At 54.1% G+C, this 57130-nt stretch carries 60 protein-coding genes, 5 tRNA genes and 2 rRNA genes (2 of these 67 cut by a window edge); 7 read left to right on the top strand and 60 right to left on the bottom strand.

Annotated elements, in window-relative coordinates; translation table 11 throughout:
• The 3 genes from ssb to ACJJIF_RS17530 form a co-directional block, all read right to left on the bottom strand.
• Positions 1-404, bottom strand: the 5' portion of a protein-coding gene (gene ssb / locus ACJJIF_RS17540) for a single-stranded DNA-binding protein (protein ID WP_444929579.1). 220 nt of this gene lie to the left of the window's left edge; the window shows 404 of its 624 coding nt (coding positions 1-404); its start codon is at positions 402-404; the stop codon falls past the left edge of the window.
• Positions 405-575: 171 nt separating this feature from the next.
• Positions 576-1727 carry an MFS transporter gene (locus ACJJIF_RS17535; protein WP_444929578.1) on the bottom strand — a complete coding sequence of 384 codons (1152 nt, stop codon included), beginning with the start codon at positions 1725-1727 and terminating at the stop codon, positions 576-578.
• Between the two features lie 90 nt (positions 1728-1817).
• On the bottom strand, positions 1818-3224 hold the full coding sequence (locus ACJJIF_RS17530; RefSeq protein WP_444929577.1) for a mannose-1-phosphate guanylyltransferase/mannose-6-phosphate isomerase: 1407 nt from the start codon (positions 3222-3224) through the stop codon (positions 1818-1820).
• Positions 3225-3383: 159 nt separating this feature from the next.
• On the opposite strand from ACJJIF_RS17530, the gene uvrA reads away from it, so the two are divergent.
• From uvrA to ACJJIF_RS17505, 5 genes are all read left to right on the top strand, one after another.
• Positions 3384-6209 carry an excinuclease ABC subunit UvrA gene (gene uvrA, locus ACJJIF_RS17525; RefSeq protein WP_444929576.1) on the top strand — a complete coding sequence of 942 codons (2826 nt, stop codon included), beginning with the start codon at positions 3384-3386 and terminating at the stop codon, positions 6207-6209.
• 265 nt (positions 6210-6474) lie between these two features.
• The gene (gene pxpA / locus ACJJIF_RS17520; RefSeq protein WP_444929575.1) at positions 6475-7218 is read left to right on the top strand and encodes a 5-oxoprolinase subunit PxpA; all 744 of its coding nucleotides are present in this window, start codon (positions 6475-6477) and stop codon (positions 7216-7218) included.
• Complete coding sequence (gene pxpB / locus ACJJIF_RS17515) at positions 7215-7943, top strand: 5-oxoprolinase subunit PxpB (protein ID WP_444929574.1); 729 nt, start codon at positions 7215-7217, stop codon at positions 7941-7943. The genes pxpA and pxpB overlap by 4 nt, the downstream gene beginning before the upstream one ends.
• A 12-nt stretch (positions 7944-7955) precedes the next feature.
• Positions 7956-8933: a 5-oxoprolinase subunit C family protein gene (locus ACJJIF_RS17510; protein ID WP_444929573.1), complete on the top strand. Its 978-nt coding sequence runs from the start codon at positions 7956-7958 to the stop codon at positions 8931-8933.
• A gap of 346 nt (positions 8934-9279) precedes the next feature.
• The gene (locus tag ACJJIF_RS17505) at positions 9280-10734 is read left to right on the top strand and encodes a pectin acetylesterase-family hydrolase (protein WP_444929572.1); all 1455 of its coding nucleotides are present in this window, start codon (positions 9280-9282) and stop codon (positions 10732-10734) included.
• Between the two features lie 52 nt (positions 10735-10786).
• Here the strand turns inward: ACJJIF_RS17505 and ACJJIF_RS17500 are convergent, their stop codons facing one another.
• The 30 genes from ACJJIF_RS17500 to rpsJ form a co-directional block, all read right to left on the bottom strand.
• On the bottom strand, positions 10787-11422 hold the full coding sequence (locus ACJJIF_RS17500) for a hypothetical protein (protein WP_444929571.1): 636 nt from the start codon (positions 11420-11422) through the stop codon (positions 10787-10789).
• Between the two features lie 132 nt (positions 11423-11554).
• Positions 11555-11812 carry a YeaC family protein gene (locus ACJJIF_RS17495; protein WP_444929570.1) on the bottom strand — a complete coding sequence of 86 codons (258 nt, stop codon included), beginning with the start codon at positions 11810-11812 and terminating at the stop codon, positions 11555-11557.
• Positions 11813-11882: 70 nt separating this feature from the next.
• Complete coding sequence (rplQ, locus tag ACJJIF_RS17490) at positions 11883-12269, bottom strand: 50S ribosomal protein L17 (RefSeq protein ID WP_108731671.1); 387 nt, start codon at positions 12267-12269, stop codon at positions 11883-11885.
• Positions 12270-12392: 123 nt separating this feature from the next.
• Complete coding sequence (locus tag ACJJIF_RS17485) at positions 12393-13397, bottom strand: DNA-directed RNA polymerase subunit alpha (RefSeq protein ID WP_444929569.1); 1005 nt, start codon at positions 13395-13397, stop codon at positions 12393-12395.
• Between the two features lie 44 nt (positions 13398-13441).
• The gene (rpsD, locus tag ACJJIF_RS17480; RefSeq protein WP_108731669.1) at positions 13442-14062 is read right to left on the bottom strand and encodes a 30S ribosomal protein S4; all 621 of its coding nucleotides are present in this window, start codon (positions 14060-14062) and stop codon (positions 13442-13444) included.
• 15 nt (positions 14063-14077) lie between these two features.
• On the bottom strand, positions 14078-14467 hold the full coding sequence (rpsK, locus tag ACJJIF_RS17475; protein WP_020411406.1) for a 30S ribosomal protein S11: 390 nt from the start codon (positions 14465-14467) through the stop codon (positions 14078-14080).
• 87 nt (positions 14468-14554) lie between these two features.
• Entirely contained in the window at positions 14555-14911 is a 357-nt protein-coding gene (gene rpsM, locus ACJJIF_RS17470) for a 30S ribosomal protein S13 (RefSeq protein ID WP_282934388.1), read from the bottom strand.
• 343 nt (positions 14912-15254) lie between these two features.
• Positions 15255-15371, bottom strand: coding sequence for a 50S ribosomal protein L36 (gene rpmJ, locus ACJJIF_RS17465; protein WP_010133825.1), 117 nt, complete (start codon positions 15369-15371; stop codon positions 15255-15257).
• A 41-nt stretch (positions 15372-15412) separates the two neighbouring features.
• Complete coding sequence (gene secY, locus ACJJIF_RS17460; RefSeq protein WP_444929568.1) at positions 15413-16759, bottom strand: preprotein translocase subunit SecY; 1347 nt, start codon at positions 16757-16759, stop codon at positions 15413-15415.
• Positions 16760-16770: 11 nt separating this feature from the next.
• Complete coding sequence (rplO, locus tag ACJJIF_RS17455; RefSeq protein ID WP_108731666.1) at positions 16771-17205, bottom strand: 50S ribosomal protein L15; 435 nt, start codon at positions 17203-17205, stop codon at positions 16771-16773.
• 1 nt (position 17206) lies between these two features.
• Positions 17207-17392, bottom strand: coding sequence for a 50S ribosomal protein L30 (rpmD, locus tag ACJJIF_RS17450; RefSeq protein WP_020411402.1), 186 nt, complete (start codon positions 17390-17392; stop codon positions 17207-17209).
• Positions 17393-17430: 38 nt separating this feature from the next.
• Complete coding sequence (rpsE, locus tag ACJJIF_RS17445) at positions 17431-17937, bottom strand: 30S ribosomal protein S5 (RefSeq protein ID WP_444929567.1); 507 nt, start codon at positions 17935-17937, stop codon at positions 17431-17433.
• 10 nt (positions 17938-17947) lie between these two features.
• Positions 17948-18298, bottom strand: a complete 351-nt coding sequence (gene rplR, locus ACJJIF_RS17440) for a 50S ribosomal protein L18 (protein ID WP_282934392.1) — start codon at positions 18296-18298, stop codon at positions 17948-17950.
• A gap of 13 nt (positions 18299-18311) precedes the next feature.
• A complete protein-coding gene (gene rplF / locus ACJJIF_RS17435) occupies positions 18312-18845 on the bottom strand; it encodes a 50S ribosomal protein L6 (RefSeq protein ID WP_444929566.1) in 534 nt (177 codons plus the stop codon).
• 12 nt (positions 18846-18857) lie between these two features.
• On the bottom strand, positions 18858-19250 hold the full coding sequence (rpsH, locus tag ACJJIF_RS17430; protein WP_108731662.1) for a 30S ribosomal protein S8: 393 nt from the start codon (positions 19248-19250) through the stop codon (positions 18858-18860).
• Between the two features lie 40 nt (positions 19251-19290).
• On the bottom strand, positions 19291-19596 hold the full coding sequence (gene rpsN, locus ACJJIF_RS17425) for a 30S ribosomal protein S14 (RefSeq protein WP_020411397.1): 306 nt from the start codon (positions 19594-19596) through the stop codon (positions 19291-19293).
• Positions 19597-19605: 9 nt separating this feature from the next.
• Entirely contained in the window at positions 19606-20145 is a 540-nt protein-coding gene (gene rplE / locus ACJJIF_RS17420) for a 50S ribosomal protein L5 (protein ID WP_020411396.1), read from the bottom strand.
• Between the two features lie 31 nt (positions 20146-20176).
• Positions 20177-20488 carry a 50S ribosomal protein L24 gene (rplX, locus tag ACJJIF_RS17415; RefSeq protein ID WP_444929565.1) on the bottom strand — a complete coding sequence of 104 codons (312 nt, stop codon included), beginning with the start codon at positions 20486-20488 and terminating at the stop codon, positions 20177-20179.
• Between the two features lie 20 nt (positions 20489-20508).
• On the bottom strand, positions 20509-20877 hold the full coding sequence (gene rplN / locus ACJJIF_RS17410; RefSeq protein WP_444929564.1) for a 50S ribosomal protein L14: 369 nt from the start codon (positions 20875-20877) through the stop codon (positions 20509-20511).
• 46 nt (positions 20878-20923) lie between these two features.
• Entirely contained in the window at positions 20924-21187 is a 264-nt protein-coding gene (rpsQ, locus tag ACJJIF_RS17405; protein WP_444929563.1) for a 30S ribosomal protein S17, read from the bottom strand.
• Positions 21188-21189: 2 nt separating this feature from the next.
• The gene (rpmC, locus tag ACJJIF_RS17400) at positions 21190-21381 is read right to left on the bottom strand and encodes a 50S ribosomal protein L29 (protein ID WP_020411392.1); all 192 of its coding nucleotides are present in this window, start codon (positions 21379-21381) and stop codon (positions 21190-21192) included.
• Positions 21381-21794, bottom strand: a complete 414-nt coding sequence (rplP, locus tag ACJJIF_RS17395; protein WP_282934395.1) for a 50S ribosomal protein L16 — start codon at positions 21792-21794, stop codon at positions 21381-21383. The genes rpmC and rplP overlap by 1 nt, the downstream gene beginning before the upstream one ends.
• Before the next feature lie 11 nt (positions 21795-21805).
• Positions 21806-22486: a 30S ribosomal protein S3 gene (rpsC, locus tag ACJJIF_RS17390; protein WP_444929562.1), complete on the bottom strand. Its 681-nt coding sequence runs from the start codon at positions 22484-22486 to the stop codon at positions 21806-21808.
• Positions 22487-22505: 19 nt separating this feature from the next.
• The gene (rplV, locus tag ACJJIF_RS17385) at positions 22506-22838 is read right to left on the bottom strand and encodes a 50S ribosomal protein L22 (protein ID WP_282934397.1); all 333 of its coding nucleotides are present in this window, start codon (positions 22836-22838) and stop codon (positions 22506-22508) included.
• A 15-nt stretch (positions 22839-22853) separates the two neighbouring features.
• Positions 22854-23132, bottom strand: coding sequence for a 30S ribosomal protein S19 (gene rpsS, locus ACJJIF_RS17380; protein ID WP_069946924.1), 279 nt, complete (start codon positions 23130-23132; stop codon positions 22854-22856).
• Between the two features lie 37 nt (positions 23133-23169).
• Complete coding sequence (gene rplB, locus ACJJIF_RS17375) at positions 23170-23994, bottom strand: 50S ribosomal protein L2 (RefSeq protein ID WP_444929561.1); 825 nt, start codon at positions 23992-23994, stop codon at positions 23170-23172.
• A 14-nt stretch (positions 23995-24008) separates the two neighbouring features.
• Entirely contained in the window at positions 24009-24305 is a 297-nt protein-coding gene (rplW, locus tag ACJJIF_RS17370) for a 50S ribosomal protein L23 (protein WP_282934398.1), read from the bottom strand.
• Positions 24302-24916, bottom strand: a complete 615-nt coding sequence (rplD, locus tag ACJJIF_RS17365; protein ID WP_444929560.1) for a 50S ribosomal protein L4 — start codon at positions 24914-24916, stop codon at positions 24302-24304. Before rplD ends, rplW begins: the two co-directional genes overlap by 4 nt.
• Before the next feature lie 18 nt (positions 24917-24934).
• The gene (rplC, locus tag ACJJIF_RS17360) at positions 24935-25570 is read right to left on the bottom strand and encodes a 50S ribosomal protein L3 (RefSeq protein ID WP_108731654.1); all 636 of its coding nucleotides are present in this window, start codon (positions 25568-25570) and stop codon (positions 24935-24937) included.
• Between the two features lie 110 nt (positions 25571-25680).
• Positions 25681-25992 (bottom strand): 30S ribosomal protein S10, encoded by a 312-nt coding sequence (gene rpsJ, locus ACJJIF_RS17355; RefSeq protein WP_010133849.1) that lies wholly within the window; start codon positions 25990-25992, stop codon positions 25681-25683.
• Between the two features lie 174 nt (positions 25993-26166).
• Here rpsJ and ACJJIF_RS17350 point away from each other — a divergent pair, with 174 nt between their 5' ends.
• Positions 26167-26643, top strand: a complete 477-nt coding sequence (locus tag ACJJIF_RS17350) for an aminoacyl-tRNA deacylase (RefSeq protein WP_444929559.1) — start codon at positions 26167-26169, stop codon at positions 26641-26643.
• 160 nt (positions 26644-26803) lie between these two features.
• On the opposite strand, the gene tuf (ACJJIF_RS17345) is transcribed toward ACJJIF_RS17350, so the two are convergent.
• The 25 genes from tuf (ACJJIF_RS17345) to ACJJIF_RS17225 all read right to left on the bottom strand — a co-directional run bounded on the left by tuf (ACJJIF_RS17345) (position 26804) and on the right by ACJJIF_RS17225 (position 52929).
• A complete protein-coding gene (gene tuf, locus ACJJIF_RS17345; RefSeq protein ID WP_444929555.1) occupies positions 26804-27997 on the bottom strand; it encodes an elongation factor Tu in 1194 nt (397 codons plus the stop codon).
• Between the two features lie 76 nt (positions 27998-28073).
• The gene (gene fusA, locus ACJJIF_RS17340; RefSeq protein WP_444892717.1) at positions 28074-30179 is read right to left on the bottom strand and encodes an elongation factor G; all 2106 of its coding nucleotides are present in this window, start codon (positions 30177-30179) and stop codon (positions 28074-28076) included.
• Between the two features lie 90 nt (positions 30180-30269).
• Positions 30270-30740 carry a 30S ribosomal protein S7 gene (gene rpsG / locus ACJJIF_RS17335; RefSeq protein ID WP_152451131.1) on the bottom strand — a complete coding sequence of 157 codons (471 nt, stop codon included), beginning with the start codon at positions 30738-30740 and terminating at the stop codon, positions 30270-30272.
• A 110-nt stretch (positions 30741-30850) separates the two neighbouring features.
• Positions 30851-31225 carry a 30S ribosomal protein S12 gene (gene rpsL / locus ACJJIF_RS17330; RefSeq protein ID WP_108731651.1) on the bottom strand — a complete coding sequence of 125 codons (375 nt, stop codon included), beginning with the start codon at positions 31223-31225 and terminating at the stop codon, positions 30851-30853.
• Between the two features lie 249 nt (positions 31226-31474).
• Positions 31475-35707, bottom strand: a complete 4233-nt coding sequence (rpoC, locus tag ACJJIF_RS17325) for a DNA-directed RNA polymerase subunit beta' (protein WP_444929558.1) — start codon at positions 35705-35707, stop codon at positions 31475-31477.
• A 135-nt stretch (positions 35708-35842) separates the two neighbouring features.
• A complete protein-coding gene (gene rpoB / locus ACJJIF_RS17320; protein WP_444929557.1) occupies positions 35843-39916 on the bottom strand; it encodes a DNA-directed RNA polymerase subunit beta in 4074 nt (1357 codons plus the stop codon).
• A gap of 298 nt (positions 39917-40214) precedes the next feature.
• Positions 40215-40580: a 50S ribosomal protein L7/L12 gene (gene rplL / locus ACJJIF_RS17315; RefSeq protein ID WP_444929556.1), complete on the bottom strand. Its 366-nt coding sequence runs from the start codon at positions 40578-40580 to the stop codon at positions 40215-40217.
• A gap of 77 nt (positions 40581-40657) precedes the next feature.
• On the bottom strand, positions 40658-41152 hold the full coding sequence (gene rplJ / locus ACJJIF_RS17310; RefSeq protein ID WP_282934404.1) for a 50S ribosomal protein L10: 495 nt from the start codon (positions 41150-41152) through the stop codon (positions 40658-40660).
• Between the two features lie 277 nt (positions 41153-41429).
• Entirely contained in the window at positions 41430-42125 is a 696-nt protein-coding gene (gene rplA / locus ACJJIF_RS17305; protein ID WP_413664283.1) for a 50S ribosomal protein L1, read from the bottom strand.
• Complete coding sequence (gene rplK / locus ACJJIF_RS17300; RefSeq protein ID WP_108731645.1) at positions 42126-42557, bottom strand: 50S ribosomal protein L11; 432 nt, start codon at positions 42555-42557, stop codon at positions 42126-42128. It abuts the gene before it with no gap.
• Between the two features lie 155 nt (positions 42558-42712).
• Positions 42713-43246: a transcription termination/antitermination protein NusG gene (nusG, locus tag ACJJIF_RS17295; protein ID WP_108731644.1), complete on the bottom strand. Its 534-nt coding sequence runs from the start codon at positions 43244-43246 to the stop codon at positions 42713-42715.
• 10 nt (positions 43247-43256) lie between these two features.
• The gene (gene secE, locus ACJJIF_RS17290; RefSeq protein ID WP_108731643.1) at positions 43257-43625 is read right to left on the bottom strand and encodes a preprotein translocase subunit SecE; all 369 of its coding nucleotides are present in this window, start codon (positions 43623-43625) and stop codon (positions 43257-43259) included.
• A 116-nt stretch (positions 43626-43741) separates the two neighbouring features.
• Positions 43742-43817: transfer RNA gene (locus tag ACJJIF_RS17285), tRNA-Trp, on the bottom strand.
• Between the two features lie 97 nt (positions 43818-43914).
• A complete protein-coding gene (gene tuf / locus ACJJIF_RS17280) occupies positions 43915-45108 on the bottom strand; it encodes an elongation factor Tu (protein ID WP_444929555.1) in 1194 nt (397 codons plus the stop codon).
• 129 nt (positions 45109-45237) lie between these two features.
• Positions 45238-45312: transfer RNA gene (locus ACJJIF_RS17275), tRNA-Thr, on the bottom strand.
• Between the two features lie 68 nt (positions 45313-45380).
• Positions 45381-45454: transfer RNA gene (locus ACJJIF_RS17270), tRNA-Gly, on the bottom strand.
• A 56-nt stretch (positions 45455-45510) separates the two neighbouring features.
• Positions 45511-45594 (bottom strand) — tRNA-Tyr (locus tag ACJJIF_RS17265).
• 109 nt (positions 45595-45703) lie between these two features.
• A tRNA-Thr gene (locus tag ACJJIF_RS17260) sits at positions 45704-45779 on the bottom strand.
• Between the two features lie 190 nt (positions 45780-45969).
• On the bottom strand, positions 45970-46659 hold the full coding sequence (locus ACJJIF_RS17255; protein ID WP_444929554.1) for an SPOR domain-containing protein: 690 nt from the start codon (positions 46657-46659) through the stop codon (positions 45970-45972).
• 14 nt (positions 46660-46673) lie between these two features.
• Positions 46674-47411, bottom strand: a complete 738-nt coding sequence (locus ACJJIF_RS17250; RefSeq protein ID WP_444929553.1) for a type III pantothenate kinase — start codon at positions 47409-47411, stop codon at positions 46674-46676.
• Positions 47408-48409 carry a bifunctional biotin--[acetyl-CoA-carboxylase] ligase/biotin operon repressor BirA gene (birA, locus tag ACJJIF_RS17245; RefSeq protein ID WP_444929552.1) on the bottom strand — a complete coding sequence of 334 codons (1002 nt, stop codon included), beginning with the start codon at positions 48407-48409 and terminating at the stop codon, positions 47408-47410. The genes ACJJIF_RS17250 and birA overlap by 4 nt, the downstream gene beginning before the upstream one ends.
• A gap of 5 nt (positions 48410-48414) precedes the next feature.
• Complete coding sequence (gene alr / locus ACJJIF_RS17240; protein ID WP_444929551.1) at positions 48415-49527, bottom strand: alanine racemase; 1113 nt, start codon at positions 49525-49527, stop codon at positions 48415-48417.
• 26 nt (positions 49528-49553) lie between these two features.
• A complete protein-coding gene (locus ACJJIF_RS17235; RefSeq protein ID WP_444929550.1) occupies positions 49554-50744 on the bottom strand; it encodes an ABC transporter permease in 1191 nt (396 codons plus the stop codon).
• Positions 50741-51484: an ABC transporter ATP-binding protein gene (locus ACJJIF_RS17230; RefSeq protein ID WP_444929549.1), complete on the bottom strand. Its 744-nt coding sequence runs from the start codon at positions 51482-51484 to the stop codon at positions 50741-50743. Before ACJJIF_RS17230 ends, ACJJIF_RS17235 begins: the two co-directional genes overlap by 4 nt.
• Entirely contained in the window at positions 51481-52929 is a 1449-nt protein-coding gene (locus ACJJIF_RS17225) for an alpha/beta hydrolase (protein WP_444929548.1), read from the bottom strand. The genes ACJJIF_RS17230 and ACJJIF_RS17225 overlap by 4 nt, the downstream gene beginning before the upstream one ends.
• A gap of 154 nt (positions 52930-53083) precedes the next feature.
• Between ACJJIF_RS17225 and ACJJIF_RS17220 the strand changes: the two genes are divergently transcribed.
• Positions 53084-54043 (top strand): hypothetical protein, encoded by a 960-nt coding sequence (locus ACJJIF_RS17220; protein WP_444929547.1) that lies wholly within the window; start codon positions 53084-53086, stop codon positions 54041-54043.
• Positions 54044-54941: 898 nt separating this feature from the next.
• Here ACJJIF_RS17220 and rrf read toward each other — a convergent pair.
• Both rrf and ACJJIF_RS17210 read right to left on the bottom strand, forming a co-directional pair.
• A 5S ribosomal RNA gene (gene rrf / locus ACJJIF_RS17215) occupies positions 54942-55057 on the bottom strand.
• Positions 55058-55263: 206 nt separating this feature from the next.
• Positions 55264-57130, bottom strand: a 23S ribosomal RNA gene (locus ACJJIF_RS17210); it runs 1029 nt beyond the window's last position.

The raw sequence follows: 57130 nt of genomic DNA, 5'->3' as shown, positions 1-57130 counted from the left end.
TGACCACCCGCAGCTGCGCCCATACCAGCGCCGCCCATACCCTGGCCGAAACCGCCCTGCTCACCGCGACCGTCCAGCATCTGCATTTCGCTGGCGACAATTTCAGTGGTGTAACGGTCCTGGCCGCTATTCTTATCCTGCCACTTGCGGGTGCGCAGGGAGCCCTCTACATAAACTTTGGCGCCCTTGCGCAGGTACTCACCGGCGATCTCAGCCAGGCGGTTAAAAAACACCACGCGGTGCCACTCAGTGCGCTCCTGCTGTTGACCGGTTTGCTTGTCCTTCCAGCTCTCACTGGTCGCCAAGCTGATATTGGTAACAGCGCCGCCACTGGGCATATATTTGGTTTCCGGGTCATTTCCCAGGTTACCGATCAGAATTACTTTATTAATACCCCTGGCCATCGCCCTCTCCTCTCCTCGACCCGGGCTCCACCCGGGGCAATAAACTATTTAAGTGATCAATTAAACGATCAAGTGTTTTGATACGCCGCCAGCACAGGATTGCGCCAGCAGCAAATATTGTATTTATATCCAGTAGGATACAATAGCGGCTCGCTGTTAGTAAGTACTACCTCAACGCTTATCCCGCAGGGCCCACCACAACAACATCCACACCAGCAGCACCGCCAAGCCCAGCCCGGCAACTGCCGAGGCGCCCCCCAAGCCAAATAGCAAGCCACCCAGGCTGCCGCCGACAAAGGTGCCAAAGAACTGTAGGGTCGCGTAGAGCCCTGTAGCTGCACCTCTCGCCTCCGCCGGGGCCTTCCGCGTCAATTGTGCCGGCAGCAGGGCCTCAAGCAGATTGAAACCGATAAAGAATACCGTCAGCGAGACAACCAACAGCCAGCTGCTTGCACACAGCAGGGCCGCACTGCCACCGATCAAAGCCAAACCGGCAAAGTTAAGTGCGAGTGCTACCCGGTCACTTTTCTCCGCCACCCTCATCAGCGGCAACATCACCAGGAAAGTGCCGAACATTAACGGCCCATACAGCTTCCAGTGTTCATCTGCCGGCCACTCCAACCTGTCGACCAGTACCAGTGGCAGGGCGACAAATAGCGCCGTGAGCAACAAGTGGGAGAAAAAGGCTCCGGACACCAAGCGCCAAACAAGGCCGTTTTTAACTACGCTATGGAAGCCGCTGCCATAAACCGCCGGACGCCGCGCTACCTCTGGTGTCGGCACCAAACGCCAGACCAGCAATCCGCCCAGTAGCGCCAGACCCGCCGTCACCCAGAAAATCGCCGGCAAGCCGCCAACACCGGCCAGCGCCGGCCCCAATATCACCGCCAGCATAAACGCGACGCCGATCGAAGCCCCGATAATTGCCATGGCAATACCGCGCTTTTCATCGCGGGTTAAATCGGCCACCAGCGCCATCACCGCAGCGGCAATCGCGCCACAGCCCTGTAGTACCCGCCCCGCGATTAGGCCGTAAACCGAGTCCGTCAGCGCAGCGATAACGCTACCCAGGGCGAACAGCGCCAACCCCGTATAAATAACCGGTTTGCGCCCCCAGCGATCGGACAGGAGCCCCAGGGGAATTTGTAGTATCGCCTGGCTCAGACCATAGGCGCCCATTGCCAGTCCCAGCAGCATGGGCGTGCTATCGCGATAGCCCTCGCCGTACACAGTGAGAACCGGCAGGACCATAAACAGGCCCAGCATACGAAAGACATACAGGGAAGCCAGCCCACCCAGGGCACGGCGCTCAATGGAATTCATGCAAATCCCGGAACAGCATCAAATAGGGCGCGCATTGTACAGTGAGCCGCCTCCCGGCTGTAGGGGAAACAGCACAACTTTTATCCACAGCTAGTTGCGACCGTACTCATCATCGAGTCGGACAATGTCATCCTCCCCGAGATAACTGCCGGATTGCACCTCAATCAGCTCTAGGGGAATCGTGCCGGGGTTCTCCAGGCGGTGCACCACCCCCAGGGGAATATAAGTCGATTGGTTCTCGGTGATCAGGACCTCTTCTTCGCCCCGGGTAACCTTGGCAGTCCCCTGCACCACAACCCAGTGTTCAGCGCGGTGGTGGTGCATTTGCAGGGATAGCTGCTGACCCGGCTTTACCACGATACGCTTCACCTGGAAGCGCGGCCCCGCATCAATCGAATCGTAGTAGCCCCAGGGCCTATATACTTTGCGATGCCTTTGGGCCTCACTGCGGCCAGTGCTCTTGAGCTTGCCGACCAGTTTTTTGACTTCCTGAACCCGCTGCCGGTCGGCAATTAAAAGCGCGTCATCGGTATCCACAACTACTAGGTCGGATACGCCGAGAAGGCTAACCAAGCGGCTCTCACCACGCACCAGACAGCGCTGGGAGTCTTCTAGCAACACATCGCCCTGGAGCAGGTTGTCATTGGCATCGCGTTTAGCCAGCTCCCACAGCCCCTGCCAGGAGCCCACATCGCTCCAACCCGCATCCATGGGCACTACCGCAGCGGACTCCGTCGGCTCCATCACTGCATAGTCCACAGATTCATCGGCACAGGCAGCAAAGGCCGCTCTATCCACCCGGGTAAAATCCAGGTCCCGGACGGCGCTCTGATAGGCACTGCGACAGGCCGCGAGAATATCCGCACGGTATCGCTCCAGCTCCTCCAGATAGCGGGAAGCGCGGAACAGGAACATACCGCTGTTCCAGGAGTAATCACCGGATGCCAGGTAAGACTCTGCGGTTTCAGCGTCCGGTTTTTCGACAAACTCCGCCACTTTCCAGGCCGTTGCCGCCAAGTTATCCCCGCGTCGAATGTAGCCGTAGCCGGTCTCCGCCCGGGTCGGCACAATGCCAAAGGTCACCAGGTGCCCCTGCTCCGCCAGGGTTCGAGCCGACTCTACAGACTCTTGAAAGTTTGCCTCATTGGCAACGGCGTGATCTGCCGGCAGCACTAACAGCAAGGGGTCTGTGCCGGACTCCAGGGCTGCCAGGGCAGCCAGGGCGATAGCCGGCGCGGTATTGCGCGCACAGGGCTCCAGCAAAATAGACTGGGCCCCGTGGCCGATTTCCTGCAATTGCTCGGCGGCGGCAAAGCGATGCTCTTCATTGCATACCAGGATCGGCGCCTGTAACTGCTCAATGCCCTCCAGGCGCCGCACAGTCGCCTGCAACATTGTTTCGCCGCCGATAAGGGGTAGGAACTGCTTGGGGTAGGCCTCGCGAGAGAGTGGCCACAGGCGTGAGCCGGTACCACCACAGAGAATCACAGGAATCATCAAATGCTATCTGCCTGAATGTCGGGTATTGCGAAAGACAATTTTCGCACATCAGGTGGCGAGTTTATACTTGACTGTTTTTCCGGCACCGCAGTTGTGATCGCCCCGCGCGGAGCAAGTCCGAGGCCCGGCCCCGTATTAGCAGCATATAGGTAGAGTGTGGACACGATTTATGTAAGGGGTGCTCGCACCCACAACCTGAAGAATATCGACCTGGATATTCCCCGCGATAAACTGATCGTTATTACCGGCCTATCCGGTTCCGGTAAATCCTCCCTGGCCTTCGACACCCTCTACGCCGAGGGGCAGCGCCGCTATGTGGAATCCCTCTCCACCTACGCGCGCCAGTTCCTATCGATGATGGAAAAGCCGGATGTGGATACTGTCGAGGGGCTATCGCCGGCCATTTCTATCGAGCAGAAGTCCACCTCTCACAACCCACGCTCCACCGTGGGCACCATCACCGAGATCTACGACTATCTGCGGCTGCTGTTCGCCCGGGTCGGCGAACCCCGCTGCCCCGAGCACGACGAACCCCTGCAAGCCCAGACGATCAGCCAGATGGTGGATCAGGTACTGGCTTTACCGGAAGGCAGCAAAATTATGTTGCTGGCGCCGGTAGTTCGCGATCGCAAGGGTGAGCACCAGCACGTGTTTGAACAACTGCGCCGCGACGGGTTTGTGCGGGCACGGATCGACGGGGTTACCTGCGACCTGGACGACACCCCCAAGCTGGATAAGCGCCGCAAGCACACCGTTGAGGTGGTAGTCGACCGCTTTAAGGTGCGCGAAGATCTGCAACTGCGCTTGGCGGAGTCCTTTGAAACCGCTCTGAATCTCACCGACGGCATCGCCTCCATCAGCTTTATGGATGGGGACCAGGAGGACCGTCTGTTCTCCGCCCGCCACGCCTGCCCGGTGTGCGACTATTCACTGGATGAGCTGGAACCACGCCTATTTTCCTTCAACAACCCCGCCGGGGCCTGCCCCAGCTGTGATGGCTTGGGGGTCAAGCAGTTCTTCGATGAAGACAAGGTGATTATCGATGCGGAAAGCAGTATTTCCGAGGGCGCCATTCGCGGTTGGGACAGACGCAATATCTACTATTACCACATGCTCGACTCCCTCGCCGAACACTACGGTTTCGATCTGGATAAGCCCTGGAAAAAATTACGCAAAGCCCACCGCAAGGTTATATTGCAGGGCAGTGGCGACGAAGAAGTCGACTTCAGCTACGTCAACGATCGCGGCGATGTCACCGTGCGCCAGCACACCTTCGAGGGCATTATTCCCAACTTTCAGCGCCGCTACCGGGATACCGAGTCCCAATCGGTTCGGGAGGAGCTGGCCAAGTACCTGAGCACACAAAAGTGCCCAGAGTGTCACGGCACCCGCCTGCGCCGCGAGGCCCGCCATGTCTTTGTGGATAACCGTACCCTGGCGCAAATTACCGAGCTGCCGGTAGGCGATGCGTTCGAGTACTTCGACCACGAACTGACTTTTAAGGGCGCTCAGAAAGAGATTGCCGATAAGATTCTCAAAGAGCTGCGCGATCGATTCCGCTTCCTCGTCGATGTCGGCCTGAATTACCTGACCCTAAACCGCAGTGCCGAAACCCTGTCCGGCGGTGAGGCGCAGCGCATCCGCCTCGCCAGTCAGATTGGCGCTGGCCTCGTGGGGGTTATGTATATTCTCGATGAGCCCTCCATCGGTTTGCACCAGCGAGACAACGAGCGCCTGCTCAATACCCTCACCCACCTGCGCGATCTCGGCAACACCGTGATTGTGGTGGAGCACGACGAGGATGCCATTCGCAGTGCTGACTTTATTGTCGATATCGGCCCCGGTGCCGGTGTCCACGGTGGAGAGGTTGTGGCAGCGGGCAGCGCCAGTAAAATTGCCAAGTGTAAAAAATCCCTCACCGGCCAATACCTCTCCGGCAAAAAGAAAATTGCCGTCCCAGAGGAGCGTTACGTCCCCGACCCGGACTACCTGCTGCGCCTCGAAGGCGCCAGCGGCAACAATTTGCAGGATGTCGACCTGGAAATCCCAGTAGGATTATTTACCTGTGTCACCGGTGTATCCGGCTCCGGTAAATCCACACTGATTAATACAACCCTGTACCCGCTCGCCGCCACAGCACTCAATAAGGCCACAACCCTTAAGGCTTCCCCCTATAAAGCGGTACACGGCCTGGAGCACTTCGACAAATGCGTGGATATTGATCAGAGCCCTATCGGGCGCACGCCCCGCTCCAACCCGGCAACTTATACCGGTATTTTTACCCCCATTCGCGATCTGTTTGCCGGCACCCAAGAGGCCCGTTCGCGGGGTTATAAACCCGGGCGCTTCAGCTTTAACGTCAAAGGGGGCCGCTGCGAGGCCTGTCAGGGCGACGGCGTAATTAAAGTGGAAATGCACTTCTTACCAGATATCTATGTCCCCTGTGATACCTGTCACGGCAAGCGCTACAACCGCGAGACCCTGGAGGTGCACTACAAGGGTAAAAATATCCACGAGGTTTTGGAAATGACCGTGGAGGATGCCCGAGAGTTCTTTGACCCGGTACCCGTAATCGCCAAAAAATTACAAACCCTAATGGATGTAGGTCTGTCCTATATCAAACTGGGGCAGGCCGCCACCACCCTCTCAGGTGGTGAAGCCCAGCGGGTAAAACTCTCCCGCGAACTCTCCAAACGCGACACCGGACAGACCCTGTATATCCTCGACGAACCCACTACCGGCCTGCACTTTGCCGATATCCAATTGCTGCTGGACGTTCTGCACCGCCTGCGCGATCACGGCAATACTATCGTAGTGATCGAACACAATCTGGACGTAATAAAAACTGCGGACTGGATTGTAGACCTGGGCCCGGAGGGTGGCTCTGGCGGCGGGCAAATTATTGCCACAGGGACACCCGAGGACGTCGCAGAAATGGATATTTCCCATACCGGACGTTTCTTAAAAGCAATGCTGGATTAACTGAACAAGAGAGGATGCCGACCTAGAACTCGGCACCCTTTCTTATCAATTTATTTAAGAATAACGACTAGGCAGACTCGATAAAATATGAGGCTTTTAAATCGCGAACACGTGAATTTAGTTATCGCGGTAAGTGCAATTATGATTTCTCTGGCATATTTCTATGCCACCTACTTACAAGCCAGTGCCCCAATGACCAAGCATCTTAATAGACAGGCCCCTAGCATTTAAACCAACTCCAATTTAGTACGATCGGGATGCCACAGTGAATATCGATATCAACTGCGATCTGGGTGAAGGTACGGATTTACACAGCTGTGATAGGGACGCTCAAATCATGCCGTTTATTTCCCGCTGCAATATAGCGTGCGGTGGTCACGCCGGCACCCTAGCTATCATGGCCAGATCTATAGAAAATGCACTACAAAATAATTTAAAAATTGGCGCTCACCCCAGCTATCCCGACAGGGATAATTTTGGCCGAAAATCGCTAGACATCCCACAAACAAAATTACTCGACTCTCTCTGCGAACAAATAGATCGATTAGAAAATATTGCACACCAGCTTGGAGCCAAGCTCGACCATATCAAACTACACGGCGCTCTCTATAACGATGCAGAATCAAACAGAGAAATGGCCAAAAGTATCACCACCCTATTTAATAAACGCTACCCATCTCTAAAGGTTTTGGGCTTAGCCAATGGCGCCATGCAGCTCACCGCCCCCCATAAAGCATTTATTCGCGAAGGCTTTATCGACAGGCAATATCTGAGCGACCACCAACTCGCGCCTCGCTCACTGAGCAACGCGGTTATTAGCGAGATAGAAAGGTGCCTGGAGCAGGCAACTTGCCTGGCAAAGGGGTTGGAGTTTAAAGATTACCACGGCGGCAAATTACTATTTTCCGTAGACACCCTCTGCCTTCACGGTGATAACCCCCAGGCGCCCGCTATCGCCAGACAACTCTATCAACACCTCAACACCAATGGTGTGAGTATAGTTCGATGACACACTCCAGCCCGCCAACACTGCCAACCCTGATTGCCAACGGGGATTGTGCGGTAGATATTCGCTTTCCCGGACAGCCCAGCAAGGCACTTAGCCGGACAATTATCGACTTAAGAGCAGCGCTGTTAGATGAAGATCAAGCAGGTATTATCGATATTATTCCCGCATATCAGTGCCTGACCGTTATTTTCAGCCCGGCTCTATGGGAGTATAAAGCCCTATGCCAACTACTCAGTAAAACTATCGGGGATTTTCTCCGCAACCCTCCCCCACCCCCCGACAAGCCTCGTATAGTGCGTATTCCTGTATGCTACGAGGAGGGCTTTTCTCCAGATCTGGAGATTTTAGCTAGGCACAGCAAACTATCCCCACAGGAAATTATCAGGCGGCACAGTGCACGACGTTACTTAGTGCATATGCTGGGCTTTACCCCAGGCTTTTTATACCTTGGCGGGCTTGACCCAAAGCTCTACTGCCCAAGAAAAGAAACCCCCAGAACAAGAATTCCCACAGGTGCAGTGGGTATTGGCGGAGAGCAAACCGGTATCTACCCCCAGGCCACACCGGGCGGATGGCAAATTATTGGCCAGACACCGCTCAATCTTTTTCAACCAGCAAAGCCCTGCCCCTTTATCGCTGCGCCCCTAGATGAAATCGAATTTTACCCAATAGATACCCGGCAATTTCACCAACTCTCACAGAGCGCCAAAAACAAGCTCTCCTAACAAGGAAAATTTATGGGCATTCGCTTTATTCGCGCGGGGTTACAGACAAGCATTCAGGACCTGGGGCGCCCGGGATTGATGCACTGTGGAATTCCCTGGGGAGGTGCTGCCGATCCCCTGTCGATGAAAATAGCCAACCTACTACTGCAAAACCCCCTGGGAAATCCGACTTTTGAAATCACCCTGCTCGGACCTAAAATCGAATTTTTATGTAACCTCACTATCGCTATAGCCGGAGGCCAGTTCAGAGGTGCCTTAAACAATAATCCACTGGAAAACTTCCGGACTTACAAGGTTAAATCCGGGGATATCTTAGATATTTCCCAGGCGATCTCTGGCGCAAGAACTTACCTTGCAATTTCTGCGAAAATAGACACACCCGACATTTTAGGCAGCTCGGCAACCCATATTATTAGTCAATTTGGCGCAAACAACGGCAGACCAATAGGCTCCGAAGAGATTATCCCCCTAAAAGAAATTCACCCGACAAAAGAGCTCGGCCTCGAGCCAAGGTTTCACCTCCACTACTCCAAAAATTTACAGCTGCGAGTAGTACCTGGAGCAGAGAGCAAATTATTTTCCAGGGAGTTTATTGAGCAGTTCTACCGGTCAACTTATCCAGTATCCCCCCAGAGCAACCGCATGGGTATTCGCCTATCCGGCAAAAGCGACTGCGCCCCCTATAATATTAAAACCGGCAAAGAGCAGCTGCGATCATCTGGGCTCTACCCCGGCAGTATTCAGGTGCCGGCGGATGGAAACCCTATCATCTCATTTATTGAAGGACAGACTATTGGTGGCTATCCCCGAATAGGTCATATTATAAAATCAGAACTCCACCGTCTGGGCCAGCTATCCCCCACAGACAAAATAGCCTTTCAAAAAATCAGCATTGAAGAAGCACAGGAAATCCTCAAACAGAAGCAGAAATTATTAAATGACTTACAGTGCAGTCTAGGATTCCAATCAAAAGAACCTCTATATATTTAACCCCAACAATAAAAAATACTGGCTCTATATTTCCCCAATCAGGCGCCCCAAACCACACAAGAAACTATTGCGCCAAAATATGCGAGTAAATTCCGGCAAACAGAAATAATTTTGAACAGCGTTCTACGTACATCAAAAAAATTGTGACCAACAAGTTTTTAAGCTTATCCTGCTAGACCAAAACAATATTGTTAACTAACCTCATTACGCTTTACCCAAACAGCGATTTGGATTGGCGCACTCCACCGCCCAATCAAAGGGAGCAGGTAAAACTCCAGGCAATAAATTCAGGAGCGGGGAATCGCAATCCAAAGAGAAAACCAACAATACCGACAGGGGACTAATAATGATAAAAATTCTCCGCAGTTTTATCTCGATATTCATATCGATCTCACTACTTATCAGCACGGCCGCCCATGCAGAACCAGGCGACTATAACTTTTGGACAACTCTCAAACATTTACTCAATCCACCCAGCGCCGACGAACCGGTAACCTCACAACAAACTCAGGGAATGTACCCACTAACAATGGACGACCCTGACTTCGATGATGACTTTGATCCCGCAGACTATAATACCTGGCAAAAAATTGATGTCCCTGCCAGCACTGGCGCCATGTGTGGAAACGGTTCAGCCTATAAGTTTTTTGTTCATCGGGTTCCCGATACCAGCAACACTATTTTTTACTTTGAAGGTGGTGGCGCCTGCTGGGATTATGAGAGCTGTTCAGGGCAAACCGGCATTCGCGGCGCCCGCAATCCCAATGGCATTCCCGACGACTACCTCAGCAATGTACACCTGTTAGATTTCACCAATCTCGACAACATTGCCACTGCCGGGGTCTCCCCCTTAATTTACACTCACCACCCCTACGACCAATACAAAACCGGTGAATGGAATATGGTTTATGTCCCATATTGCACCGGGGACATTTATGTCGGGGATAAAACAGAAATATACGCAGATAGTAGCGGCGAAAACCCAGATCTTATCTGGCACCACAATGGATTACGCAATGTGCAAGCTGTAACATCCTGGGTCAAGAATAATTTACAGAAGCCCAAACAAATGCTCGCGACGGGATGTAGCGCGGGCAGTATTGGCGCCCTGCTAAACTATTCAAAACTGCGCGAGGATATGGACGTTGACTACGGTTATCTGCTCGACGATTCCGGCCCTCTTTACCAGGCTCCCCTCGATGGCGAAGACAGCGCCACATTCCCCTCACTGCCACTGCATAAGGAGGTAATCAGCGCCTGGACAACCTACACGCCGAGCAGTAATCCCAGCGCAGAAAACCCTATCGCCATGCTCTCGGCAATAACTCCCGGATTTGAGGCCAATGAATTAGCATCCATTTATGCAGCCCTATCCAACAAATTCCCCGCTGACCGCCTGGGTATTACCCACTTTCTTGCTGACGGGAACTTCTCGTCTTACTCTTACGAAAGATTCTATGAGGATATTTACAATGATCCAGATGCAGAATCCCGCCTGAATAAATTGCGCCAGCGCTGGCAAAAAGACACCCATGAAAACTTGATTCCACTATTGGAGCAAACCAGCAACTGGGGTTATTACTTCCCCATGTTCCGCAACCTCAATGAGAGCCACTGCACCACCATTATCGATTTAAACTATGGTGAGATTGCTGAGCACGGGCTTGAGCTAGAGGATTTTCTCGACAATATTATCAATCATAACGGCGGCGGGATGATTCGGGCCTACGAAACAGACGACGTCTCAGACTATGAGAATAACACTAACTGGTTCTATGACCTGATCGCCTTATTTATGTAGTAAGAATGGAAGTTCAGCGCTGCCAGCAACTCACTGGCAGCGCTTTGGAAAATTAACTGCCATATACAGACTCGCGAGCTTCCTGCAGGCGCTTGCGCAAGTATTCATCCTTGCTCATACCCTCGGGAAAGGACGTCATCTGCTGAACCTCCTCGACGATAGAGCGCTCCATAGCCTTATAGGAGGAAAAACCGGGCTCCTCGGCAGCGGGATCGTAATCCCTAATGGCTATTTGCGCTTTATCCCGATAAACATTAAATAGCGCTTCTGCCCGGCGGATAAATTCAGTTCGGTCTGGAGTATTTTTTTCCAGCCAGGCCAATTTCATCGAGAGTGCTTCGGAGGCGCTAACACGCGCTTCCCGCTCTATTTTTTCAATGGTATCCCAGGCCTCTTCAGCGGAGAACTCCCCCAAGCCGGCAAAGTAATCCTTCAGTGCCTGCTTCACACTCTCCCGATCCAGATAAGCTTGAACACGGGGGTGATTTAACAGCTCTTCGTCTTCAGCATTTTCCAGCTGTGGCTGGGGCATACTGTCAGAAATATTCTGTGCTGAGCCACTGTCATCTTTTAGCGGCTTTATTATATCGCGCACTTTCTCCACGCCTGAGCGCACATCAATATCGTAGTGATCGACCGCTACAACGGCGAGGACTGCCACCCCAACAAGAAAAATTAGTTTCTTCATAATTAGTTACCGAGCAAATTAGAAATTATATATTTGCCTATCGCTAACTATCTAAGCAGAGAAATGGAAGGGCATAAAAGGAAATAACGCCCGCTCCAATGAACGGCGCGTCAATATCTTCCCCAGCATCAACTAGCCAACCCAGTTTACAGCCTGCTCATCATCTTTCTTGCCCACGCAGGGCTCATCCTTGGTCTTTGGCGCCACATAACCCACCTGCTGCTCCCTCGGTAGATTGGCGGACTCCCAGTTGGAAACGGCTTCTGCACAGAGGCTGCGTTGCTCAGAGGTTAGCACAACACCATTGGGCCATTTTCCAAGCTCAATAGCCCGCTTTAAGCTACCCACAATCTCCGGGTTCAAACGTTTTAACAACTGCTCAAAAGACATACAAAAATCTCCTTACCGCAAAAAAAAGGCCGGTCTAAGACCGGCCTTCCGTAGCGCTAACTAGCAACGCTTAAGCTTCAGCAGCTTCGTCTTCTACTTGAGGACGGTCTACCAGCTCAACGTATGCCATCGGCGCCTTATCACCAGCGCGGAAACCGCACTTCATGATACGGATGTAACCACCGGGACGGGCTTCGTAACGAGGACCCAGCTCGTCGAACAGCTTGCGCACAGCATCCTTATCACGGATACGGGCGAAAGCCAGACGGCGGTTAGCAACACTGTCTTTCTTAGCCAGAGTGATCAGCGGCTCGGCAACGCGGCGCAGTTCTTTGGCTTTGGCCAGTGTGGTTTTGATCAGTTCGTGCTCCACCAGAGAGGCGCTCATGTTCTTGAACATGGCCTTGCGGTGAGCGCTCGTGCGGCTGAATTTACGGCCACTATAGCGATGACGCATGACTCAATTCCTTACGACCTAAGTTGCTGTCACAGCAGGTCGTTCTGGAGCGGTGTCGCGCTAAGCTGTAGCACCGCTCGGGTTCTTTCTACTAGTCGCAGCATCGCCGCGACTACCAAATGCTTACAGGGGGCTTAACTTGCTGTCGCCTTTCAGGCTGGCCGGCGGCCAGTTTTCCAGGCGCATACCCAGGGACAAACCGCGGGAAGCCAGTACATCCTTGATTTCAGTCAGAGACTTCTTACCAAGATTCGGCGTCTTCAGCAGTTCTACTTCAGTGCGCTGGATCAGATCACCGATGTAGTAGATGTTTTCCGCTTTCAGACAGTTAGCCGAACGTACAGTCAGCTCCAGATCGTCTACCGGGCGCAGCAGTACCGGATCAACTTCCGGCTCTTCAGCCTTCGGTTGTGCATCCTTCTCGCCTTCCAGGTCCACAAATACTGCGAGCTGTTGCTGCAGGATAGTGGCGGCGCGACGAATTGCCTCTTCCGGGTCCAGGGTACCGTTGGTCTCCAGGTCCAGAACCAGCTTATCCAGGTCGGTGCGCTGCTCTACACGCGCGCTTTCCACGCTGTAGGAAACGCGACGCACTGGGCTGTATGAAGCATCCAGCTGCAGACGGCCAATTGCACGACTTTCCTCTTCCTCGTCACGACGAGCATCGGCGGGCTGATAGCCGCGACCGCGCGCTACAGTGAGACGCAGGTTGAGCTCGACATCACCAGTAATATTGGCGATCACGTGCTCAGGATTAACGATCTCGATGTCGTGATCTACCTGGATATCTCCAGCAGTCACTGCACCTGGGCCCTTTTTGCTCAGGCTCAATACCGCCTGATCCTTACCGTGCATAACAACGGCGATTTCTTTCAGGTTGAGCAGGATTTCAATTACATCTTCCTGCACACCTTCGATCGCGCTGTACTCGTGCTCGACACCTTCGATTTCCACCTCGGTGACGGCGCAGCCCGGCATGGAGGACAGCAGGATGCGACGCAGCGCATTGCCAAGAGTGTGGCCAAAGCCACGCTCCAGGGGCTCCAGAATCACTTTGGCGTGATTCGGATTGTACTCGGTGACGTCAATACGACGCGGTGTCAAAAACTCGTTGACAGCAGTCTGCATAGCCATACCTGTTTACAGTTGCATTCCTTAAAGTGGACTAATTGTTACTTAGAGTACAGTTCCACGATAAGGTTTTCGTTGATCTCTGCCGGCAGATCGACACGATCCGGAGTGCGCTTGAAAGTGCCTTCCAGTTTGCTCGCGTTTACGTCTACCCACTCGACATCGCCACGCTGGGCAGCGAGGGAAACGGAATTCTGGATACGCAGCTGCTTCTTGGCTTTTTCACGTACAGCGATAACGTCGCCTTCTTTAACCTGGAAAGAAGGGATGTTAACGGTAGTGCCGTTTACCAGAATCGCTTTGTGGGAAACCAGCTGACGCGCTTCAGAGCGAGTTGAGCCGAAGCCCATGCGGTAAACCACGTTGTCCAGACGCTGCTCGAGAAGTTGCAGCAGGTTTTCACCTGTAGCGCCCTTCAGACGTGCCGCTTCCTTATAGTAGTTACGGAACTGCTTTTCCAGTACGCCGTAGATACGACGAACTTTTTGCTTTTCACGCAGCTGAATACCGTAGTCGGACAGACGACCGCGACCCGCGCCGTGCTGGCCGGGCTTGGATTCTGCGCGACACTTGGAGTCGTGCGGACGAACACCACTCTTCAGCTGCAGGTCAGTCCCTTCACGACGGGACAGTTTACATTTTGGTCCAATATAACGTGCCATTTTGTCAGCCCCCTCTTACACGCGACGCTTTTTAGGTGGACGACATCCGTTATGCGGGATTGGCGTCACGTCGGTGATGTTGGTGATCTTGTAGCCGCAGTTGTTCAGTGCGCGAACGGCAGATTCGCGACCGGGGCCGGGGCCCTTAACTTCTACGTCGAGGTTTTTCAGGCCGTATTCCTGAGCTGCAGTACCTGCGCGCTCAGCGGCAACCTGGGCTGCAAACGGGGTGCTCTTACGCGAGCCACGGAAGCCAGATCCACCTGCGGTGGCCCAGCTGAGGGTATTACCCTGGCGATCAGTGATCGTCACGATCGTGTTGTTGAACGATGCGTGGATGTGGGCAATACCGTCGACAACGGTCTTTTTGACCTTTTTGCGAACAGTAGTTTTTGGCTTAGCCATACCAGTATCCTAAATCCTGTATCAAATCCCCTCGGCGATTAGCCGGACGGGGCATCTTGAACCGCGATTTCGCGCCTTAGTTAAGGCTTACTTGCGAATCGGCTTGCGCGGACCCTTACGGGTGCGAGCATTGGTCTTGGTGCGCTGACCACGCAGCGGCAAGCTGCGACGGTGACGCAGACCGCGATAACAACCCAGGTCCATCAAACGCTTGATGTTCATGGATATTTCACGGCGCAGGTCGCCTTCCACGGTCAGTTTTGCAACTTCACCACGGATGGTTTCGATCTGCTCTTCAGACAGTTCGCGGATTTTGGTGGATTCAGCGATACCAACCGCTGCCAAAATAGACTTAGCCGTAGTGCGACCAACCCCATAAATGTGGGTCAGGGAGATTACGGCGTGCTTGTGGTCTGGTACATTGACACCAGCAATACGTGCCATAGAGGCATACTCCACGTATTGGAGCCACTGCTTTATATATAAGTATGTGACTCTACTTTGATTTCGGCGCTGACAGCGACTAAAAAACCGGCGGCGCCACCAAAAAGGCGCGCAAGAATAGCTTTTCAGACACTAATTTGCAATAGCCAACGTCCGCAGCGGTCCCCCGAAGCGGATGAAGACGACAGTCAACGCCCCCAGTTGGAAGCTCGCTGTTGCTCACTTCCCACCCCAAAAGTTCCCGGGGTGTTGCCATCCGATACGGGGCTGTATCGAGTGGCGAATTCTTCCAGCTTTTACAGAGGCGCCCAGAGGGCGCTCTCCGCAAGGGGCTGGCCCCTTCTTAGCCTTGACGCTGCTTGTGACGCGGCTCAGCGCTGCAGATTACCCGCAGAACACCCTTGCGACGCACGATTTTGCAGTTACGGCAGATCTTTTTTACAGAAGCACGTACTTTCATGACCTTACCTCAATTCAATCAAACTGCGAGCAGGTGACGCCCTAGCGACGACCGTAGCTTTGCAGGTTAGATTTTTTCATCAAACCCTCGTACTGGTGTGACAACAGGTGCGACTGTACCTGTGCCATAAAGTCCATCACTACGACTACAACGATCAGTAGTGAGGTACCCCCCAGATAGAAGGGAACGTTAAACCCAACCACCAGGAACTGCGGCAGCAGGGATACCAATGCGATGTATACAGCACCCACCAGGGTGAGGCGAGTCAGCACGCTATCGATATAGCGGGCCGTCTGCTCTCCAGGGCGAATACCTGGCACATAAGCACCGGACTTTTTCAGGTTATCTGCCACTTCATTCGGGTTGAACATCAACGCCGTGTAGAAGAAACAGAAGAAACCAATCAACAGTGCGAACAGAATAATGTTCAGCGGTTGCCCTGGCCCAAGCTGCAACGCCATCCACTGCAGGATCTCTGCACCGAGACCTTCCCCGCCCTGGCCAAACCACTGTGCCAGTGTGGCCGGGAACAGCAGGATACTGCTGGCAAAGATTACCGGAATTACGCCGGCCATATTTACCTTGAGCGGCAAGTGGCTCGACTGCGCAGCCGGAGCTGCGGAGTAACGCCCCGCTTGGCGCCTGGCGTGGTTGATGGTGATGCGGCGCTGGCCGCGCTCCATAACAACCACAAAGAACACTACAGCAAGAGCGATGACGCCAATCATCAGCAGCATGAGTATGTGCAGCTCACCCTGTCTCGCCTGTTCAAATGCCTGGCCGATGGCACCGGGCAAGCCGGCGACGATACCGGCAAAAATCAGCATGGAAATGCCGTTGCCAACACCGCGCTCAGTGATCTGCTCACCGAGCCACATCATAAATACAGCACCAGTCACCAGTGACGTGACCGCCACAAAGTAAAAACCAAACGCCGGCTCAGATGAGTAAGCCAGGTTCTGCCCTGCCAAGCCGAAAGTCATGCCGATACCCTGAATCAGGGCCAGCAATACCGTCAGATAGCGGGTGTACTGGTTGATCTTACGCCTTCCGGCCTCCCCTTCCTTCTTCAGCGCTTCCAGAGAGGGAGTCACCGCGCTCATCAACTGCATGATGATGGACGCGGAGATGTAGGGCATGATGCCCAGCGCCAGAATACTCATCCTTTCCAGGGCGCCGCCTGAAAACATGTTAAACAGGCCAAGGATGGTTCCCTGGTTCTGATTAAACAGGTTTGACAGCTTTTCCGGATCAATGCCGGGCACCGGAATATGTGTCCCCAGACGATAAACAAGAATCGCTAGAAACAGAAAACGAAGGCGAGCCCAAAGCTCGCCCAATCCCTTGCTGTTGCCCAGGGGATTTCCACCGGATCCTGGTCGTGCCATTGGCGCCTCGATTAGTCTTCTATTTTACCGCCAGCAGCTTCAATCGCTGCCTTTGCACCTTTGGTAACTCCCAGACCCTTAACGGTAACAGCTTTGGTCAGCTCACCTGAGAGGAACACTTTGGCGCGTTTAATATGGCTGCCGATGATATCGGCATTCTTAAGCGCTGCCAAATCGATTACGTCATTTTCTACCTTCGCCAGCTCAGCCAGACGTACTTCTGCGGTGAAGCGAGAAACACGCGCGGTGAAACCGTACTTAGGAAGACGCTTCTGCAAAGGCATCTGACCGCCTTCGAAGCCCGGACGAACACTGCCGCCGGAACGCGCTTTCTGACCTTTGTGGCCGCGGCCACCGGTCTTACCCAATCCACTACCAATGCCGCGACCAACGCGCTTGGCGCTGTGCTTGTGGCCCGGTGCAGGAGACAAGTCGTTCAAACGCATGTTATTCCCCTTCAACCTTAACCAGGTAGTTAACTTTATTGATCATGCCGCGCACGGAAGGAGTATCTTCCACTTCCACTGTGTGGCCGATACGGCGCAGGCCCAGACCCGCAACGCACGCCTGATGACTTTTCAGGCGTCCGTTGATGCTTTTGGTCTGGGTCACTTTAATGGTCTTTTTAGCCATGGTCTTAACCCACCAATAACCTTAAATCCGGGCTGTGATTAGCCCAGAATCTCTTCGACAGATTTACCGCGCTTGGCAGCGACATCTTCCGGGCTCTGCATTTGCTCCAGAGCTTTGAAAGTTGCACGTACGACGTTCACCGGGTTGGTGGAGCCGTAACACTTAGCCAATACGTTGTTTACGCCAGCCATTTCCAGTACGGAGCGCATAGCACCGCCGGCAATTACACCGGTACCCTGGGAAGCGGGCTGCATGTAAATCTTGGAACCGCCGTGGCGACCATTGGTAGCGTACTGGATGGTGTCACCATTCAGATCTACCTGGATCATGTTGCGGCGTGCAGCTTCCATCGCCTTCTGAATCGCTACAGGCACTTCACGCGCCTTGCCGCGACCGAAGCCGACACGGCCATTGCCATCACCAACGACAGTCAGTGCGGTAAAGGCGAAGATACGACCACCTTTAACAGTCTTGGCAACGCGGTTGACCTGGACCAGCTTCTCCTGCAGGCCTTCGTCGTTGCTTTTGTCTTTCTCTCTAGCCATAACTCAACCCTTAGAATTTCAGACCGGCTTCGCGGGCAGCGTCAGCCAGAGCCTTAACACGGCCATGGTATCTGAAGCCGCTACGATCGAAGGCAACTTGTTCAACGCCAGCGGCTTTCGCGCGCTCAGCGATCAGTTTGCCAACTGCGGCAGCAGCGTCAGCGTTGCCGGTTTTACCAGAGCGCAGGTCCTTGTCCAGGGTAGAGGCGGAAGCCAATACCGCACTGCCTTCGGCAGACAGGATCTGTGCGTAAATGTGGCGCGGGGTGCGGTTCACGGTGAGGCGAACGGCGCCCAGCTCACGGATCTTGGCGCGGGCACGACGTGCACGACGCAAGCGAGATGCTTTCTTAACGTTCATATCTATGCCCTACTTACTTCTTCTTGGCCTCTTTGCGATACACACGCTCGTCGGCATAACGGACACCCTTACCTTTGTAGGGCTCCGGCGGACGGAACGCACGGATCTCAGCGGCCACTTGGCCCAGCAGCTGTTTATTGCTGCTCTTCAGTACGATTTCAGTCTGGGATGGCGTTTCCGCAGTCACACCTTCCGGCAACTGATAATCGATCGGATGGGAGAAGCCCAGGGTCAGGTTAACCGCTTTACCGGCTGCTTTCGCACGATAACCAACACCCAGCAACTGCAGCTTCTTCTCGAAGCCCTTGCTTACGCCTATCACCATGTTATTGACCAGAGCACGGGTAGTACCCGCCAGCGCTTTGGCCTGCTTGGAGTTATTGCGCGCGGCAAAAGTCAGCTGGCTTTCAGCCTCGCTCACTTCTACATCACCGTGAATAACCATATCCAGGTTACCGCTACCGCCTTTAACAGCGATATTTTGACCTTTCAGGTCTACGGTTACACCTGCGGGGATAACTACCGGACTATTTGCTACTCGAGACATTGCAACCCCCGCTTAGAATACGGTACAAAGCACTTCGCCACCGATACCGGCCTGACGTGCAGCGCGGTCAGTCATCACACCGTTAGAGGTGGAAACGATCGCGATACCCAGGCCACCACGTACGGTAGGCAGAGCTTTTTTACCAGTGTAAGCGCGCAGGCCCGGACGGGAAACGCGATTGAGCTCGGCAATAACCGGCTTGCCCTGGAAGTATTTCAGAGCAATGGTCAGTTCCGGCTTAGCGCCTTCGCTTACGTTTAAATCAGTAACGTAACCTTCGTCTTTCAGGACGTTGGCCACTGCTACTTTCAGTTTGGATGATGGCAGGGTGACTTCCGCCTTTCCGCGCGCCAGGGCATTGCGGATGCGAGTCAGCATATCTGCCAACGGATCTTGCATACTCATCTTATGAGACTCCTCAAATCTGCCTTAAACCAGCCGGTAATTACCAGCTGGACTTCACGAGGCCAGGAACATCACCACGCATCGCAGCTTCGCGAAGCTTGTTACGGCACAGGCCGAACTTGCGGTATACAGCGTGGGGGCGACCAGTAATACGACAGCGGCGTTGCTGACGTACCGGGCTTGCATCGCGCGGCATTTTCTGCAGCTTGAGTTGAGCCTCCCACTGCTCCTCTTCGGAAGCAGTGGAACTGGCGATGATCGCCTTCAGCTCTTGACGCTTTTCGGCGTACTTAGCTGCGGTTCGAGCGCGCTTGTTTTCGCGCGCAATCATGGATTTCTTCGCCATGGAATCCTCTTAACCCTTGAAAGGGAAGTTGAACGCTTTCAGCAGCGCACGACCTTGATCGTCGTTTGCAGCTGTAGTGGTAATACAAATATCCAGACCGCGGAGTTTGTCTACTTTGTCGTAGTCAATTTCCGGGAAGATGATTTGCTCAGTCACGCCCATAGAGAAGTTACCGCGGCCGTCGAACTGCTTCGGGCTAATGCCACGGAAGTCGCGGATACGCGGAATCGCGATGTCAACCAAACGCTCCAGGAACTCATACATGCGCTCACCGCGCAGAGTTACCTTGCAGCCGATCGGCCAACCGTCACGAATCTTAAAGCCCGCAATAGACTTGCGCGCTTTAGTAACGATGGGCTTTTGACCAGTAATTGCTGTCATATCGTTGACAGCGTGCTCCAGCACCTTCTTATCACCAATCGCTTCACCAACACCCATGTTGATGGTGATCTTGGTGATGCGCGGCACTGCCATCACATTCTCGAGACCAAGCTCTTCTTTTAGCTTGGCCACGAGGTCCTTAGTGTAGAGCTCTTTAAGCTTTGCCATGATCTACCAACCTGCTTTTGCGTCAAGAGCCTTAGATGGCTTCGCCGCTGGATTTGAAGACGCGAATCTTAGTGCCGTCTTCCAGTACTTTAAAGCCCACCCGGTCAGCCTTCTGGGTGCTAGGGTTGAAGATAGCTACGTTGGAAGCTTGGATAGCAGCTTCTTTCTCAACGATGCCACCTGCAATACCCATCTGTGGGTTTGGCTTTTGGTGCTTTTTGATCATCTGTATGCCGGAGACAATCAGACGACCGTCGTTCAGTACTTTACGTACTGAACCACGTTTGCCCTTGTCACGACCGGCGATAACGATCACTTCGTCGTCACGCTTGATCTTGCGCATAACTCTTCTCCGCTCGAGGCCTAGATAACTTCGGGAGCGAGGGAGATGATCTTCATGAACTTCTCACCGCGCAGTTCGCGAGTTACCGGACCAAAAATACGGGTGCCAACCGGCGCCAGTTGCTGGTTCAGCAGCACCGCTGCGTTATCGTCAAATTTAATCAGGGAACCATCGGTACGGCGCACACCTTTCTTGGTGCGAACCACAACCGCGTTCATTACCTGACCTTTCTTCACTTTACCGCGGGGAATGGCTTCCTTAACGGTTACCTTAATAATGTCGCCCACGCCGGCATAACGACGATGGGAGCCGCCCAGCACCTTGATGCACATGACGCGGCGAGCCCCACTGTTGTCAGCTACTTCTAAGTAGGATTCCGCTTGAATCATTGTCTCTCTCCGAAACCTTTCAATTCGGCAGTCAATGCGCTAGGGGTTATACCTTCGCCGCACGCTCTACAATTTTCTGCAAGGACCAGGACTTGCTCTTGGACAGCGGACGAGATTCCTCGATCGTTACAACATCACCGATGCTGCAATCGTTGTTCTCGTCATGAGCCTTAAGCTTTGTGGACTTGCTCACAATTTTGCCGTAGATCGGGTGCTTAACACGGCGCTCGATCAAAACGGTGATGGTTTTATCCATCTTGTCACTCACAACCTTACCGGTCAGAGTACGCTTCAGTTTTGCTTCAGCCATGATTAATTACCTGCCTTCTCGGTCAACACAGTCTTTATGCGAGCAATGTCGCGACGAGTCTGCTTCAGCAGATGAGTCTGAGCCAGTTGACCGGTGGACTTTTGCATCCGAAGCTTAAATTGAGCTTCGAGCTGGTTCAGCAGTTCCTGGTTCAGCTCTTCAACTGACTTTTCGCGTAGATCTGCAGTCTTCATTACATCACCGAACGCTTAACGAAAGTTGTCTTTACAGGTAGCTTGGCCGCAGCAAGTGCGAAAGCCTCGCGAGCCAGCTCTTCGGATACACCCTCCATCTCATAGAGGACTTTACCCGGCTGGATCTGAGCTACCCAGTATTCAACGCCACCTTTACCTTTACCCATACGAACTTCGAGGGGCTTATTGGTAATTGGCTTGTCTGGAAACACTCGAATCCAGATTTTACCGCCACGTTTAATGTGACGAGTCATTGCGCGACGAGCCGCTTCGATCTGGCGCGCAGTAATGCGACCACGACCGGTAGCCTTAAGGCCAAACTCGCCAAAGCTCACTTTAGAGCCGCGCTGAGCAAGACCGCGGTTGCGACCCTTCTGTACCTTGCGGAATTTTGTACGCTTTGGTTGCAGCATTTGCGTACCCCTTATTTAGCAGCTTTTTTGCGGCTCTTTACCGGCTTCTCATCGGGTACTTCGTCACCGATGACTTCGCCTTTAAAGATCCACACCTTGATACCGATGATGCCGTAAGTTGTCTTCGCTTCAACATTGGCGTAGTCGATGTTGGCGCGCAGAGTGTGCAGGGGCACACGGCCTTCGCGATACCATTCGGTACGCGCGATTTCTGCACCGCCGAGACGGCCACTTACTTGAATCTTGATACCTTCGGCACCCTGACGCATAGCGTTTTGCACGGCACGCTTCATAGCGCGACGGAACATAACGCGGCGTTCCAGCTGCTGGGCAACGTTCTGGCCAACCAGAGCGGCGTCCATATCAGGCTTGCGCACTTCTTCGATGTCGATGTGCACAGGTACGCCCATCTGCGCGCTTACTTCATTGCGCAGACGTTCTACGTCTTCACCTTTTTTACCGATTACGATACCCGGGCGTGCAGTGTGAATTCTCACACGTGCAGTATTTGCCGGACGTTCGATCTCGATACGGCTCACAGAAGCGTGGGCCAGTTTTTTGCGAATAAATTCGCGAACTTTCAGATCCGTGTACAGCTTGTCTGCGTACTCGTCGCTGCCGGCATACCAAACAGAGGTATGCTTTTTAACGATACCCAGACGAATGCCGGTAGGATGTACTTTTTGTCCCATGGTTTTCTCGCCTGCTCTGTTATTTCTCGGCTACTTTCACAGTGATGTGACAAGTACGCTTAAGAATGCGATCAGCACGACCTTTGGCACGCGGTTTAATGCGCTTCATGGTCATACCTTCGTCCACAAAAATTGTGGAAACCTTCAGCTCGTCAACGTCAGCACCTTCGTTGTGCTCGGCATTGGCAATGGCCGACTCCAGTACTTTCTTAATGATCGCCGCACCCTTTTTAGTACTGAACGCCAGTATATCCAGGGCTTCTTCAACGCCTTTGCCGCGAACCTGATCAGCTACCAGTCGCGCCTTTTGCGCCGATAGACGTGCGCCGCGTAATTTTGCTGCTACTTCCATCTTTTTAACCTCGGCTTAGCGCTTCTTCGCTTTCTTGTCCGCAGCATGACCGCGGTAAGTGCGGGTAGCAGCGAACTCGCCCAGTTTATGGCCAACCATTTCTTCGTTAACCAAAACGGGCACGTGTTGACGACCGTTGTGCACGGCAATCGTCAGTCCAACCATTTCCGGCATAATCATGGAACGGCGGGACCAGGTTTTAATCGGCCGACGATCGTTTGCTGCAATCGCTGCCTCCACCTTCTTGATCAAATGCAGATCAATAAAGGGACCTTTCTTTAATGAGCGTGGCACTGTCGATTCCTCTCTAGCTGCTCAGACATCGCGCGGCTTACTTGCCGCGACGACGTACAATCATCTTATCGGTGCGCTTGTTCTTGCGCGTTTTCTTACCCTTGGTCGGAACGCCCCACGGAGTAACCGGATGACGACCACCAGAGGTACGGCCTTCACCACCACCGTGCGGGTGATCTACCGGGTTCATCGCCACACCGCGAACGGTAGGACGAACACCGCGCCAGCGTGCAGCACCGGCTTTACCCAGCTTGCGCAGGCTGTGCTCGGAGTTGCTCACTTCACCCAGGGTTGCGCGGCACTCAGCGAGAACCTTGCGCATTTCGCCGGAACGCAGACGAATGGTCGCGTACTGACCTTCACGAGCTACCAGCTGCACGGAGGCACCAGCAGAACGGGCCAGCTGAGCGCCTTTGCCTGGCTTCAGCTCGATCGCGTGGATCACAGAACCCACCGGAACGTTGCGCAGAGGCAGAGTGTTACCCACAACAATCGGTGCGGCATCGCCGGACTGAATGGTGGCACCTGCTTTCAGGCCTTTCGGTGCGATAATGTAACGACGCTCACCGTCGGCGTAACACACCAGAGCGATGTGTGCGCTGCGGTTCGGATCGTACTCCAGGCGCTCAACTTTAGCCGGAATACCGTCTTTGTTGCGCTTGAAGTCGATTACACGGTAGTGCTGCTTGTGACCACCACCGATATGACGGGTGGTGATACGACCGTTGTTGTTACGGCCACCGCTCTTGCTCTTGCTTTCCAGCAGGGGAGCGTGAGGAGCACCTTTGTGCAGGTCGGGGTTAACAACCTTAACCAGGTGACGACGGCCGGCGGAGGTCGGTTTTGTTTTTACAATTGCCATTGTAACTGTCCCCTTTACTCAGCAGCTTCAAAGTTGATGTCGCTGCCCTCAGCCAGGCGAACGTAGGCTTTTTTCCAGTCGCTGCGCTGGCCCATGCCATTGCGAGTGCGCTTGGTTTTGCCCTTTACGTTCACGGTGCGAACCTGCTCAACGGAAACGTTAAACAGCTTCTCAACCGCAGCCTTGATCTCAGCTTTTTCGGCGTCGGTGGTAACCTTGAAAACTACCTGATTGGCGCTATCGGCCAGTCCAGCAGCTTTTTCGGAAATTACCGGGCCCAGCAGTACTTTGTAGAGTCGCTCTTGGTTCATCCCAGCACCTCTTCAATTTTCTTGAGCGCAGAAACGGTAACCACGACCTTGTCAAAGCGAATCAGGCTTACGGGATCGATCGCCTGTACATCGCGGACGTCGATCTTGTGCAAGTTGCGTGCGGCCAGGTAGAGGTTTTCGCTAACCTCTTCAGTCACGATCAGCGCATTGGACAGATCAAACTGAGCCAGCTTGCTTACCAACTGCTTGGTCTTGGGCGCGTCCACGTCGAAGGACTCAACCACTACCAGGCGCTCCTGACGAGCCAGCTCAGACAAGATGCAGCGCAGTGCAGCGCGGTACATTTTCTTGTTCAGCTTAACGCTGTGATCGCGCGGATCAGCGGCGAAAGTTACGCCACCGGAACGCCACAGCGGGCTGCGGATAGTACCGGCACGTGCGCGGCCAGTACCTTTTTGGCGCCATGGTTTTTTACCACCACCAGAAACATCGGAACGATTTTTCTGCGCCTTGGTACCCTGGCGAGCGCCGGCCATATAGGCCACAACTGCCTGGTGTACCAGATCTTGGTTGAACTCACGTCCGAAAGTCACTTCAGAGACAGCTACTGTGCCTTTAGCGCCTTCGGGAGTAGCGATATTCAGTTCCATATCTATTTCCCCTCAGACTTAGGCTTTAACTGCCGGACGAACGATAACGTTGCCACCGGGTGCACCGGGTACGGCGCCTTTAACCAACAGCAGGTTGCGTTCGGCATCGACACGAACCACTTCCAGGTTTTGCACGGTTACGCGCTCAGCACCCATATGTCCGGCCATTTTCTTGCCTTTCCATACGCGGCCAGGAGTCTGACATTGACCGATAGAACCGGGTGCGCGGTGAGACAGGGAGTTACCGTGGGTAGCGTCCTGGGTGCGGAAGTTCCAACGCTTAACGCCGCCTTGGAAGCCTTTACCTTTGGAAGTGCCGGTTACGTCGATCATCTGGCCAGCTTCGAAGCTGGAAACAGTAATTTCAGAACCGATTTCGAAAGTCTCTTCAGAACCGTCAGTGCGCAGTTCGAAAAGATTTGTGCCAGCCTCTACATTGGCTTTGGCGAAGTGGCCCGCTGCGGGCTTGGAGACACGGGAAGCTTTGCGGCTGCCTACTGCTACTTGAACAGCACTGTAACCGTCAGTTTCCTGAGTTTTCACTTGGGTGACGCGATTCGGAGCAACCTCAACAACGGTTACCGGAATGGATACGCCATCTTCAGTGAAGATGCGAGTCATGCCGCTCTTGCGGCCGACAATACCTATAGTCATCTTTTTTAACCTCTCAGTGCACGGGGCTTTAACCCACTGCGGCCGCCCAATTTCAGAGCGTTACACTACCCGAACCTTTTTCGTTCGGGATTCGGTAGTTAGTAAAAGTGTTAGCCGAGACTAATTTGGACCTCAACACCGGCCGCCAGATCGAGCTTCATCAGCGCGTCGACGGTTTTCTCGGTAGGTTCAACGATGTCCAGCAAACGCTTGTGAGTACGAATCTCATACTGGTCGCGAGCGTCTTTATTAACGTGCGGGGAAATCAGTACGGTGTACTTCTCTTTGCGAGTCGGCAGCGGGATAGGACCGCGAACTTGTGCGCCGGTGCGCTTAGCCGTCTCTACGATCTCCTGAGTGGACGCGTCGATCAGCTTGTGATCGAAGGCCTTCAGGCGAATACGGATACGTTGACCCTGCATGGAATCAAACTCCAATTATTAACTAAAGAACGTCCTCTTACGCAGCCCCGAGGGCGGGCGAAAAGGAGCGCGAATTCTACGGGGCGCACAGCAGGCTGTCAACTGTACAGGCTGATCAAATTTCAATCTATTGAAACTACAATTGAATACCCCAGGCGAAATGAGGAGCCAAAGATGACTATCGCCGCAACACTGAGTCAATACCTCAGCGACCGCTCGGTCGACTACCACTTGATTCAACATCCACACACCGACACCAGCCGCGAAAGCGCCCGCGCCGCCCATGTGCGCGAGGATCAGCTCGCCAAAGCGATTTTGCTGCAAGATATGGAGGGCTATGTAATGGCGGTGATTCCGGCCAGCAGCAATCTCGATATGCGCGCGCTGCATGAAGAAACCGGGCGCAACTCTCTGCAAATGGTGTCGGAAACCGAACTCGGGGCCATATTCCCAGACTGCGAACTGGGCGCCCTGCCCGTCCTCGGACAGGCCTACGGCATCACCACCCTACTAGACAGCAGTCTCGGGCATCGTGAAACCATCTACTTTGAGGCCGGCGACCACGAAGAGCTGGTCGAGATGAGTGGCCGACAGTTCACCAAGCTGTTCAGCGGCAGCAGGAGCTGCAACCTAAGCCGGGATTGGCCATAGACTTGACGGATAAAAAGCGGGCAACAGGGATAAGAAGTGGATAGCAGATGGGAATGGTGCTCAATGCATCATTCACCTGCATCGGGCAATGCCAATTTGCGCACATAAAAAAAGCCGCAGCGCGTCCGCTGCGGCTTTTTATTTAGATCAAGAGTAACGATTACTCAATGATCTTGGCAACAACGCCCGCACCTACGGTACGACCACCTTCGCGGATAGCGAAGCGCAGGCCGTCTTCCATGGCGATCGGAGCGATCAGGGTAACAACCATTTGAATGTTGTCGCCCGGCATTACCATTTCAGTACCTTCCGGCAGCTCACACGCACCAGTTACGTCGGTAGTACGGAAGTAGAACTGAGGACGGTAGCCTTTGAAGAACGGGGTGTGACGACCACCTTCGTCCTTGGACAGTACGTACACTTCCGCTTCGAACTTGGTGTGCGGAGTGATGGAGCCCGGCTTAGCCAGTACCTGACCACGCTCTACTTCGTCACGCTTGGTGCCGCGCAGCAGTGCGCCGATGTTCTCACCAGCACGACCTTCGTCGAGCAGCTTGCGGAACATTTCAACACCAGTACAGGTAGTAGAGGTGGTTTCTTTGATACCAACGATTTCGATCTCGTCGCCAGTGTTGATCACACCGCGCTCTACACGACCGGTTACAACAGTACCGCGACCAGAGATAGAGAATACGTCTTCGATCGGCATCAGGAACGGCAGGTCTACCGCACGCTCCGGCTCAGGGATGTACTCGTCCAGAGTCTCTACCAGCTTCTTAACAGCGGTAGTACCCATTTCGTTGTCGTCTTCGCCGTTCAGGGCCATCAGAGCGGAACCAACGATGATCGGAGTGTCGTCACCCGGGAACTCGTACTGGTCCAGAAGTTCGCGAACTTCCATCTCTACCAGCTCGAGCAGCTCTTCGTCGTCTACCATGTCCGCTTTGTTCAGGAATACAACGATGTAAGGTACACCTACCTGACGGGAAAGCAGGATGTGCTCACGAGTCTGCGGCATGGGGCCGTCAGCTGCGGAACATACCAGGATAGCGCCGTCCATCTGAGCAGCACCGGTGATCATGTTCTTAACGTAGTCGGCGTGCCCCGGGCAGTCTACGTGCGCGTAGTGGCGAGTCGGGGACTCGTACTCAACGTGAGAGGTAGCGATGGTGATACCGCGCTCACGCTCTTCCGGTGCATTGTCGATACCGTCGAAAGCAACAGCGTCACCGCCCCATACTTCCGCACATACGCGGGTCAGAGCAGCGGTCAGGGTGGTTTTACCGTGGTCAACGTGACCGATGGTGCCCACGTTCACGTGGGGCTTGGAACGTTCAAACTTTTCTTTTGCCATCTTTAGATGTCCTCTAGCTAAAAGTTTGCCAAAGGGGCCCCAGCTGTTGGCCCGGCCCCCTTTAAGCAGAAATTAATTAAGCCTTGGTCTTGGCGATGATCTCATCGGCAACGTTTTTCGGCGCTTCGGCGTACTTCAGGAATTCCATGGTGTAGGTAGCACGGCCCTGAGTCGCAGAACGCAGGTCGGTTGCGTAACCGAACATCTCTGCCAGAGGTACTTCCGCATTGACAACCTTACCGGAGGGGTTGTCTTCCATGCCCTGAATGAGACCGCGACGACGGTTGAGGTCGCCAACCACGTCACCCATATTCTCTTCCGGAGTTACTACTTCAACCTTCATCATCGGCTCAAGCAGTACCGCACCGCCCTGGCTGGACAGTTTCTTGGTCGCCATAGAACCGGCGATTTTAAACGCCATCTCATTGGAGTCGACATCGTGGAAGGAACCGTCGTACAGAGTCGCCTTCAGGCCCAGCAGCGGGTAGCCAGCCAGAACACCGTTCTTCATCTGCTCTTCGATACCTTTCTGCACCGCAGGAATGTATTCCTTCGGTACCGCACCGCCCACGATTTCGTTAACGAATTCCAGACCTTCCTGGGACTCGTCTTCGGCGGGCTCAAACTTCACCCATACGTGACCGTACTGACCGCGACCACCGGACTGACGAACGAACTTGCCTTCGATCTCAGAGGTATTGCGGATAGTTTCACGGTAGGCCACCTGCGGCTTACCGATGTTAGCTTCAACGTTGAACTCGCGCTTCATGCGGTCAACGATGATGTCCAGGTGCAATTCACCCATACCGGAGATAATGGTCTGACCGGTTTCTTCGTCAGTCTTCACGCGGAAGGACGGGTCTTCCTGGGCCAGCTTGCCGAGGGCAATACCCATTTTCTCCTGGTCCGGCTTGGACTTGGGCTCAACCGCAACAGAGATTACCGGCTCGGGGAACTCCATACGCTCGAGAACAATCTTGTTGTCTTCGGCACACAGGGTGTCGCCAGTGGTGACGTCTTTCAGACCGATCGCAGCAGCGATGTCACCAGCCAGTACTTCTTTAATTTCCTGACGATCGTTGGAGTGCATCTGCACCATACGACCGACACGCTCTTTCTTCATTTTTACGGAGTTGTATACCGCAGTACCACTCTCCAGCTTACCGGAGTAAACACGGAAGAAAGTCAGGGTACCAACGAAGGGGTCGGTAGCAATTTTGAACGCCAGTGCAGCGAAGGGCGCATTGTCGTCAGCTTCGCGGCTCTCAACAGTTTCGCCATCTTCCAGAGTACCTTCGATCGCCTTAACTTCAGTCGGCGCCGGCAGGTATTCGATAACTGCGTCCAGTACAGCCTGTACACCCTTGTTCTTGAACGCAGAACCGCCCAGAACCGGTACAATTTCGTTGGCCAGGGTACGCTGACGGATAGCTGCCTTGATTTCTTCTTCGGACAGCTCACCTTCTTCCAGGTATTTTTCCATCAACTCTTCGCTGGCTTCAGCTGCCGCTTCTACCAGGTACTCGCGCATTTCATCGCACTCGTCCTGCAGCTCAGCGGGGATGTCAGCGTAGTCGAAAGTCATGCCCTGGTCGGCTTCATTCCACAGAATGGCCTTCATCTTCACCAGGTCAACAACACCCTTGAACTCGTCCTCAGAGCCGATGGTCATCTGCAGAGGTACAGCATTCGCGTTCAAGCGGTCTTTCAGCTGGCTCACAACGTTGCGGTAGTTCGCACCGGCGCGGTCCATTTTGTTTACGAATACCATGCGCGGTACTTCGTATTTGTTCGCCTGGCGCCATACGGTTTCAGTCTGAGGCTGAACACCAGAGGAGCCACACAGTACAACAACAGCACCGTCGAGTACGCGCAGGGAGCGCTCAACTTCAATAGTGAAGTCAACGTGTCCCGGGGTATCGATGATGTTTACGCGGTGCTGGTCGAACTGCTGCTGCATGCCGGACCAGAAACAGGTGGTCGCAGCAGAAGTAATGGTGATACCACGCTCCTGCTCCTGCTCCATCCAGTCCATGGTGGCAGCACCTTCGTGTACTTCACCAATTTTGTGGGACAGACCAGTGTAGAAAAGTACGCGCTCGGTAGTGGTAGTTTTACCGGCATCTACGTGGGCACAGATACCGATGTTACGGTAACGTGCGATGGGCGTTTTACGTGCCACAGTTGTATCCTCGATATAACGGCAAAAGGCAGCCTGGAATTTTCCGTGCTGCCTTTCGGTATTAATTTCCGATGTTGGTATTCATCAGACTTAGAAGCGGTAGTGAGAGAATGCCTTGTTGGCTTCTGCCATGCGGTGTACATCTTCACGCTTCTTGACCGCGCCACCCTTGTTCTGGGCTGCGTCGATCATCTCGTTGGCCAGACGCTGGGCCATAGATTTCTCACCGCGCTTACGGGAGAACTCTACCAACCAACGCATCGCCAGAGCCGTACGACGCGAGGGGCGCACTTCTACAGGCACCTGATACGTCGCACCACCAACACGGCGGGACTTCACTTCCACCATAGGCGCGATATTTTCCAAAGACTCTTCGAATACTTCGATCGGATCTTTGTTCAATTTTTCAGAAATAGTTTCAAGTGCACCGTATACGATACGCTCTGCAACTGACTTCTTGCCGCTGATCATGACGTGGTTCATGAACTTGGCCAGGGTGACGTTCCCGAACTTGGGGTCGGGTAGTACTTCGCGCTTGGCGACTACTCGTCTTCTCGGCATGGGTATTGCCTCTCTTCAGGGTTACTCCGAGACGCCGCCGTAAAACCTTACAATCCGGCGAGCTCAGCCTTACTCCGGTTGGAAACCGAAACGCAAATCGTTAAAGGTGATTAACCTTTAGGACGCTTGGCGCCGTACTTAGAACGGCCCTGCTTGCGATCGTTTACGCCGGCACAGTCAAGTGCACCGCGTACAGTGTGGTAGCGCACACCCGGCAGGTCTTTTACACGACCGCCGCGAATCAGTACCACGCTGTGCTCTTGCAGGTTGTGGCCTTCACCACCGATGTACGAAGTTACTTCGTAACCGCTGGTCAGACGCACACGGCAAACCTTACGCAGTGCAGAGTTCGGCTTCTTCGGTGTAGTGGTGTACACACGAGTGCAAACTCCGCGACGCTGCGGGCTAGCCTGCAGAGCAGGAACGTCGCTTTTTTCAACTTTGCGTTTTCTCGGCTTACGAACCAACTGGTTGATCGTTGCCATTAAAAATCACTCCAAAAATAAAATACCCCCACCTCTAACAGTGAGGGCCTATCGTCTGTGTGTATCGTCGATCCTGGGATCGAACGGAACACCCCACATAAGCGGGGGCCGCATTCTATAAGCGACGACCCGCCTAGTCAATCGGCGACGGAAGTAAGTGCTTACATCACAGACAGTCGCCAATATCAGATCGGGCACCGAAGTGCCCCGACCTACCCCACTTCACCAGCCGGTGGAGCGGGATATGCCTTATTCGCCTGAGGACTTCGACAGCGCCTCAGTCAGAGCCGCTTCAACCTCAGCAGCGGAAGGTCCTTCACCGAAGGCCTCTTCCAGTTGCAGGCTGCGCTTGCGCTTGCGCTCGCTGTGGTAGGCCAGACCGGTACCGGCCGGGATCAGGCGACCCACAACCACGTTTTCTTTCAGGCCGCGCAGGCTGTCTTCCTTGCCGGTTACCGCCGCTTCGGTCAGAACGCGGGTGGTCTCCTGGAACGAGGCCGCCGACAGGAAGGACTCAGTGGCCAGGGACGCTTTGGTAATACCCAGCAGCAGGCGTTCGAACTGAGCGGGCTGCTTGTTCTCGGCACGCAGCTGTTCGTTCTCTTCGATCACGCGCTGGTATTCAACCTGGTCGCCCTTAATCAAGCTGGAATCACCCATCTCGGTGACTTCAACTTTACGCAGCATCTGACGCACGATGGTTTCGATGTGCTTATCGTTAATGCCTACACCCTGGAGGCGGTAAACCTCCTGGATCTCGTTGGTGATGTAGCGAGCCAGCTCTTCCACACCTTTCAGGCGCAGAATATCGTGCGGGTTGGACGGGCCATCGGAGATAACCTCACCCTTCTCTACAGTTTCACCTTCGAACACGGTCAACTGGCGATGCTTTGGAATCAGAACCTCGTAGTGGTCCTTACCATTGGCCAGCGGCTTGCCGTCGCGCGGAGTAATCTGCAGACGAACCTTGCCTTTGGTCTCTTTACCGAAGGAAACGGTACCGGAGATTTCCGCCAGAATGGACGGCTCTTTCGGCTTGCGCGCTTCAAACAGGTCGGCAACGCGGGGCAGACCACCGGTGATATCCTTGGTACCGCCGGATTCCTGCGGAATACGTGCAATTACGTCACCCACGTTCACCTGCTTACCTTCAGCCAGGCTGAGGATCGCACGCGGCGGCAGGGCGTAGTGCGCAGGCGCATTACTGTTAGCCAGAGTCAGCTCTTCGCCGTTCTCATCCAGCAGGGTTACCGCTGGGCGCAGATCTTTACCCGCTGCCGGGCGCTCGGCCGGATCGATAATCTCGATAGAAGACAGGCCAGTGATATCGTCGGTCTGCTTGCGGATGGAGAGCCCTTCTTCCATACCGGACAGCTTCACCCAACCGGCTACCTCGGTGATGATCGGGTGGGTGTGCGGGTCCCACTTGGCCACGATCTGGCCACCGTCTACCTCGGCACCTTCGTAGACGCTGATCACAGCACCGTAAGGCAGCTTGTAGCGCTCGCGCTCGCGACCGGCGCTGTCGGCAATCGCCAGCTCACCGGAACGGGACACGGCTACCAGAGTGCCAACTTCGGTCTTAACCGTCTTAACATTATGCAGACGTACGGTACCGCCCTGCTTCACCTGAATGCTGTCCGCAGCGGAGGCGCGGCTTGCAGCACCACCGATGTGGAAGGTACGCATGGTCAGCTGGGTGCCCGGCTCACCGATGGACTGTGCGGCAACAACGCCCACAGACTCACCCGGGTTGGCGCGGTGGCCACGGGCCAGGTCGCGGCCGTAACACTGGGCACAGATACCGTGTGCAGTCTCACAGGTGATCGGGGAGCGAACCAGAACCTCATCGATGCCCATGGCTTCGATGCGCTCTACCCACTTCTCGTCGATCATAGTACCGGCGGAAACGGCGATTTCATCGCTGCCCGGCTTGAGTACATCGCGGGCCACAACACGGCCGAGGATACGGTCACCGAGGGATTCGATAACGTCACCGCCCTCGATTACCGGCGCCATGGTCAGACCGTCGTCGGTGCCACAATCCAGCTCGGTAATTACCACGTCCTGGGCCACGTCAACCAGACGGCGGGTCAGGTAACCGGAGTTAGCGGTTTTCAGTGCGGTATCCGCCAGACCTTTACGAGCACCGTGGGTCGAGATGAAGTACTGCTGTACGGTCAGACCTTCACGGAAGTTTGCCGTAATGGCGTTCTCGATAATGGAGCCATCCGGACGGGCCATCAGACCACGCATACCGGCGAGCTGACGAATCTGCGCTTCAGAACCACGGGCACCGGAGTCGGCGTACATGTATACGGAGTTGAAGGAGTCCTGCTTGGTCTCGTTGCCCTCGCGGTCGATCACCTTCTCTTTCTTGATACCGGCCATCATCGCCTGGGTTACCTTGTCGTTGGTGCGGGACCAAACGTCGATAACCTTGTTGTACTTCTCACCCTGGGTTACCAGGCCGGAAGCAAACTGGCTTTCAATCTCTTTCACTTCCGCTTCCGCAGCATCGATCAGTTCGGCTTTTTCAGCCGGAATCTCAAAGTCGTTCACACCAATGGAGGAACCGGACTTGGTAGAGAAATCGAAACCGGTATACATCAGCTGGTCGGCAAAAATAACCGTCGCCTTCAGGCCCACCTTGCGGTAGCACTCGTTCAGGGCGCGGGAGATTGCCTTTTTCTTCATCGGCTGGTTGACGTGCGCAAACGGCAGGCCTTCCGGCACGATGTTCCACAGCAGCGCGCGGCCTACAGTGGTGTCCTGAATGGAGATAGTCTCGTGCTTCTCACCGTCTTCGCCGACGATATTTTCGCGGATACGCACCTTGATCTTCGCTTGCAGACCAACCTGCTTGGCGTAGAAAGCGCGGCTCACTTCTTTGATATCGGAGAAGAACATGCCTTCGCCTTTATCGTTAACGCGCTCGCGGGTCATCCAGTACAGACCCAGTACCACGTCCTGGGACGGTACGATGATCGGCTCACCGTTGGCAGGCGACAGGATGTTGTTGGTGGACATCATCAGCGCGCGGGATTCCAGCTGCGCTTCGATCGTCAGCGGTACGTGTACCGCCATCTGGTCACCGTCGAAGTCGGCATTATAGGCCGCACAAACCAGCGGGTGCAGCTGGATGGCCTTACCTTCAATCAGTACCGGTTCAAACGCCTGGATACCCAGACGGTGAAGGGTCGGTGCACGGTTAAGCAGTACCGGGTGCTCGCGGATCACTTCGTCGAGGATATCCCAAACGACAGCTTCCTCGCGCTCAACCATCTTCTTGGCAGCTTTGATCGTAGTGGCCAGGCCACGGGATTCCAGCTTGCCAAAGATAAACGGCTTAAACAGTTCCAGTGCCATCTTCTTGGGCAGACCACACTGGTGCAGACGCAGGGTCGGACCTACCACGATCACGGAACGACCGGAGTAGTCAACACGCTTACCCAGCAGGTTCTGACGGAAACGACCCTGCTTACCTTTAATCATGTCAGCCAGGGACTTCAGCGGGCGCTTGTTGGAGCCGGTGATGGCGCGACCGCGACGGCCGTTATCCAGCAGTGCGTCAACAGATTCCTGCAGCATGCGCTTTTCGTTGCGCACGATAATGTCCGGTGCGTTCAGCTCAAGCAGGCGCTTCAGACGGTTGTTACGGTTGATCACACGACGGTAGAGGTCGTTCAGATCGGAGGTCGCGAAACGACCACCATCCAGCGGTACCAGCGGACGCAGATCCGGCGGTAGAACCGGCAGAGCCTTCATCACCATCCACTCCGGGTTGTTGCCGGACTTGTAGAAGGCTTCCAGCAGCTTCAGGCGCTTGGACAGTTTCTTGATCTTGGTTTCGGAGTTGGTCGCCGGGATCTCTTCGCGCAGGCGCTGGATTTCTGCGGGCAGCTCGATATCCGCCATCAGCTCCTGGATCGCCTCGGCACCCATCTTCGCTTCAAACTCGTCGGCGAACTCTTCCATCGCCTCAAAGTACTGCTCGTCATTCAGCAGCTGGCCGCGCTCCAGGGTCGTCATACCCGGCTCGGTAACCACGTAAGATTCGAAGTACAGCACGCGCTCGATATCGCGCAGGGTCATGTCCAGCAGCAGGCCGATACGGGACGGCAGGGACTTCAGGAACCAGATGTGTGCAACCGGGCTGGCCAGCTCGATGTGACCCATGCGCTCACGGCGAACCTTGGCCTTGGTCACTTCAACGCCACACTTCTCACAGATAATGCCGCGGTGCTTCATGCGCTTGTACTTACCGCACAGGCACTCGTAGTCTTTTACCGGGCCAAAGATCTTGGCGCAGAACAAGCCTTCACGCTCGGGCTTGAAGGTACGGTAGTTGATGGTCTCCGGCTTTTTCACTTCGCCGTAGGACCAGGAGCGAATCATGTCCGGTGATGCCAGACCGATACGAATCGCATCAAACTCTTCCAGCTGCTCCTGGGACTTCACCAGATTTAATAAATCTTTCAAGGCCTTTCCTCCACTAGGGGGTAGTCAACCCGGCGCTCGCACTGGCCGCCGGGCTGGCCAGCTGCCCCACTGCTTCGCGGGGCGCTGGCACTTGTCTCATTTCACCTGCCAACAGGCTTCGGTACGGGTTCGGATTTACTCGTGCTCAAGCTCGAAGTTCATACCGAGAGAGCGGATTTCCTTAACCAGTACGTTGAAGGATTCCGGCATGCCCGGCTCCATGCGGTGGTCGGAGTCCACGATGTTCTTGTACATCTTGGTACGGCCTTCCACGTCATCGGATTTAACCGTGAGCATTTCCTGCAAGGTGTATGCGGCGCCGTAAGCTTCCAGCGCCCACACTTCCATCTCCCCGAAGCGCTGACCACCGAACTGGGCTTTACCACCCAGCGGCTGCTGGGTTACCAGGCTGTAGGAACCGGTAGAACGCGCGTGCATCTTGTCGTCTACCAAGTGGTTCAGCTTCAGCATGTACATGTAGCCCACAGTTACCGGACGCTCGAAAGCATCGCCGGTACGGCCGTCGTGCAGGGTGATCTGACCGGAATCCGGGATGTCGGCAAGACGCAGCAGCTGCTTGATCTCACTTTCATCGGCACCGTCAAATACCGGGGTCGCCATAGGTACACCGCGACGCAGGTTTTGCGCCATGGTCATGACTTCCTCATCGGAGAACTCGTCGAGTTCTTCCTTGCGTCCGCCAGTGGAGTTGTAGACCTCTTCCAGGAATCCGCGCACCTTGGCGATTTCCTGCTGTTCCTTGATCATCTTGTCGACTTTAACGCCGAGGCCTTTAGCGGCCATGCCCAAGTGCATTTCCAGAACCTGACCCACGTTCATCCGCGAGGGAACGCCCAGCGGGTTCAGGACGATATCTACCGGCTCGCCGTTTTGGTCATAAGGCATGTCCTCAACCGGCTTGATTACGGAGATAACACCCTTGTTACCGTGACGACCGGCCATCTTGTCGCCCGGCTGGATGCGGCGTTTGATCGCCAGGTAAACCTTGACGATTTTCAGCACGCCCGGAGCCAGATCATCGCCGGACTCCAGTTTTTTCTTCTTGTCTTCGAAGGCTTCGTCGAGCAGCTTGCGGCGCTCTTTCAGCTGAGCTTCCGCTTTTTCCAGCTGGTCGTTCAGGCTGTCGTCTTCCATGCGCAGCTTGAACCAGTCTTCGCGCGGCAGAGCGGCGAGGATTTCAGCGCTGAGCTCATCGCCCTTCTTAACACCCTTACCACCGGCGGCCTTCTGGCCCTGCAGAGCTTGTTGCAGACGCTCGAAAGTTGCACCTTCAACGATGCGGTACTCTTCGTTCAGATCCTTGCGAACCTCGTCCAGCTGCGCCTTCTCGATATCGATGGAGCGCTGGTCTTTTTGCAGGCCGTCGCGGGTAAATACCTGTACGTCGATCACGGTACCGCGAGTGCCGCTGGGCGCGCGCAGGGAGGTGTCTTTAACGTCGGAGGCTTTTTCACCGAAGATCGCGCGCAGCAGCTTCTCTTCCGGAGTCAGCTGGGCTTCACCCTTCGGAGTAACCTTACCCACGAGGATATCGCCAGCGCCTACTTCCGCACCGATGTATACGATGCCGGACTCATCCAGTTTGTTCAGCGCAGATTCGCCCACATTGGGGATATCCGCAGTAATTTCCTCACTGCCCAGCTTGGTATCGCGGGCAATACAGGTCAGCTCCTGAATGTGGATGGTGGTGAAGCGGTCTTCCTGTACAACGCGCTCACTGATGAGGATGGAGTCCTCAAAGTTGTAACCATTCCAGGGCATAAATGCGATGCGCATATTCTGGCCCAGAGCCAGCTCACCCAGGTCTACAGAGGGACCATCGGCGAGGATGTCACCACGGACTACACGATCGCCAGTATTAACAATCGGACGCTGGTTGATACAGGTATTCTGGTTGGAGCGGATGTATTTGGTCAGGTTGTAGATATCTACACCTGCATCACCGGCTTCAACTTCCGCGTCGGCTACGCGAACAACCACACGACTGGAGTCGACGCGCTCGATAATACCGCCGCGCTTGGCCACCACACACACGCCGGAGTCGCGCGCTACAGTGCGCTCCATACCGGTGCCCACCAGCGGCTTTTCAGCGCGCAGGGTCGGTACCGCCTGACGTTGCATGTTCGATCCCATCAATGCACGGTTGGCGTCATCGTGCTCGAGGAATGGAATCATCGCCGCAGCGACAGAAACCACCTGCTTGGCGGAAACATCCATATACTGGATTTCGCCCGGTGCCTTCAGGGTAAATTCGCCCTGGTGACGCACGCTGATCAGGTCATCAACAAAGTTGCCGTTGTCGTCTACTTCCGCAGACGCCTGGGCAATAATGAAGTTGGCTTCATTAATCGCGGACAGGTACGTAATTTCATCAGTTACCTTGCCGTCAACCACTTTGCGGTAGGCGCTCTCGAGGAAGCCGTAATGGTTGGCGCGGGCGTAAGTCGCCAGGGAGTTAATCAGACCGATGTTCGGTCCTTCCGGCGTCTCAATCGGACATACGCGGCCGTAGTGAGTCGGGTGTACGTCGCGCACCTCAAAGCCGGCGCGCTCGCGGGTCAAACCACCCGGGCCGAGGGCGGAAACACGGCGCTTGTGAGTCACTTCCGACAGCGGGTTGTTCTGGTCCATAAACTGGGACAGCTGCGAGGAACCGAAGAATTCCTTCACCGCAGCGGCAACCGGCTTGGCATTGATCAGGTCCTGAGGCATCAGGCCTTCGGACTCCGCCATGGACAGACGCTCTTTAACCGCGCGCTCTACACGTACCAGGCCGACGCGGAACTGGTTTTCAGCCATTTCGCCCACGGAGCGCACACGGCGGTTACCCAGGTGGTCGATATCGTCGACCATGCCCTGGCCGTTGCGAATATCGATCAGCGTCTTCAGTACGTCGACGATATCTTCTTTGCTCAGGGTGCCGGCGCCAGTCTCGTCTTCGCGCCCCAGACGGCGGTTGAACTTCATGCGGCCAACAGCGGACAGGTCGTAGCGCTCGTCGGTAAAGAACAAGTTCTCAAACAGCGCTTCTGCGGACTCCTTGGTGGGCGGTTCGCCCGGGCGCATCATGCGGTAGATCTCTACCAGCGCTTCCAACACGGTGCGAGACGGATCTGCACGCAGGGTGTCAGAGATAAATGGACCGCGATCCAGGTCGTTGGTGTACAGGGTTTGGAAGCTCTTAACGTTCAGTACACGCAGCTTGGCGATCACTTCATCGGTAATCTCGGTGTTACAGTCGATCGCGATTTCACCGGTGGACTCATCGATGATGTCGTTCGCCAGTACACGGCCAAACAGGTACTCGAGCGGTGCTTCCAGCTTCTCTACGCCGGCCTTCTCCAGTTGGCGGATATGGCGCGGGGTAATACGGCGACCCTCTTCGACAATCACCTTGCCCTGGCCGTCCTTGATGTCAAAGGAGGCAACATCACCGCGCAGGCGGGACGGAATCAGCTCCAGGCTGACGCGGTCGTCCAGCAGCTCAAAGGTGCTGGTTTCGAAGAACATTTCCAGCATTTCCTGGGAGGTGTAACCCAGGGCGCGCAGCAGGATAGTGGCCGGCAATTTGCGGCGACGGTCGATACGCACGAATACCAGGTCTTTCGGATCGAACTCGAAGTCCAGCCAGGAGCCACGGTAGGGGATAACACGCGCGGCGTACAACAGCTTACCGGAAGAGTGAGTCTTGCCTTTGTCGTGATCGAAGAATACACCCGGGGAACGGTGCAGCTGGGATACGATAACGCGCTCGGTACCGTTAATGACAAAGGTACCGTTGTCGGTCATGAGCGGAATTTCGCCCATGTAGACTTCCTGCTCTTTGATGTCCTTGATGGACTTATTCGCAGACTCTTTATCGTAAATAATCAGGCGCACGCGCACGCGCAGCGGGCATGCATAAGTCACGCCGCGCAGGGTACATTCCTTAACGTCAAAAGCGGGCTTACCCAGCGTATAACTTACGTACTCCAGGGCGGCATTGCCGGAATAGCTGACAATCGGAAATACAGATTTAAACGCCGCCTGCAGGCCAACGTCCATACGGTCGTCGGGGCGCTTGTCGGCCTGTGTAAAATTGCGATAAGAATCGAGCTGTATCGCAAGCAGGAAGGGCACATCCATGACCTTAGGCAGTTTGCCAAAATCCTTGCGGATACGTTTTTTCTCAGTATATGAGTAAGCCATTCAAATTCCCCAGCTTGATCAGTGACAAGACTTCGTGGGACTCCGGTCGAGAGCCCCTCCGGGCGAGAAGCCTCTGATCAATACAGCCCTGCTGCACTGACCAGAAACCTCTCCGCTTGCTTATGGGTAGCGCTACTGCGCTATGGTTAAATGAGGTTTGCCACGGTTTTTCAATTCCGCCGGCACCGGTAAAAACCTCAGTACCGCAAACGGCAAAAAGGCCGGCGGACAAAAGTCCACCAGCCTTACCGCTATCTGCCGCTTTAGGCGACGGCTAGCGGGAGACGCAAGAACCGAATTACTTCAGTTCTACAACTGCGCCAGCTTCTTCCAGCTCTTTCTTAGCGGCTTCAGCTTCGTCTTTGCTTACGCCTTCTTTCAGCGGGCTCGGAGCGCCGTCTACCAGACCTTTAGCTTCTTTCAAGCCCAGGCCAGTGATGCCGCGAACAACCTTGATCACGTTCACTTTCTTGTCGCCCGGAGAGGTCAGGATTACGTCGAAAGAGTCTTTCTCTTCAGCGGCTTCAGCAGCAGCCGGACCAGCGACAACTGCTGCAGCAGCAGTTACGCCGAATTTCTCTTCCATTGCTTCGATCAGCTCAACAACATCCTTAACGGACATTTCGGCAACAGCATTGATGATATCTTCTTTAGTCAGAGACATGATTCAGTACCTGAATTGGTTTGAGCAGTAGCTGCTCGTATTTCGTTTTGAAACTGCGATTCGCTCTAGCGAATAAATTACGCAGCTTCCTGCTCTTTTTGGTCGCGAACGGCCGCAATAGTGCGAACCAGCTTGCCAGCAGATGCTTCTTTCAACACGCTCATCAGCTTGGCGATCGCCTCGTCGTAAGTCGGCAGGCTTGCCAACAATGCGACGTCGGTGATCGCGCCTTCGAAGGCAGCACCTTTCAGTTCCAGCTTGTCATTGCCTTTAGCGAACTGGCTCAGGATACGCGCGCCGGCACCTGGGTGTTCGTTAGAGAATGCAATAATGCTGGGACCTACGAATTTGTCAGTCAGACATTCGTATTCGGTACCTGCCAGAGCGCGACGCGCCAGAGTATTGCGGACGACTTTCAACCAAACGCCGTTCTCGCGAGCCTCTTTGCGCAGAGTGGTCATGTCATTCACGGTTACGCCGCGGGAATCCGCAACAACCGCAGACAGAGCACCTTCAGCAGCTTGCTGGACATCTGCGACAATCGCTTTCTTGTCTTCGAGTCCAATAGCCATAGTGTCACTCCTGGATTTGAAAAAAACCGGACTTAAACGTCCGATCCGTTCCGGTGCATAAAGCTCAAATCCAGTAAAAATACTGGTTTGGGCGACACCGTCTGCGTAGGCTCGAACCTCGCAATGGCCAACCTGGCCGAAGTCCGGATTAAGCCAGGTACGTTAAACCTCAACGCACCTGACACCTACGGTCTTTGACGGCCCACCTTGTGCCGAAGCATTCAGGTGGACCCCAAAGTTCGATTTACTGAGAGGTGATCACACCCCGCAGTGATATTTAGATGTTCAGGGAAGACTGATCGATAACCAGACCCGGGCCCATAGTGGTGCTCAGGGTGATCTTCTTCAGATATACACCTTTTGCAGAAGCCGGCTTGGCTTTCTTCAGGTCGGCAACCAGAGCTTCCAGGTTCTCTTTCAGAGAGTTCGCATCGAAAGCAACTTTACCGATACCACCGTGGATAATGCCGCCTTTGTCAGCGCGGAAACGCACCTGACCCGCTTTGGCATTTTTAACCGCAGTCGCAACGTCTGGAGTTACGGTGCCAGTCTTCGGGTTCGGCATCAGGCCGCGCGGGCCGAGGATTTGACCCAGCTGACCTACAACGCGCATCGCATCGGGAGAAGCGATAACTACGTCGAAGTCCATTTTGCCCGCCTTAACGTCGGCAGCCAGCTCGTCCATACCGATCAGGTCAGCGCCCGCTTCTTTAGCGGCATCAGCGTTTGCACCCTGGGTGAAAACAGCTACGCGAACTTCTTTACCGGTACCGTGCGGCAGAGTGGTCGCACCGCGAACAGCCTGGTCGGATTTACGCGGATCGATGCCCAGGTTTACAGAAGCGTCTACAGTTTCTGCGAACTTAACGTTGGACAGATCTTTCAGCAGGGCTACAGCTTCTTCGATGCCGTAAGCCTTACCAGCTTCAACTTTCTCAGCGATTACGCGCTGACGCTTGCTCAATTTAGCCACTTAGAGACCCTCCACTTCGATACCGGCGCTGCGAGCGGAACCGGCGATAGTGCGCACGGCCGCGTCCAAGTCGGATGCAGTCAGGTCTGCTTTCTTCATTTCTACGATCTCTTCCAGCTGAGCGCGGGTTACTTTACCCACTTTCTCAGTGTTCGGACGACCGGAACCGCTCTTGATCTTGGCAGCCTTGCGCAGCAGTACAGCGGCGGGCGGCGACTTCATGATGAAGGTGAAGGAGCGGTCGTTGTATACAGAGATTACAACTGGAACTGGCAGACCTGGCTCGAGGCTCTGGGTCTGGGCGTTGAACGCCTTACAGAATTCCATGATGTTCACACCGTGCTGACCCAGTGCGGGACCAACGGGCGGACTCGGGTTGGCCTGGCCGGCCTTAACTTGCAGCTTGATATAAGCTTCTACTTTCTTAGCCATTACAGCTCTCCTCTAGTTGGGTATTAGCGCCCGCCGTATCAACCATAGAGTTAAAGGGCAAGCTCCCCGAACCCCGAAATGAAAACTCATTTTCCGGGGACGCGAAAACCCCCTTTCACCTCACGGCGAAAGGGGGCAAAGAATTTATACTGGAATCAGGTCTTTTCTACCTGACTGAACTCCAGTTCAACCGGGGTGGAGCGACCGAAGATCAACACCGCCACTCGCAAGCGGCTCTTCTCGTAGTTGACCTCTTCGACCACACCGTTGAAGTCATTAAACGGCCCGTCGATAACTCGAACCATTTCACCGGGTTCGAACAGCGTCTTGGGCTTGGGCTTATCGGCGGAATCGTCGATGCGATTCAGGATAGCCTGTGCTTCGCGGTCAGTAATCGGGGCCGGCTTATCCGCCTTGCCGCCGATAAAACCCAGCACTCGGGGAGTTTCTTTCACCAAGTGCCAAGTATCGTCGTTCAATTCCATTTCTACCAGGACATAGCCCGGAAAAAATTTGCGCTCACTCTTGCGCTTCTGCCCTGCGCGCATCTCGACCACTTCTTCCGTGGGAACCAGGACTTCACCAAACAGGTGGTCCATTTCGTTCAGCTCAATGCGCTCTTTCAGGGAGCTGGCGACACGCTTCTCATAGCCCGAGTAAGCCTGGACCACATACCAATTCTTTGACATGTATCAACCTTTAGCCGATAAATTTGGAAGCCGCCCAACCCAGAGCCGAATCAAGCGCCCACAAGATCAGCGCCATGATCAACACGAAAACAACCACAATCGCTGTGGTCTGGGTTGCTTCTTGGCGGGTCGGCCAAACCACACGCCTGACTTCAGTTTGCGCTTCGCGCAACAGTTGCCACAGCGCATTGCCTTTGGCGGTGTTTACAGCCACAACCAGAGCTACCAGACAGATGGCAGTTACTGCCAACACTCGGTAAAACAAAGGGAATTCAGCGTAATATGAATTGCCTGCAACAGCACCGCCCACCAGCAGTACTATTAACAACCACTTCAGACCGTCAAGACGAAAGGTTTTCGCTTCTGTTTTAGCATTCATATAAGAAGCCCTTAGCGCAGCACAGATAATCTTTTAGCGCTCATAAACACAAAAGCCCCACTGACAAGTAGGGTTTTGCGACACCCCAAAGCTTATTCAAGCGGAGTGATTAAAAATGGCAGGCCAGGAGGGACTCGAACCCCCAACACCCGGTTTTGGAGACCGGTGCTCTACCAATTGAACTACTGGCCTGTACAGTTTGAGTACTTTCGCACTCAGAGATGAGAGAGCTACAGGAACTCTCCCACCTGATACACCACATAGAGTAATGTGATGTAAAAATCAAAGATTACTCAATGATCTTGGCAACAACGCCCGCACCTACGGTACGACCACCTTCGCGGATAGCGAAGCGCAGGCCGTCTTCCATGGCGATCGGAGCGATCAGGGTAACAACCATTTGAATGTTGTCGCCCGGCATTACCATTTCAGTACCTTCCGGCAGCTCACACGCACCAGTTACGTCGGTAGTACGGAAGTAGAACTGAGGACGGTAGCCTTTGAAGAACGGGGTGTGACGACCACCTTCGTCCTTGGACAGTACGTACACTTCCGCTTCGAACTTGGTGTGCGGAGTGATGGAGCCCGGCTTAGCCAGTACCTGACCACGCTCTACTTCATCACGCTTGGTGCCGCGCAGCAGTGCGCCGATGTTCTCACCAGCACGACCTTCGTCGAGCAGCTTGCGGAACATTTCAACACCAGTACAGGTAGTAGAGGTGGTTTCTTTGATACCAACGATTTCGATCTCGTCGCCAGTGTTGATCACACCGCGCTCTACACGACCGGTTACAACAGTACCGCGACCAGAGATAGAGAATACGTCTTCGATCGGCATCAGGAACGGCAGGTCTACCGCACGCTCCGGCTCAGGGATGTACTCGTCCAGAGTCTCTACCAGCTTCTTAACAGCGGTAGTACCCATTTCGTTGTCGTCTTCGCCGTTCAGGGCCATCAGAGCGGAACCAACGATGATCGGAGTGTCGTCACCCGGGAACTCGTACTGGTCCAGAAGTTCGCGAACTTCCATCTCTACCAGCTCGAGCAGCTCTTCGTCGTCTACCATGTCCGCTTTGTTCAGGAATACAACGATGTAAGGTACACCTACCTGACGGGAAAGCAGGATGTGCTCACGAGTCTGCGGCATGGGGCCGTCAGCTGCGGAACATACCAGGATAGCGCCGTCCATCTGAGCAGCACCGGTGATCATGTTCTTAACGTAGTCGGCGTGTCCCGGGCAGTCTACGTGCGCGTAGTGGCGAGTCGGGGACTCGTACTCAACGTGAGAGGTAGCGATGGTGATACCGCGCTCACGCTCTTCCGGTGCATTGTCGATACCGTCGAAAGCAACAGCGTCACCGCCCCATACTTCCGCACATACGCGGGTCAGAGCAGCGGTCAGGGTGGTTTTACCGTGGTCAACGTGACCGATGGTGCCCACGTTCACGTGGGGCTTGGAACGTTCAAACTTTTCTTTTGCCATTGCAGCCTCCTATATATAGGCGAGCCGATAACGGCACCACCCACGTCCAGAACATGCACATCCGACCCGGAAACTCCGACCCCGGACACAAACAACCGCAAGAGCTCTCACTCTTGCGGTCATATAAAATGGAGCTCATGGGCGGATTTGAACCGCCGACCTCACCCTTACCAAGGGTGTGCTCTACCCCTGAGCTACATGAGCTAAAATCCTTGCCGATAACGGCAACTTAAAGTGTTGCACCCTGGAGAACAGTCCAACCGATCCAAACTTGGAGCGGGCAGCGGGAATCGAACCCGCATCATCAGCTTGGAAGGCTGAGGTTCTACCATTAAACTATGCCCGCTTGCGGGACCTCCATACGAAACTCTTGAGCTTCGCGCAACACCCTAAGGTGTAATATGGTGCAGGGGGGTGGATTCGAACCACCGAAGCTTTCGCGTCAGATTTACAGTCTGATCCCTTTGGCCACTCGGGAACCCCTGCTCAAAGCGGTGTGCATTGTCTACACATCTCGCTGCGCTGTCAACACTTTTTTCTTTAAATTTCACACACTTAGCGGCGAAACCTAGTTTTGACAGCAACGGGATGAAAATGGAGCTGGCGAGAGGAGTCGAACCCCCGACCGGCTGATTACAAGTCAGCTGCTCTACCAACTGAGCTACGCCAGCCCTATCCCGTTCATTGTCGAAGTTGATAAGTCACCCTCGTCAATGGAGGCGGGATTCTATGGGAACTTATCTCGACACGCAACACCTTTTTTGCAGATAAATCAGTTTTTTTGTCGTTTATTCCAACCTGCCGAAAAAAGCAGCGACTTTGGCGGGCGACTGGCGAATTTGTGACAAATTTGCCTTTTTATCAACCGAGCACTTCAGAGCAAAGATTTGGACGTCGATCCAGATCCGGGTATTCATCTTGCAGCTGCCGCCAGAATTCTATCGCCAGGCTTTCCGCGCTACCGGGGGGCATAACGATCCAGCGCTCCATATAGGTCTGCGGCTCCTCCCTAAATTGGGCGCTAACCCCCCTACCCTGTAAATCTTCAGTATGGGATTCAGCCCTGGCCCGCTCGCTGAAAATCCCAAAAGAAATCCCATTCTCCAGGCTGCCTTTGGGAATGACATAGCTGTCGACTCCCTGAGACTGTAGCTCACGCAAGCGATTGTAGGCTTCCCGCCTTGAATTCAGTGGCGGCAGGTATACCCAGTAGCGCATCTGGCCCTGCATCTCTATGTCACGGAGCTCGGCCTTAACCTGTAGAGACTGAATTCGCTGCAATATATCCTCCCCCTGATACTCCTCAGTCAAAGGCCCCACCAGAGTACACAGCTCTGCAACCTCGAAGGACTCCCCGCTCAACCCGTTGCTCTTTTTCTGAGCCGGTAGCTCTTCAGGGGATATTTCACTAACGAGGGTGATTCTTTTTCCCTGCGACTCTTGAGGGAGTGAATTCTGACCGCTATTCATCTGAGGAGCTGGTGCGACCAGCATATGCCAGGAGAAAAGCACCACATTCAGTGCAACTAAGAAAAAAGCTATCCAGCGCATAACAACGTAAATTTTTATGGATTACTAATGGCCAGCCCATCCATCACCAGGTCTGGGACCAGGCGATGTTCGTGCTGATAAACTGCGGAGAGCAACTGTGCGTCCCCACCGGTTAACCACAACAGAGGAGCTGAACCCGTGTGGGCCCGCAACTCTTCCATGGCCCGATCAACCGCGCCCAGTACCATAAGCAGGAGGCCCCGGTTTATCGCTTCATTGGTATTGCGCCCGGCGCTCAGGGTTTTTGTCGGAGCCAGTGCCTCGCGACTTTTTGCTGCATGGGTATCGATACTGAGGGCGCGATTCATCAAGCCGAAACCGGGCACGATATAGCCGCCGATATGGCGCCCGCTATTGTCCAGTAAATCCAGAGTGACCGCACTGCCGCAATCCACAATTAGGGATGCCCGTGGGGATTGCTGATAGGCCGCTAACATTGCCAGCCAGCGGTCCACCCCCAGAGCGGAGTGATCCTCATAACCACAGATAACGCCGGCACACTGTGGCGCAACTGCGGAGAATTCAGCCTCCAGTGTGAACAGGTCTCGGGCCACCTGACTCAAGAATTCAGCAACAACGGGACCGGCAACATTCACTACCCGAAAACGGTAGGGGGTTAAGTCTGCCCAACCCTCAGGCAAAATCTGCTGGCGCAACTGCCCAGTTTCGATATCCCCACGGGCAATCACATCACCCTCGACCAGATAGCGCCACTTACCCCGGGTATTGCCGACATCCAACTCTAAAATCAAACCTGCCCCCGCAAAGAAATTTCACCCCCATGGAATGACTTCTGCCCCTCCTCGGTATCGAGTAACAGGGCTCCCTTGTCATCGACACCGGCGGCAATACCCCGCCAGCTGAGGCTGCCGGACTGCAACTGAACCGGCTGCCCGGCGAACTGATCGAGGGCCGCCCAGGCTTCGCGGTAGGCCGCAAAGCCTTTTTCCGGGTAAGTTGCCAGCATCGGCAACAGTTCGTCGAGTATCGCAGCGGCTAATTCGCTGCGGCCAATTCCCGGGCGAACCTGCTGAAGGTCCGCCCAGGGCTGATCTATGCCCTCAGCAGTCTTTGCGCTGAGGCCATTGTTCAAGCCGATACCGATCACCACCGAACAGCGGTCGGTCAGGTCCCCTTTTAACTCGAGCAGAACCCCGGCCAATTTGCGCCCCTGGCACCACACATCATTCGGCCACTTCAGGCGCACATCCGCCACCGAGAAGCGCGCCAGAGCCCTGGCTACGGCGACACCGACAGCGAGGCTCAAGCCCTCCAGGCACTGCACTCCGCCACTAAAGTCCCAGCCCACCGAGAGGCTGAGGCTGCTGGCGTAGGGGCTGATCCAGTTGCGACCGCGACGCCCCCGCCCGGCGCTTTGCCGCTCGGCGAGCACTGCGACAGCGTGCCCCCGCCCCTGTTCGAGACGCTCTAACAGCAGGGAGTTTGTCGAACCCACCTCATCAAAAACCCGCAACTCACGCAAAAGCGCTCGAGCCGAACCACCCAGCTGCTCGCTAATAGCCTTTTCTGACAGGAGGTCGAGCCCACCGGGCAGGCGATAACCGCGCCCCTTAACGGACTCCAGTGTCAGACCGTAGTACTCAAGCTTTTGCAACTGCTTCCAGACGGCGGCTCGACTGATACCCAGTGCATTCCCGAGGGACTCCCCCGAGTGCATTTCTCCATCCGCCAGAAGCTCCAACACTGGGCGAAGCTGTTCTAGTGGCGTTTTTACGGCTTCATCCTGCAACTTGATTAACCTTTCACGTAGCGGCGGTCATAGCGGTGTCCGAGACTGGTCAGGATCTCATATCCGATAGTTCCGGCATAACCGGCAACCTCATCCGCCGTAAGCTGCTCGTTGAGCACCGCTATCGACTGGAGAGAATCTCGCTCCTCAGCGCTGAGCGCGGAGATATCAAATATGGTGGAATCCATTGATACACGCCCGATAATAGGCAGCGCTCGCCCGCAGCCCCAACCGCGCCCACGCCCACTCTGGGCCCGTATAATGCCATCGGCATACCCTCCGCGGGCGACTGCCAGCCAGCTGCCCGCAGGTGCTTCCTGAGTCGCACCATATCCTACAAATCGGGGCTGGGCGACATAGCGCTTTTGCACGATAGGCAGCTCCAGGGTCACTGTCGCGCGCATCGGATTTTCTGTCCCGGGCACGGGGTTTAGGCCATACAGCGCGGAGCCAGGTCGAGCAATATCAAAGTGATACTCCTCCCCCAAAAAAATGCCGGAAGAGTTGGCCAGGCTGAGCTGAATATTCGGGCACAGCTCGCGCAAGCGGTCACCCGCCCGCTTGAAATAATCCAGCTGAATTTTATTTTGCGGGTGCTGGGGCTCGTCGGCACAAGCGAGGTGACTGAAAAACATCTGTATATCGACGGACTCCAACAGAGGGCGATCCTTGAGCAGCAACTCAAACTCCTCTGGCGTCATCCCCAGTCGGGTCATACCACTGTCAATTTTTAGCGCGCAGGGGGCCCGCAGCTGAGCCTTCCCACAGGTTTCCGCCCAGTTTCTCAACTGGTCGAGAGTAAACAGCGTGGGAATCAAACCGGCACGGGCACACTCCAGCTCAGCACCGGGCCTCACACCGGTAAAGACAACGATATTCACATCGTCGCCGAGATCACTGCGCAAACGCGCTCCCTCAGCCTGGGTAGCCACAAAGAAATCGCGACAGCCCTGAGCGTACAGCGCCGGCGTGACATGAGCCATCCCCAGGCCATAGGCATCTGCTTTCACCACCGCACCGCAGCGGGTACCGCTTTTCAGGCGATCGGCCAGGTCCTGGTAGTTATCTGCTATGGACTTCAAGTTGATACTCAATAGCCCTTCACGCAAGTCATTCATGCCGGTACAACTCTCTAATCAATAAACTAGGTCGCTCCGAGTAGGCTCTCTCGCTGTAGCGCTCGGGCACCGCCTAATATACACCCAACAACCAATAAAAGGCTGACCAGTGAACCCGTGATCATCCACATTATGGAGACCGCATCTCCCACCAGTAGAGCCTTAAACCACTGCTGCTGTGCCACCAGTGGAACCAATTGCCAGATAGGCTGCTCCAGCTCCACCGCCAACATATCCAGAACCAATAACATAGTGACCGGCAAAAGCTGCAATATCCCCAATTGAGTCTGTGCATCCTTAAATGACTGGGATCGCAGTGCCAGTAATATCTGCACAACGGCAATTAACAAAGCCAGTGGCAACAGGGCAAGTCCCATGGCAACCATTCCACCCGGCGTCGTTGCATGCTGTATTCCCATTTCAGCCAAGGGCAAAAATGGAAAAACGGCCATCAGCGAAATCAGCGCAAGCAGTGAAGAGAGCCAACTGATACTGGCTACAGCGAGCACCTTGGCCAGCACCACCTGCCAAGCTGCCAGGGGCTGCTGTAATAGCACTTCGAAACTCATTCTCTCCCGCTCACCGGCAGAGGCATCAATTGATGAGGACAAACAGCCAATAAATAGGGTCATTATCAACAGCGCCGGTATTGAACCCACAATCCAGGCGCTGCGGCTAGAGGGGGTACTCACATCCCGGACCTGTACCTGCCAGGGCGCCACCACTTTTAACGGCACGCCCCTGGCAACCATTCTCTGCTGAACAACAAGCTGGCGCAGTTCAGCCAGTTTTTGCTGTACATGGTTCGCCCCCTGGCCGCTAAAGCGATCGGAGCTGTCGATATATAAATAAACTTTGGGGCTGCGAAAATGGCGATAGTCAGTGGAAAAACCTTCATCAATTTTAACCACCGCATCGTAACCTTGTTCGAGCAGAGCCAGCGGGTCTCCCTCTGACAAACTATCCAGCTCCACCTGTCCCTTGCGCAGCTGCTGCTCCAATACCGGCAAGTCCTGCCCACCCAACAGGGCCAAGAGAACCGTCTTCTCCCCCTGGGACTTAAACATAAACAGCGTCATTGAGGCGATCATTCCGGGAAATAAAAGGGCAAACAGAAGCGATACGCACAGTGCTCGTCGGTCACGCCAAACTTCCAATAACTCCTTTTTCAACAGTGCCAGCATCGCGGGGGTAAATAGTGGTTTTAAAAAATTCATGCCGACACCCCACGTCCAGCTTCAGCCCCATAGGCCAAGGCCACAAAACTGTCTTCCAGATTTTTACACCCGCTGCGCTCGACCAATTCCGCCGGCGTTCCGCTATCGACAACAGCACCTTGAGCCATCACCAATACCCTATCTGACAATTCGGCAACCTCAGCCATAATATGACTGGAAAATAGGATAGCGACGCCCTCGGAGCGCAACCTGATCAGTGTTTTTCGCAGCAACCTAGCAGCAAGCACATCGAGCCCGCGAGTAGGCTCATCGAGTATTAAATGCTTAGGTCGGTGAACCAGGGCGCGCGCCAGCGACACTTTCATTCTCTCTCCCTGGGAAAAACCTTTTGTGCGGCGCTGCCACAAATTCTCTAATTCCAACTCTTCGCGAACAGCATTCAATGCTCGCTGAAGTTCAGCGCCCGATAATCCCTGTGCACTGGCAAAAAAGGATAAATATTCCGCCACCGTAAGGCGCTCATACAGCCCTTCACGATCGCCAACAACACCCAGCTGACGCCTTATTTCCAAGGGTTTTTTCCCGACATCAACCCCTTCGACAAACACATTGCCAGCATCTGCTTTAATTAGCCCGGTTATAATTCTCAGACAGGTGGTTTTTCCCGCCCCATTAGCCCCCAGTAAAGCCGTTATTTGGCCGTCAGGTATACTAAAACTCAGATCTTTGAGTATCTCTTTACCAGAGAACTGCTTGTGGATAGATTCAACTGTGATCACTTGTTATCCCCCTGCCCCGACAACAATTCACCCGGTAGTGCCTGATCAATTTCAGGACCGAAAGCACCCGCCATAAAAGGCGGCCTTTGAATATCAGCAATACAATGGCTCTCTAATGAATCCTGTGGGGATTTTAAAAAATCCTCTATTAATTCCGGGACACAACCTCGCATCGTATTGATATGCCCCCCGTCTGGAATGACCAAGCGTTTTGATTGCGTGAGATAACTCAAATTTTTTTCCGCATAATAGTAAGGCGTAATAGGATCGGCCTCCCCGGAAATAATTAATACCGGGTGATGCCTGACTTCAGGTGTCGCGTAAGTGATTGGAGGCACGGGCCAGACCTTGCAGCCCTCAGCAAAAATCTCAAAAAAAGCCGTACCTAAAAAACTACCGCGAATATCTGCCGCTAGCTCTTCCTCGCTAGTGCGATTTAATTCTTCAGCGCAGGCAACTGACAAGGTGAGCCCCATAGACATACTGCCGTCATCAGATAGCAGCCCAGCCAGCCCCGACAGCGGCAAATAATTCCCCTTGTCGGCCTGGCTGATTGCGTAAGGTAATTGCGCCGCAGTCTCCGGCGTATAAAGTGCCGTTCTGATTAAGTTTTGTAAAAAGCTGCGAGGAATTGCTGCTTCCATCGGACTGCCAGTATGTGGGTCCGGAAAATTAATCATTTGCTCATCCCAGTCACTGAGCAAGCTGTCCAGTGCCCCCCGCCAGTCGCCAAACTCAGCACATACAGAGTCAAGGCGACAGTCTTCCTCAAGCTTTATCAGAGCGTCCTGCGCAGCTTGCGCGGTAAGAAAAACCTTTGTATCTATCGGTGCTACAGCATCCAGAATAAGGACACTCAAACTATCCGGGTACCACTGCTGATAAAGCAGTGCGGTACGGGTTCCCCAAGAGCCCCCCCACAAAGCAATTTTTTTATGCCCCAAGTAGAGGCGCACCCGCTCAAGATCATCCACTGCCTGGCGGCTGTGCAGTGTTTTAGCGAAGGGGGCATTTGCATGGAAACAGGTGGATAATTGCTGAGTGATCCCATCCAGATCTATGTAGACTTCCCCATCGAGGCCACAATCAAACGCGGCGGAATAACCCGAACCACGCCTATCGACCATAACAATTGCCCTATTCCGATTAACTTTATGTAAAGCCTTTAGAATCGGGGTCAAATAGCTCGCCGCCTGTCCGGGACCACCAGCCAATAAGTACAGAGGCTCCAATCCAGTATCATTAACCGCAGGCGCTATCATCACTGCCAAGTCTACGGCGGTTTCAGCTTCACCCACCGATAGCTTGCTACAGCGCAGAGCGCTGCTCCAACCATCCAGATAACAGGACTCAAAGCGACTAAGCTCTCCCTCCTCTGCAACTGCCTGAGACAGCACAGTAAAAAAGCCGATCGCAATGATCGTAAACCTTTGCACCCAGACCACGGCGAATCTCCTATCTGTCAACATTAATCCAGCCAGTGTATCGAAGCACCCCAAAGCTGTCGTCATTTTACAAGCGGCAGATAATGACATTTACATTAGCGCCCGTCCCTGCACAGTGGTATGGTTTCTTATTTACTTGCCCATGATTGCACCCATGAGCTTTTCAGACCGAGAAAAACACCTAATCCGAGCCGCCTTTGCCTGGGGCCAAATCACACAGCAGGAAGGCTATACACTTTCTGACCTTGAAATTGAAAAGTCGGTACTCTTCCGGCGATTACTCGGGGGCCGACCGCCACTGGCATTTCCTCCCCCTTTGCGCCACGGTTTTCCCTGGTATGACGTTATTGAAGGACGCAGCGAACACTTAGTGAGTGCCTCTGAGGCTTCACCGGAGTGCAGTATCATCGCACCGGGCTGTAAGCTCGGCGATACCTGTATCCTTATCGACGGTGCCTTTTGGCGCGTGGTGGAAACCGTGCGTGAACACGAGGAGTACATCGTTGAATGGGGCCAATACCCCATGCAGTGGCGCCTGAAAAAACATTGGGACGTAAACTATGAAATGACGCAACAGCTCCATAGTTTTCGTAAAGATAACCCCAATGCAGAAGTGAGCTTTGACAGCTACTTAAGTCAAAAGGAATACCGGGAATTTCGCATCGACGACGACCAGACCGTATGGCTGTGTGAATGGCAGTTAAGCCGCACCAGCCTGTCTGGCTGGGTTTGGGTTGGGACAATACTTCCAATTCCAGATTACCACCTCGCACCAGTCTTTGACGATGAGCTGGGTCCGGTTATTCTCGGCGAAGAGGATAATGCCAGTGGACAGGCATGGTTGCGCATTGAGGACGCCAGGAATGAATACCGCTTTGTTAAATTGCTTGGCACCTACGACTACCAGTCATTAATTGCCGCAACACCCTCCGACCTAAAGGCCTTTCTACAAGCCTTACAACAAGAGTCCTCAGCAGATATTGAGGTCCTCGACTGGCAGCAGGATAAAGTGGCGCGACGCTTCGCCCTTCCCGCCGAACTGGTACCACTGGAAGATCTCACCTTAAATGAGATGAATTTTGACTTAGTGCCCGATAACGCCTTTGCTTACTAGCTGTCCTAAAGCCCCACCCTGTGGGGCTTTTTTATTTCCAATAGTTTCTTTCCAGCAAATACTGGCGTACCAATCAGCCCCAGTAATCCACAGCTTTGTCCTCCATTACTCTGTTAATAACTGATGTCCGTTTTATGGCGCCTTTGTTACCAACAGAAACCATGGATAGACTTGTGTATAACTCGGGGATATCCCCTGTTAGCCCCGTGTTTCCTTGGCTGCACGGGAGGCGGGTAAAAAAGCAGCACTTTTTGCGTAGATTTCCACAGCCCTGTGTTACTAACAGAAAGTCTGGATAGACTTGTGTATAACTTGAATAAATCGCCTACAGGCCCCGTGGTTACAGGGGATTACCCAAGAGATCAAAAAACCACCGATATTTTTCTTGGCTCATTTTAATTTTTGGCCGAAGCAATATTGGTGCTTCTCTAGTTTTTGGCTTGTTTTTTATCGGATATTTTTTTGTAGAAGCCCTGGCGAACAGGAAGAAAAAGAGGTGTAAAACCCTATTTTTATAGGTTTATTTTTTCAGAGAGGAGCCGGGTAATTTATGCACCGCTATTTTTAGCTTTTGTTTTTTATTTTTACGCGATTTCTTAAATAAAAATTAGAGCGTGAAAATTTCAATTTATTTTCCTGGCCTTTGTCAAAAAAGCCAGCGCAGTAAAAATTAGCTTTTTAATTATTTTTATAAGTTGTCCGGCGTACCCAACCTACACTGTATAGCGAGCAGTGCTCGCCACCCTACGGGCGCCTTCGGCGTACCAAGCTGGCACCTTCGGTGCAGCGCTTGTCACATGGCAGCGCAGGCGCTGCGAGGTAGTAAAAATATTGATCGGGATTTTTTCCAGGCATAAAAAAAGGGCCACCCTATTGGGTGGCCCTTTTCGGATTAGAAGCCTGACGATGACCTACTCTCACATGGGGAAACCCCACACTACCATCGGCGATGTTGCGTTTCACTTCTGAGTTCGGCAAGGGATCAGGTGGTTCCACAACTCTATGGTCGTCAGGCAAACTGGCTTGGGTTGGCGTTGGTCTTATAAGCAATCTGCTTGGCCTGCCGCGTTATCGCTGTTTGCCTCGGTCATTATTGACCGGCGATAACCCCAAATAAGTCGGTAAAACAATCTGTAGTAATACACCGCAAGCGATTATTGTGTGTCTTTCATTCCACAATCCGCTAGCTTGCGCTAGTCGTTAGTAACCATCTCTGTTGTATGGTCAAGCCGCACGGGCAATTAGTACTGGTTAGCTCAACGCCTCACAACGCTTCCACACCCAGCCTATCAACGTGGTAGTCTTCCACGGCCCTTCAGGAGGCTCAAGGCCTCAGGGAGATCTTATCTTGAAGGAGGCTTCCCGCTTAGATGCTTTCAGCGGTTATCCCGTCCGAACATAGCTACCCGGCAATGCCACTGGCGTGACAACCGGAACACCAGAGGTTCGTTCACTCCGGTCCTCTCGTACTAGGAGCAACTCTTCTCAAATCTCCAACGCCCACGGCAGATAGGGACCGAACTGTCTCACGACGTTCTAAACCCAGCTCGCGTACCACTTTAAATGGCGAACAGCCATACCCTTGGGACCGGCTTCAGCCCCAGGATGTGATGAGCCGACATCGAGGTGCCAAACACCGCCGTCGATGTGAACTCTTGGGCGGTATCAGCCTGTTATCCCCGGAGTACCTTTTATCCGTTGAGCGATGGCCCTTCCATACAGAACCACCGGATCACTATGACCTACTTTCGTACCTGCTCGACATGTCTGTCTCGCAGTCAAGCGCACTTATACCATTATGCTCATTGCATGATTTCCGACCATGCTGAGTGCACCTTCGTACTCCTCCGTTACTCTTTGGGAGGAGACCGCCCCAGTCAAACTACCCACCATACACTGTCCTCGATCCGGATAACGGACCAGAGTTAGAACCTCAAACATACCAGGGTGGTATTTCAAGGACGGCTCCACAGTAACTAGCGTTACTGCTTCAAAGCCTCCCACCTATCCTACACAAGTAGGCTCAAAGTTCAGTGCAAAGCTGTAGTAAAGGTTCACGGGGTCTTTCCGTCTAGCCGCGGGTACACTGCATCTTAACAGCGATTTCAATTTCACTGAGTCTCTGGTGGAGACAGCGTGGCCATCGTTACGCCATTCGTGCAGGTCGGAACTTACCCGACAAGGAATTTCGCTACCTTAGGACCGTTATAGTTACGGCCGCCGTTTACCGGGGCTTCGATCAAGAGCTTCGCCGAAGCTAACCCCATCAATTAACCTTCCGGCACCGGGCAGGCGTCACACCGTATACGTCCTCTTACGAGTTTGCACAGTGCTATGTTTTTAATAAACAGTCGCAGCCACCTGGTCACTTCGACCGGCCTCAGCTTAGGGAGCAAGTCCCATCACCAAAACCGGCGTACCTTCTCCCGAAGTTACGGTACCATTTTGCCTAGTTCCTTCACCAGAGTTCTCTCAAGCGCCTTGGTATTCTCTACCTGACCACCTGTGTCGGTTTAGAGTACGATTCACTATTACCTGAAGCTTAGAAGTTTTTCCTGGAAGCAGGGCATCAACCACTTCACCCACTAAGTGGGCTTCGTCATCAGCTCTCAGCCTTCTCATTAAAGAGTATGACCCGGATTTGCCTAAGTCATAAGCCTACAACCTTAAACATGGACAACCAATCGCCATGCCGGCCTAGCCTTCTCCGTCACTCCGTCGCAGTAATAGCGAGTACAGGAATATTAACCTGTTTCCCATCGACTACGGCTTTCGCCCTCGCCTTAGGGGTCGACTAACCCTGTCCCGATTAGCGTTGGACAGGAACCCTTGGTCTTCCGGCGGGGAGGTTTTTCACCTCCCTTATCGTTACTCATGTCAGCATTCGCACTTGTGATACCTCCAGCAGACCTCTCGATCCACCTTCAACGGCTTACACAACGCTCCTCTACCATGCTAATAAATTAGCATCCGCAGCTTCGGTTATCAGTTTGAGCCCCGGTATATCTTCCGCGCAGGCCGACTCGACTAGTGAGCTATTACGCTTTCTTTAAAGGATGGCTGCTTCTAAGCCAACCTCCTAGCTGT

This window comes from Microbulbifer regidiadema (SeqCode), assembly GCF_052467605.1.
The sequence above is the reverse complement of the archived record's forward strand: the minus strand, read 5'-3'. Positions and strand labels throughout refer to the sequence as shown.

Coding starts and splice junctions, on each gene's coding strand:
- rplC (WP_108731654.1), bottom strand. CDS start 25,570: ATGACTATAGGTATTGTCGGCCGCAAGAGCGGCATGACTCGCATCTTC.
- rpsE (WP_444929567.1), bottom strand. CDS start 17,937: ATGGCTAGAGAGAAAGACAAAAGCAACGACGAAGGCCTGCAGGAGAAG.
- ACJJIF_RS17350 (WP_444929559.1), top strand. CDS start 26,167: ATGACTATCGCCGCAACACTGAGTCAATACCTCAGCGACCGCTCGGTC.
- rpsG (WP_152451131.1), bottom strand. CDS start 30,740: ATGCCGAGAAGACGAGTAGTCGCCAAGCGCGAAGTACTACCCGACCCC.
- rpsJ (WP_010133849.1), bottom strand. CDS start 25,992: ATGCAGGGTCAACGTATCCGTATTCGCCTGAAGGCCTTCGATCACAAG.
- nusG (WP_108731644.1), bottom strand. CDS start 43,246: ATGTCAAAGAATTGGTATGTGGTCCAGGCTTACTCGGGCTATGAGAAG.
- rplW (WP_282934398.1), bottom strand. CDS start 24,305: ATGAACCAAGAGCGACTCTACAAAGTACTGCTGGGCCCGGTAATTTCC.
- ACJJIF_RS17255 (WP_444929554.1), bottom strand. CDS start 46,659: ATGCGCTGGATAGCTTTTTTCTTAGTTGCACTGAATGTGGTGCTTTTC.
- rplB (WP_444929561.1), bottom strand. CDS start 23,994: ATGGCAATTGTAAAAACAAAACCGACCTCCGCCGGCCGTCGTCACCTG.
- rplO (WP_108731666.1), bottom strand. CDS start 17,205: ATGCGTTTGAACGACTTGTCTCCTGCACCGGGCCACAAGCACAGCGCC.
- rplN (WP_444929564.1), bottom strand. CDS start 20,877: ATGATTCAAGCGGAATCCTACTTAGAAGTAGCTGACAACAGTGGGGCT.
- ACJJIF_RS17495 (WP_444929570.1), bottom strand. CDS start 11,812: ATGTCTTTTGAGCAGTTGTTAAAACGTTTGAACCCGGAGATTGTGGGT.
- rplF (WP_444929566.1), bottom strand. CDS start 18,845: ATGTCTCGAGTAGCAAATAGTCCGGTAGTTATCCCCGCAGGTGTAACC.
- rplK (WP_108731645.1), bottom strand. CDS start 42,557: ATGGCTAAGAAAGTAGAAGCTTATATCAAGCTGCAAGTTAAGGCCGGC.
- rpsL (WP_108731651.1), bottom strand. CDS start 31,225: ATGGCAACGATCAACCAGTTGGTTCGTAAGCCGAGAAAACGCAAAGTT.
- rpoB (WP_444929557.1), bottom strand. CDS start 39,916: ATGGCTTACTCATATACTGAGAAAAAACGTATCCGCAAGGATTTTGGC.
- ACJJIF_RS17485 (WP_444929569.1), bottom strand. CDS start 13,397: ATGCAGACTGCTGTCAACGAGTTTTTGACACCGCGTCGTATTGACGTC.
- pxpB (WP_444929574.1), top strand. CDS start 7,215: ATGACACACTCCAGCCCGCCAACACTGCCAACCCTGATTGCCAACGGG.
- rplR (WP_282934392.1), bottom strand. CDS start 18,298: ATGAACGTTAAGAAAGCATCTCGCTTGCGTCGTGCACGTCGTGCCCGC.
- rpmD (WP_020411402.1), bottom strand. CDS start 17,392: ATGGCTAAAAAGACCATTAAAGTGACCCAGACCAAAAGCATCAACGGA.
- rpsN (WP_020411397.1), bottom strand. CDS start 19,596: ATGGCGAAGAAATCCATGATTGCGCGCGAAAACAAGCGCGCTCGAACC.
- rplX (WP_444929565.1), bottom strand. CDS start 20,488: ATGCGCAAGATCAAGCGTGACGACGAAGTGATCGTTATCGCCGGTCGT.
- secE (WP_108731643.1), bottom strand. CDS start 43,625: ATGAATGCTAAAACAGAAGCGAAAACCTTTCGTCTTGACGGTCTGAAG.
- rplD (WP_444929560.1), bottom strand. CDS start 24,916: ATGGAACTGAATATCGCTACTCCCGAAGGCGCTAAAGGCACAGTAGCT.
- rplQ (WP_108731671.1), bottom strand. CDS start 12,269: ATGCGTCATCGCTATAGTGGCCGTAAATTCAGCCGCACGAGCGCTCAC.
- ACJJIF_RS17510 (WP_444929573.1), top strand. CDS start 7,956: ATGGGCATTCGCTTTATTCGCGCGGGGTTACAGACAAGCATTCAGGAC.
- tuf (WP_444929555.1), bottom strand. CDS start 45,108: ATGGCAAAAGAAAAGTTTGAACGTTCCAAGCCCCACGTGAACGTGGGC.
- tuf (WP_444929555.1), bottom strand. CDS start 27,997: ATGGCAAAAGAAAAGTTTGAACGTTCCAAGCCCCACGTGAACGTGGGC.
- rpsD (WP_108731669.1), bottom strand. CDS start 14,062: ATGGCACGTTATATTGGACCAAAATGTAAACTGTCCCGTCGTGAAGGG.
- ACJJIF_RS17220 (WP_444929547.1), top strand. CDS start 53,084: ATGAGCTTTTCAGACCGAGAAAAACACCTAATCCGAGCCGCCTTTGCC.
- rpmC (WP_020411392.1), bottom strand. CDS start 21,381: ATGAAGACTGCAGATCTACGCGAAAAGTCAGTTGAAGAGCTGAACCAG.
- secY (WP_444929568.1), bottom strand. CDS start 16,759: ATGGCACGACCAGGATCCGGTGGAAATCCCCTGGGCAACAGCAAGGGA.
- ACJJIF_RS17505 (WP_444929572.1), top strand. CDS start 9,280: ATGATAAAAATTCTCCGCAGTTTTATCTCGATATTCATATCGATCTCA.
- rpmJ (WP_010133825.1), bottom strand. CDS start 15,371: ATGAAAGTACGTGCTTCTGTAAAAAAGATCTGCCGTAACTGCAAAATC.
- rpsQ (WP_444929563.1), bottom strand. CDS start 21,187: ATGGCTGAAGCAAAACTGAAGCGTACTCTGACCGGTAAGGTTGTGAGT.
- ACJJIF_RS17235 (WP_444929550.1), bottom strand. CDS start 50,744: ATGAATTTTTTAAAACCACTATTTACCCCCGCGATGCTGGCACTGTTG.
- rplP (WP_282934395.1), bottom strand. CDS start 21,794: ATGCTGCAACCAAAGCGTACAAAATTCCGCAAGGTACAGAAGGGTCGC.
- rpsC (WP_444929562.1), bottom strand. CDS start 22,486: ATGGGACAAAAAGTACATCCTACCGGCATTCGTCTGGGTATCGTTAAA.
- alr (WP_444929551.1), bottom strand. CDS start 49,527: ATGAATGACTTGCGTGAAGGGCTATTGAGTATCAACTTGAAGTCCATA.
- rpsM (WP_282934388.1), bottom strand. CDS start 14,911: ATGGCACGTATTGCTGGTGTCAATGTACCAGACCACAAGCACGCCGTA.
- rpsK (WP_020411406.1), bottom strand. CDS start 14,467: ATGGCTAAGCCAAAAACTACTGTTCGCAAAAAGGTCAAAAAGACCGTT.
- rplV (WP_282934397.1), bottom strand. CDS start 22,838: ATGGAAGTAGCAGCAAAATTACGCGGCGCACGTCTATCGGCGCAAAAG.
- rplJ (WP_282934404.1), bottom strand. CDS start 41,152: ATGGCTATTGGACTCGAAGACAAGAAAGCGATTGTCGCAGATGTCCAG.
- rplE (WP_020411396.1), bottom strand. CDS start 20,145: ATGGCAAAGCTTAAAGAGCTCTACACTAAGGACCTCGTGGCCAAGCTA.
- ACJJIF_RS17500 (WP_444929571.1), bottom strand. CDS start 11,422: ATGAAGAAACTAATTTTTCTTGTTGGGGTGGCAGTCCTCGCCGTTGTA.
- ACJJIF_RS17530 (WP_444929577.1), bottom strand. CDS start 3,224: ATGATTCCTGTGATTCTCTGTGGTGGTACCGGCTCACGCCTGTGGCCA.
- ACJJIF_RS17535 (WP_444929578.1), bottom strand. CDS start 1,727: ATGAATTCCATTGAGCGCCGTGCCCTGGGTGGGCTGGCTTCCCTGTAT.
- rpsH (WP_108731662.1), bottom strand. CDS start 19,250: ATGAGTATGCAAGATCCGTTGGCAGATATGCTGACTCGCATCCGCAAT.
- rplL (WP_444929556.1), bottom strand. CDS start 40,580: ATGTCTCTGACTAAAGAAGATATCATCAATGCTGTTGCCGAAATGTCC.